The organism is Nocardia uniformis NBRC 13702 (assembly GCF_001613345.1).
GTDB classification, from domain to species: Bacteria; Actinomycetota; Actinomycetes; order Mycobacteriales; family Mycobacteriaceae; genus Nocardia; species Nocardia uniformis.
In genome coordinates, this window is record NZ_BDCE01000010.1 from 56,537 (window position 1) to 103,052 (window position 46,516).

The 46,516-nt window shown below is 66.9% G+C and carries 38 protein-coding genes, 1 tRNA gene, 1 pseudogene and 1 riboswitch (1 of these 41 only partly in view); of the genes and pseudogenes, 30 read left to right on the forward strand and 10 right to left on the reverse strand.

Annotation, left to right across the window (positions count from 1 at the left end; all coding sequences use genetic code 11):
* On the reverse strand, positions 1-1,123 hold the 5' portion of the coding sequence (gene nhaA, locus NU1_RS03140) for a Na+/H+ antiporter NhaA (protein WP_067517242.1). Its footprint begins 101 nt before the window's first position; 1,123 of the gene's 1,224 nt are visible here — the first part of the coding sequence; its start codon is at positions 1,121-1,123; its stop codon lies beyond the left edge, outside the window.
* Positions 1,124-1,337: 214 nt separating this feature from the next.
* The gene (gene acs, locus NU1_RS03145; protein ID WP_067517163.1) at positions 1,338-3,290 is read right to left on the reverse strand and encodes an acetate--CoA ligase; all 1,953 of its coding nucleotides are present in this window, start codon (positions 3,288-3,290) and stop codon (positions 1,338-1,340) included.
* 349 nt (positions 3,291-3,639) lie between these two features.
* On the opposite strand from acs, the gene NU1_RS03150 reads away from it, so the two are divergent.
* From NU1_RS03150 to NU1_RS03170, 5 genes are all read left to right on the forward strand, one after another.
* Positions 3,640-5,247: a peptide ABC transporter substrate-binding protein gene (locus tag NU1_RS03150; protein WP_245719926.1), complete on the forward strand. Its 1,608-nt coding sequence runs from the start codon at positions 3,640-3,642 to the stop codon at positions 5,245-5,247.
* Positions 5,248-5,307: 60 nt separating this feature from the next.
* Positions 5,308-6,234, forward strand: coding sequence for an ABC transporter permease (locus NU1_RS03155; protein WP_067517165.1), 927 nt, complete (start codon positions 5,308-5,310; stop codon positions 6,232-6,234).
* Positions 6,227-7,189, forward strand: a complete 963-nt coding sequence (locus NU1_RS03160) for an ABC transporter permease (RefSeq protein WP_067517166.1) — start codon at positions 6,227-6,229, stop codon at positions 7,187-7,189. Before NU1_RS03155 ends, NU1_RS03160 begins: the two co-directional genes overlap by 8 nt.
* A 6-nt stretch (positions 7,190-7,195) precedes the next feature.
* Positions 7,196-8,893, forward strand: coding sequence for a dipeptide ABC transporter ATP-binding protein (locus NU1_RS03165; RefSeq protein ID WP_067517168.1), 1,698 nt, complete (start codon positions 7,196-7,198; stop codon positions 8,891-8,893).
* Positions 8,894-9,384: 491 nt separating this feature from the next.
* Positions 9,385-10,131: a Fic family protein gene (locus tag NU1_RS03170; RefSeq protein ID WP_067517170.1), complete on the forward strand. Its 747-nt coding sequence runs from the start codon at positions 9,385-9,387 to the stop codon at positions 10,129-10,131.
* Between the two features lie 595 nt (positions 10,132-10,726).
* On the opposite strand, the gene NU1_RS03175 is transcribed toward NU1_RS03170, so the two are convergent.
* Positions 10,727-11,539 (reverse strand): HAD family hydrolase, encoded by an 813-nt coding sequence (locus NU1_RS03175; protein WP_067517172.1) that lies wholly within the window; start codon positions 11,537-11,539, stop codon positions 10,727-10,729.
* Positions 11,540-11,885: 346 nt separating this feature from the next.
* On the opposite strand from NU1_RS03175, the gene ssd reads away from it, so the two are divergent.
* The 7 genes from ssd to NU1_RS03220 all read left to right on the forward strand — a co-directional run bounded on the left by ssd (position 11,886) and on the right by NU1_RS03220 (position 18,442).
* Complete coding sequence (ssd, locus tag NU1_RS03180; protein ID WP_067517174.1) at positions 11,886-13,376, forward strand: septum site-determining protein Ssd; 1,491 nt, start codon at positions 11,886-11,888, stop codon at positions 13,374-13,376.
* A gap of 385 nt (positions 13,377-13,761) precedes the next feature.
* On the forward strand, positions 13,762-14,949 hold the full coding sequence (locus NU1_RS03190) for a TadA family conjugal transfer-associated ATPase (RefSeq protein WP_067517178.1): 1,188 nt from the start codon (positions 13,762-13,764) through the stop codon (positions 14,947-14,949).
* Between the two features lie 607 nt (positions 14,950-15,556).
* Entirely contained in the window at positions 15,557-16,165 is a 609-nt protein-coding gene (locus NU1_RS03200) for a type II secretion system F family protein (RefSeq protein ID WP_307642827.1), read from the forward strand.
* Between the two features lie 470 nt (positions 16,166-16,635).
* Positions 16,636-17,232: a type II secretion system F family protein gene (locus NU1_RS03205; protein ID WP_067517184.1), complete on the forward strand. Its 597-nt coding sequence runs from the start codon at positions 16,636-16,638 to the stop codon at positions 17,230-17,232.
* 57 nt (positions 17,233-17,289) lie between these two features.
* Positions 17,290-17,505, forward strand: coding sequence for a DUF4244 domain-containing protein (locus NU1_RS03210; RefSeq protein WP_067517186.1), 216 nt, complete (start codon positions 17,290-17,292; stop codon positions 17,503-17,505).
* A gap of 107 nt (positions 17,506-17,612) precedes the next feature.
* Positions 17,613-17,990, forward strand: coding sequence for a TadE family type IV pilus minor pilin (locus NU1_RS03215; RefSeq protein WP_067517188.1), 378 nt, complete (start codon positions 17,613-17,615; stop codon positions 17,988-17,990).
* 62 nt (positions 17,991-18,052) lie between these two features.
* Positions 18,053-18,442 (forward strand): Rv3654c family TadE-like protein, encoded by a 390-nt coding sequence (locus NU1_RS03220; RefSeq protein WP_067517189.1) that lies wholly within the window; start codon positions 18,053-18,055, stop codon positions 18,440-18,442.
* Positions 18,443-18,853: 411 nt separating this feature from the next.
* Here NU1_RS03220 and NU1_RS03225 read toward each other — a convergent pair whose 3' ends face one another.
* Positions 18,854-21,235 carry a DEAD/DEAH box helicase gene (locus NU1_RS03225; RefSeq protein WP_067517191.1) on the reverse strand — a complete coding sequence of 794 codons (2,382 nt, stop codon included), beginning with the start codon at positions 21,233-21,235 and terminating at the stop codon, positions 18,854-18,856.
* A gap of 435 nt (positions 21,236-21,670) precedes the next feature.
* On the opposite strand from NU1_RS03225, the gene NU1_RS03230 reads away from it, so the two are divergent.
* The 9 genes from NU1_RS03230 to NU1_RS03270 all read left to right on the forward strand — a co-directional run bounded on the left by NU1_RS03230 (position 21,671) and on the right by NU1_RS03270 (position 30,276).
* Positions 21,671-21,874 (forward strand): cold-shock protein, encoded by a 204-nt coding sequence (locus NU1_RS03230; protein ID WP_029925108.1) that lies wholly within the window; start codon positions 21,671-21,673, stop codon positions 21,872-21,874.
* A gap of 318 nt (positions 21,875-22,192) precedes the next feature.
* Positions 22,193-25,066 (forward strand): type I DNA topoisomerase, encoded by a 2,874-nt coding sequence (topA, locus tag NU1_RS03235; protein ID WP_170264297.1) that lies wholly within the window; start codon positions 22,193-22,195, stop codon positions 25,064-25,066.
* Positions 25,067-25,146: 80 nt separating this feature from the next.
* The gene (locus NU1_RS03240) at positions 25,147-25,650 is read left to right on the forward strand and encodes a mycothiol transferase (protein WP_067517195.1); all 504 of its coding nucleotides are present in this window, start codon (positions 25,147-25,149) and stop codon (positions 25,648-25,650) included.
* 45 nt (positions 25,651-25,695) lie between these two features.
* Positions 25,696-26,913 (forward strand): DNA polymerase III subunit delta', encoded by a 1,218-nt coding sequence (locus NU1_RS03245; RefSeq protein WP_067517245.1) that lies wholly within the window; start codon positions 25,696-25,698, stop codon positions 26,911-26,913.
* 62 nt (positions 26,914-26,975) lie between these two features.
* Positions 26,976-27,048: transfer RNA gene (locus tag NU1_RS03250), tRNA-Thr, on the forward strand.
* Positions 27,049-27,159: 111 nt separating this feature from the next.
* Positions 27,160-27,741 carry an ArsR/SmtB family transcription factor gene (locus NU1_RS03255; protein ID WP_067517197.1) on the forward strand — a complete coding sequence of 194 codons (582 nt, stop codon included), beginning with the start codon at positions 27,160-27,162 and terminating at the stop codon, positions 27,739-27,741.
* Positions 27,742-27,751: 10 nt separating this feature from the next.
* Positions 27,752-29,125, forward strand: coding sequence for an alpha/beta hydrolase family protein (locus NU1_RS03260; RefSeq protein ID WP_212761905.1), 1,374 nt, complete (start codon positions 27,752-27,754; stop codon positions 29,123-29,125).
* A gap of 457 nt (positions 29,126-29,582) precedes the next feature.
* On the forward strand, positions 29,583-30,032 hold the full coding sequence (locus tag NU1_RS03265; protein ID WP_067517249.1) for a DUF2752 domain-containing protein: 450 nt from the start codon (positions 29,583-29,585) through the stop codon (positions 30,030-30,032).
* 55 nt (positions 30,033-30,087) lie between these two features.
* Entirely contained in the window at positions 30,088-30,276 is a 189-nt protein-coding gene (locus NU1_RS03270; protein WP_067517199.1) for a hypothetical protein, read from the forward strand.
* Positions 30,277-30,315: 39 nt separating this feature from the next.
* Here the strand turns inward: NU1_RS03270 and NU1_RS03275 are convergent, their stop codons facing one another.
* Entirely contained in the window at positions 30,316-31,629 is a 1,314-nt protein-coding gene (locus tag NU1_RS03275; RefSeq protein WP_067517201.1) for an aminotransferase class V-fold PLP-dependent enzyme, read from the reverse strand.
* Positions 31,630-31,674: 45 nt separating this feature from the next.
* Positions 31,675-31,788: riboswitch (SAM riboswitch) on the reverse strand.
* Positions 31,789-31,969: 181 nt separating this feature from the next.
* Between NU1_RS03275 and NU1_RS03280 the strand changes: the two genes are divergently transcribed.
* Complete coding sequence (locus NU1_RS03280) at positions 31,970-32,629, forward strand: biliverdin-producing heme oxygenase (RefSeq protein WP_067517203.1); 660 nt, start codon at positions 31,970-31,972, stop codon at positions 32,627-32,629.
* A 91-nt stretch (positions 32,630-32,720) separates the two neighbouring features.
* Positions 32,721-33,380, forward strand: coding sequence for a LysE family translocator (locus NU1_RS03285; RefSeq protein ID WP_067517251.1), 660 nt, complete (start codon positions 32,721-32,723; stop codon positions 33,378-33,380).
* An 84-nt stretch (positions 33,381-33,464) separates the two neighbouring features.
* Here NU1_RS03285 and NU1_RS03290 read toward each other — a convergent pair whose 3' ends face one another.
* The 3 genes from NU1_RS03290 to NU1_RS03300 all read right to left on the reverse strand — a co-directional run bounded on the left by NU1_RS03290 (position 33,465) and on the right by NU1_RS03300 (position 34,960).
* On the reverse strand, positions 33,465-33,926 hold the full coding sequence (locus tag NU1_RS03290) for a flavin reductase family protein (protein ID WP_084520943.1): 462 nt from the start codon (positions 33,924-33,926) through the stop codon (positions 33,465-33,467).
* Between the two features lie 199 nt (positions 33,927-34,125).
* Positions 34,126-34,599 (reverse strand): YbaK/EbsC family protein, encoded by a 474-nt coding sequence (locus NU1_RS03295; RefSeq protein ID WP_067517207.1) that lies wholly within the window; start codon positions 34,597-34,599, stop codon positions 34,126-34,128.
* A gap of 40 nt (positions 34,600-34,639) precedes the next feature.
* Positions 34,640-34,960: a 2-oxo-4-hydroxy-4-carboxy-5-ureidoimidazoline decarboxylase gene (locus tag NU1_RS03300; RefSeq protein ID WP_067517253.1), complete on the reverse strand. Its 321-nt coding sequence runs from the start codon at positions 34,958-34,960 to the stop codon at positions 34,640-34,642.
* Between the two features lie 145 nt (positions 34,961-35,105).
* Between NU1_RS03300 and NU1_RS03305 the strand changes: the two genes are divergently transcribed.
* On the forward strand, positions 35,106-35,927 hold the full coding sequence (locus NU1_RS03305) for a crotonase/enoyl-CoA hydratase family protein (RefSeq protein WP_067517209.1): 822 nt from the start codon (positions 35,106-35,108) through the stop codon (positions 35,925-35,927).
* Between the two features lie 144 nt (positions 35,928-36,071).
* Here NU1_RS03305 and ppa read toward each other — a convergent pair whose 3' ends face one another.
* Complete coding sequence (gene ppa / locus NU1_RS03310) at positions 36,072-36,563, reverse strand: inorganic diphosphatase (RefSeq protein WP_067517211.1); 492 nt, start codon at positions 36,561-36,563, stop codon at positions 36,072-36,074.
* Between the two features lie 153 nt (positions 36,564-36,716).
* Here ppa and dacB point away from each other — a divergent pair, with 153 nt between their 5' ends.
* The 5 genes from dacB (at position 36,717) to NU1_RS03335 (ending at position 42,743) form a co-directional block, all read left to right on the forward strand.
* Positions 36,717-38,177, forward strand: a complete 1,461-nt coding sequence (dacB, locus tag NU1_RS03315) for a D-alanyl-D-alanine carboxypeptidase/D-alanyl-D-alanine endopeptidase (RefSeq protein WP_371859756.1) — start codon at positions 36,717-36,719, stop codon at positions 38,175-38,177.
* Between the two features lie 13 nt (positions 38,178-38,190).
* The gene (locus tag NU1_RS03320) at positions 38,191-39,330 is read left to right on the forward strand and encodes an Rv3626c family coenzyme F420 biosynthesis-associated protein (protein ID WP_084520945.1); all 1,140 of its coding nucleotides are present in this window, start codon (positions 38,191-38,193) and stop codon (positions 39,328-39,330) included.
* 434 nt (positions 39,331-39,764) lie between these two features.
* The gene (tilS, locus tag NU1_RS03325) at positions 39,765-40,751 is read left to right on the forward strand and encodes a tRNA lysidine(34) synthetase TilS (RefSeq protein WP_245719927.1); all 987 of its coding nucleotides are present in this window, start codon (positions 39,765-39,767) and stop codon (positions 40,749-40,751) included.
* 36 nt (positions 40,752-40,787) lie between these two features.
* Positions 40,788-41,348 (forward strand): hypoxanthine phosphoribosyltransferase, encoded by a 561-nt coding sequence (hpt, locus tag NU1_RS03330; RefSeq protein WP_067517213.1) that lies wholly within the window; start codon positions 40,788-40,790, stop codon positions 41,346-41,348.
* 507 nt (positions 41,349-41,855) lie between these two features.
* Positions 41,856-42,743 carry a LysR family transcriptional regulator gene (locus NU1_RS03335; protein WP_067517214.1) on the forward strand — a complete coding sequence of 296 codons (888 nt, stop codon included), beginning with the start codon at positions 41,856-41,858 and terminating at the stop codon, positions 42,741-42,743.
* A 472-nt stretch (positions 42,744-43,215) separates the two neighbouring features.
* On the opposite strand, the gene NU1_RS03340 is transcribed toward NU1_RS03335, so the two are convergent.
* Positions 43,216-44,553, reverse strand: coding sequence for an amidase (locus tag NU1_RS03340; RefSeq protein WP_067517264.1), 1,338 nt, complete (start codon positions 44,551-44,553; stop codon positions 43,216-43,218).
* A gap of 955 nt (positions 44,554-45,508) precedes the next feature.
* Here NU1_RS03340 and NU1_RS03345 point away from each other — a divergent pair.
* A pseudogene (locus NU1_RS03345) lies at positions 45,509-46,516 on the forward strand (hypothetical protein); the annotation flags it as partial.

Below are 46,516 nucleotides of genomic sequence, written 5' to 3' on the forward strand. Positions count from 1 at the left end.
TGAGCAACACCGCCGCCTTCGCCAATTCCACCGCGGAGTCGTCGCCGAGACCCGACAGTGCGAGTTCTGCCACCAAGAGGCTAACGGTGAAGCCGATCGCGCCGAGTACCGACAGGGCGAACATATCCCGATACCCGAGATCATTGGGTTTGTGCGCGATCCCGAGCCGCACTGCGGCCCAGCCGAATCCGAAGATGCCCACGGTCTTGCCGACCAGGAGTCCGAGCACGATGGACAGGGCCAGGCGGTCGGTGAACAGCTCGGAGAAGATCTTGGAGTCCAGTGGCACACCGGAGGCGAAGAGCGCGAACAGCGGCACGCACACGATCGCGGAGATGGGTTGGAAGAAGTGTTCGAGATTGGCGGCCGGGACGCTGTGCTCATCCTCGTCCGGATCGGGGTGCACCCGGGTGAGTAGGCCGAGCCCGACCCCCGCCAGCGTGGGATGGATACCCGCCTCATGCAGCGCGTACCAGGCCAGCAGTGCGATCGGAACGTAGAGGATCGGCGTGCTCACCCGGTACTTCTGCCCCAGCCACCAGGCGGCGAAGCACAGCACGGCGGCCAGCAGCCAGAACATCTGCAGGGTGGTGGTGAACAGGATGGCGATCAGAATAATGGCGATGAGGTCGTCGACGACCGCCAGGCTCAGCAGGAATACTCGCGCGCTGGGCGGAATCCGGGAGCCGGTGAGCGCCAGTACAGCCAGTGCGAACGCGATATCGGTGGCCACCGGAATGGCCCAGCCGCGATCCATACCCGGTACGCCCCAGCCGACGGTCATGGCGATGAGAGCGGGCATGAGCACACCGCCCAAGGCGGCGATGATCGGCAGGGCCGCGCTCTTGCGATCGGCGAGCTCCCCGATCGTCAGCTCACGTTTGAGCTCCAGACCGGCGACGAAGAAGAAGATGGCGAGCAGACCGTCCTTGGTCCAATCGGCCAGGGTGAGATCGAGATGGAGCGCCGGAATGGCCAGCTTGGTATCGATCATGGTGGTGTAACCGGCGCCCCACGGGGAGTTGACCCAGATGAGTGCGCCCGCGGCCGCTATAAGTAGGAGTGCGCCACCGAATGTTTCGGTCCGTAAGTAGCGAGTCAACTCGGATCGGACCTGTGTGATCACAGTGCACCTTTCAGCTGGTTCAACAAAGCAGCGGTATGCGAATCCAACTCCCGGAGGAGGTCGGCGCACACCGCATGCCGACCAGACTTCCCGGCACACCTTTTGAGCAATCCTAACGGTTTGCCTCATGGGTGCCGAACACCTCACCACCGGTGGGAAGGCAAAACCGCCCCGTGACCAGGGGGCCACAGGGCAGTTTTTGGTCGGACACTCAGGCCTTGCGGGCCCGGATCGCTTCGAAAACGTTCGGGTCCACCAGGGTGGAGGTGTCGCCGAGTTCGCGGCCCTCGGCGACGTCGCGGAGTAGGCGGCGCATGATCTTGCCGGAGCGGGTCTTGGGCAGCTCGGGTACGACATGGATCTCGCGCGGGCGGGCGATCGGGCTGATCTCCCGCGACACCTCGGCCGCGAGTTCGGCGACCAGGTCGTCACCGGTGTCCTTGGCCTCGGCGGTCAGGATGACGAAGGCCACGATGCCCTGACCGGTGGTGGCGTCGGTGGCGCCGACGACCGCGGCCTCGGCGACGCCGGAGTGCCCGACCAATGCCGACTCGACCTCGGCGGTGGAGATGCGGTGTCCGGAGACGTTCATGACGTCATCGACGCGGCCGAGCACCCACAGGTCCCCGTCTTTGTCGAGTTTCGCGCCGTCGCCGGCGAAGTACCAGCCTCGCATGCCGTAGCGCGCCCAGTAGGTGTCGCGGTATCGCTCCGGGTCGCCCCAGATACCGCGCAGCATGGACGGCCACGGCTTGTCGAGGACCAGATAACCGTTGGCCTCGGTCTCCCCGAGTTCGACCGGCTTACCCTCCTCGTCGACGACTTTCGCGGAGATACCCGGCAGCGGGCGCATGGCCGCACCCGGTTTGGCGGCGGTGACGCCCGGCAGTGGCGAGATCATGATCGAGCCGGTTTCGGTCTGCCACCAGGTATCCACAATCGGTGTCTTGTTGCCACCGATGACTTCTCGGTACCAGCGCCAGGCCTCGGGATTGATCGGCTCACCGACCGAACCCAGCAGCCGCAGACTCGACAGCTTGTGGGCTTCGGGAATCTCCCGGCCCCACTTCATGAAGGTGCGCACGAGCGTGGGTGCCGTGTAATAGATGGAGACACCGTACTTTTCGATGATCTGCCAGTGCCGGTGCTCGTCGGGGAAATTCGGGGTGCCCTCGTAGACGACCTGGGTGGCCCGGTTCGACAGCGGTCCGTAGACGATGTAGGAGTGCCCGGTCACCCAGCCGATATCGGCCGTGCACCAGTACACGTCGCTGCCCGGCTTGTGGTCGAACACGTAGTTGTGGGTGTACGAGGTCTGGGTCAGGTAGCCACCGCTGGTGTGCAGAATGCCCTTCGGCTTCCCGGTGGTGCCGGAGGTGTAGAGGATGAACAGCGGATGCTCGGCATCGAAGGCTTCGGCTTCGTGCTCGGCTGAGGCCTGCCCGACGGTTTCGTCCCACCACAGGTCGCGTCCCGCGGTCCACGGCACCTCGATGCCGGTGCGCCGCACCACGAGTACATGTTCGACGCTCGCCGCACCGCCGTCGGCGGCGACCGCCTCGTCCACGGCCGTCTTCAGTGGCGCGGCGGTACCGCGCCGCCACTGCCCATCGGTGGTGATGATCAGTTTGGCCGCGGCGTCATCGACCCGCTGCCGCAGCGCGGTGGGGGAGAACCCGGCGAATACCACCGAGTGGGTCAGTCCGAGCCGCGCGCTGGCGAGCATGGCGACAATGGCCTCGGGCACCATCGGCATGTAGATGGCGACCCGGTCTCCGGCGACCAGGCCGAGTTCGGTGAGGTAGTTGGCGGCGCGCGAAACCTCGGCCAGCAGTTCGGCATAGGTGATGTCGCGGGAGTCGCCCGGTTCGCCCTCCCAGTGGATGGCGACCTGATCGCCGTGTCCGTCGAGGACATGCCGGTCCACGCAGTTGTAGGCGACATTGAGCTTGCCGCCGACGAACCAGCGTGCGAAGGGTGCGTCATCCCAATCCAGCACCCGCGACCAGGGTTCATGCCAGTGCAGACGCTGCGCCTGCTCGGCCCAGAACCCCTCGTGGTCCGTGTCGGCCCGCTCGTAGAGAGACGCGTGGGCATTGGCCGCGGCAGCGAATTCAGCGCTCGGAGGATAGGTATCCAGATTGTCAGCGTTGGTTTCGGTCATCTCTTCTTCTCTCGCATCTACCCGTCTCGCATCTGCCCCGCGGGAGTGACCGCGGCCACGTTCGACCCTAACCGACGGTGACCTGCGTGGGGTTCGGGCCGGAGCATCGGTCCCACTCGCCGGGGCGCGTCGAGTCGGCCCGGCTAGGCAATCTGCCTTCTGGAGACGCCGCTATGAGTCGGTTGTGTTGCCACATTGCAAACATGGCGGACCATCCCTGGTCGATCCGCTGACAGCGGCTTGTCAAATGATTAATGTCCGTTTCACCCAAGGCGGACAGTCGTTAACGCTGGTGGACCCCAGCGCGATCGCTGCCGGCTCGCTCCTTCCTGGAATCGGGAGAAACGCGTTGCGAACTAAGACGATTACCGCGCTGGCCGCGGCCGCGCTACTGGCCACGAGCCTGACCCTGACAGCCTGTTCCTCCGATGGCGGCGGCAGCGCCGATATCGTCACCGTCAACGGTGCCGAACCGCAGAACCCGTTGGTACCCACCAACACCAACGAGAATATGGGCGGCCGCGTGGTCGACCGGTTGTGGGCCGGTCTGAAGTACTACGACGCCGACGGTGTGGCGCACAACGAGATGGCGGAGTCCATCGAGACCACCGATCGCAAGAGCTACCGGATTACCCTGAAGTCCGGCTGGACCTTCACCGACGGCAGCCCGGTGACCGCCAAATCCTTTGTGGACGCCTGGAACTACGGTGCGCTGTCCACCAACGCCCAGCTGCAGAACTACGTGTTCTCCAGCATCGCCGGCTTCGACGAGGTGGCCGCGGAAAACCCGACCGTGCAGACCATGTCGGGCCTGAAGGTGATCGACGACCGCACCTTCACCGTCGAATTGAAGTCCCCCTCCATCGATTTCGAGGACTCGCTCGGCTACTCGCCCTACTATCCGCTGCCCGAGGTCGCCTATGAGGATATGCAGGCCTACGGCGAGAACCCGATCGGCAACGGCCCCTACATGTTCGCCGGAAACGGTGCCTGGGAGCACAACAGCAAAATCGAACTGGTGCCCAACCCGGACTACCAGGGCGGCCGCCCGGCCAAGAACAAGGGCCTGCGGTTCGTGATGTACCAGTCCTACGACACCGCCTACGCGGATCTGCAGTCCGGCAACCTCGACGCCCTCGACACCATTCCCGACAGCGCCCTCACGGTGTACAAGAACGATCTCGGTGACCGCGCGATCACCAAGCCGACCGCGCAGAACCAGCACATTGGCGTCCAGCCCAATGTCCCGCACTTCGCCGGGGAGGAGGGCCTGCTGCGCCGCCGCGCCATCTCCATGGCCATCGACCGGGAATCCATCTGCGACAAGATCTTCCACGGCACCCGCATTCCGGCTCGAGATTTCACCGCGGCCACCCTGCCCGGCTTCAACGGTGACCTGCCCGGCTCCGAGGTGCTGGTCTTCAACCCGGACGAGGCCAAGAAGGTATGGGCACAGGCCGACGCCATATCGCCGTGGTCGGGTCGCTACGAGATCGCCTACAACTCCGACGGCGGCCACCAGGCCTGGATCGAAGCGGTGGCCAATAGCGTCAAGAACACCCTCGGAATCGACTCCATCGCCGTGCCGTACCCGACCTTCAAGAACATTCGTGACGAGGTGAACGCGGAGAGCATCGGCAAGGCGTTCCGCTACGGCTGGCAGGGCGACTACCCGTCCATGCTGCAGTTCCTCACCTCGCAGTACTACAGCTACTCCGAAACCAATAACGTCAACTACAACAGCCCCGAGTTCGACCGCCTGCTCGACGCCGCACTGGCCGCGCCGACCCAGGAGGAGTCCTACCGCGTCATCGCCCAGGCCCAAGCCCTGCTGATCAAGGATCTGGTCGACATTCCGGTGCTCGATTACGTTGCGGCGGCCGGTGTTTCGGACAAGGTCAGCAATGCCGAAGTCGCCTGGAACGGGCTGTTCGCCTTCGAGAACATCGAGAAGTAGCCGCTGCTGCGCCGGGTCCGACCCCACAATCGGCCCGGCGCATCACTTTCCGGAGGAAATATGGCTTGGTATGTCCTGCGGCGCCTGCTCCAGATGATCCCGGTATTCTTCGGCGCGACCTTCCTGATCTACGCCATGGTCTTCCTCATCCCCGGCGACCCGATCGCGGCGCTGGCCGGTGAGAAACCGCTGAGTCCCGCCATCGAGGCGCAGCTGCGCGCCCGGTATCACCTCGATCAACCGCTCATTACGCAGTACCTGCTCTACCTGAAGGGCATCTTCACCCTCGATTTCGGCACCGCCTTCTCCGGCCGTCCGGTGAGTGACGAGCTCGCCCGGGCCTTTCCGATCACCATCAAACTGGCCTTCATGGCGGTATTCATCGAGGCCGTATTCGGCATTGTGTTCGGCCTGATCGCCGGGCTGCGCAAGGGTCGGCTGTTCGATTCCACCCTGCTGGTGGCGAGCCTGGTCATCATCGCCGTACCGGTCTTCGTGGTCGGCTATGTGGCGCAGTTCCTGACCGGCGTGAAATGGGGTATAGCGCCCACCACGGTCACCGGTGACGCGAGCTTCGCCGAATTGCTGGTTCCCGCTTGCGTACTCGGCTCGCTGTCGTTCGCCTATGTATTGCGGCTGACCCGGAATTCGGTGGCGGAGAACATGTCCGCCGATTACGTGCGCACCGCCACCGCCAAGGGCCTGGGACGGCGGCGGGTGGTCACCGTGCACATCCTGCGCAACTCCATGATTCCGGTGGTCACCTTCCTGGGCGCGGATCTGGGGTCGCTGATCGGCGGGGCCATCGTCACCGAGGGGATCTTCAATATTCCGGGTGTGGGCGGCACGCTGTACCAGGCGATTACCCGCGTGGAACCGCCCACGGTGGTGTCGTTCGTGACGGTGCTCGTCGTCATCTTCCTGCTGTCGAACCTGATTATCGACCTGATCTACGCCGCACTCGACCCGAGGATCCGCTATGCCTGACCTCGTCAAGGGCTCCGCCGCCGGCGCGCGCCCCGGCCAGGAGCGCTACGTCGCGCCGCCGGATGAGGTGGAGGTGCTCGCCACCGACCGCGTGGTGGAATCCGGTGAGCCGACCAGTATTTGGACCGATGCGTGGCGGCGGTTGCGGCGCAACCCCATCTTCATCGCCGCCGTGCTGCTCATCGCCGCGGTCAGCGTGGTGGTGCTGTGGCCGGGACTGTTCACCGATCAGGATCCGCGCCTGTGTGTGATCAATTTCAGTATGGACCCCTCCGGGCCCGGCCATCCCTTCGGTTTCGACCGGCAGGGCTGTGATGTGTACACCCGCACCATCTACGGTGCCCGGGCGTCGGTCATGGTCGGGCTGAGTGCGGCGGCACTGTTCATGGTCGTCGGAGGCACCCTCGGGGCACTCGCCGGATTCTTCGGCGGCCTACTCGACTCGGTGGTGTCACGTATCGCCGAGATCTTCTACGCCATTCCGATGGTGCTGGCCGCCATCGTGCTGCTGCAGATGCTGCGGCCCGCCACCGTGTGGAATGTGATCGCGGTGCTCGCCGCCTTCACCTGGCCACAGGCGGCGCGTATTGCCCGCGGTGCGGTCATAGAGGCGAAGAGTAGTGAATATGTCACGGCGGCGAAGTCTTTGGGTGTCTCCCGGTTGGGAATCCTGGTGCGGCACGTGCTACCCAATGCGGCCGGACCGCTCATTGTGGTGTCCACCATCTGGCTCGGCGTTTTCATTGTCACCGAGGCCACGCTGTCCTACCTCGGCGTCGGGCTGCCGCCGGACGTGGTGTCCTGGGGTGGCGATATCGCCAAGGCCAAGAACGATCTGCGCAACTCCGCCATTCTGTTCTATCCCGCTGCGGCGCTGGCGATCACGGTGCTGAGCTTCATCCTGCTCGGGGACGCGCTGCGCGACGCCCTCGATCCCAAGGCTCGGAAGAGGTGAGTACCGGTGACCGACCAGAACGTGCCGCTGCTGGAAATCCGTGATCTCAACGTCTGTTTCAGCTCTGACGGCGTACAGGTGCCGGCGGTTCGGGATGTGAACCTCACCGTGTATCCGGGTCAGACGGTGGCCATTGTGGGCGAATCCGGCTCTGGGAAATCCACTACGGCACACGCCATTATCGATCTGCTGCCCGGCACCGGACAGGTCACCTCCGGGTCCATCGTCTTCGACGGCAAGGACATCACCAAGGCGTCGCCGCACGAGATCGTCGCGGTGCGCGGGCGCGGTATCGGACTGGTGCCCCAGGACCCCATGTCCAACCTGAATCCGGTATGGAAAATCGGCTTCCAGGTACGAGAAACCTTGGAAGCCAATGGCATCGCGTCGGGCGCGGCGGCCCGGAAGCGGGCGGTGGAACTGCTCCAGGAAGCCGGAATGTCCGATGCCGGACGGCGGATGAACCAGTATCCGCACGAATTCTCCGGCGGTATGCGCCAACGTGCGCTGATCGCCATCGGATTGTCCTGCCGACCGAAACTACTCATCGCCGACGAGCCCACCTCCGCGCTCGACGTGACCGTTCAGCGGCAGATCCTCGACCATCTCGACGGGCTCACCAGTGACCTCGGCACCGCGGTGCTGCTGATCACCCACGACCTCGGCCTCGCCGCCGAACGAGCCGAGCACCTGGTGGTCATGTATCGCGGGCGAGTGGTGGAATCCGGTCCGGCGCTGCAGATCCTGCGCGAACCACGGCACACCTACACCAAGAAGCTGGTGAACTCCGCACCCTCGCTGGCCGCACAGCGGCTGTCGACGGTGCGAGATCGCAGCGCGGTCCGCACCCAGGCGGTGGAGGTCGCCGAACAGATTGCCGAGGCGGATACCGAACTGGCCGCGGTACCCGACGATGTGGTGATCGCCGAAAATCTCACCAAGGCGTTTCGGATCCGTGGCGGACGACCCTGGAAGGCAACGGAGTTCATTGCCGTGAATGATGTGTCGTTCCGATTGCGCCGCGGCACCACCACCGCCATCGTCGGTGAATCCGGCTCCGGCAAATCGACCGTGGCGCAAATGGTGCTCGGCCTACTGCCGCCGACCATGGGCCGGGTGGTGTTCGACGGTGCCGCGGTGGAAGCACTGAAAGGTAAGGCCGCCTTGGCATTCCGGCGGCGAGTGCAACCGGTGTTCCAGGACCCGTACGGCTCCCTGGATCCGATGTACTCGATCTACCGCACCATCGAGGAGCCACTGCGCGTCCATCGCATCGGCACCTCGAAGCAGCGCGAGGCCACTGTGCGTGATCTGCTGGACAAGGTGTCGCTCCCGGCCTCGGTCATGCGGCGCTATCCCAACGAGCTCTCCGGCGGCCAACGCCAGCGCGTCGCCATCGCACGGGCGCTGGCACTGGAGCCGGAGGTGGTGGTGTGCGACGAGGCGGTGTCCGCGCTCGACGTCCTGGTGCAGGCCCAGATCCTCAACCTGCTCAATGACCTGCAGGCCGAACTGGGCCTGTCCTACCTCTTCATCACCCACGATCTCGCGGTGGTCCGCCAGATCGCCGACGAGGTCGTGGTCATGCAGGAGGGCAAGGTCGTCGAGGCCGCCGCCACCACCGAGGTCTTCGACAATCCACGGCAGGAGTACACCCAACGCCTACTGGCGGCCATACCCGGCCGGGACCTGCTGGTGGGCTGACCTTCCCCGCAGCGGGTGCGCTACGCGGCGCGGCGGAGTCCGTCATGCCCGACTGTCCTGACCCAACGAACCTGGCGAAGGGCAGCCTCTGATGTGCAGCTCGTCAGGTTCATTGGGGCGGCCGAGATGCCTCTGGGCAGCGAAACCGGCGCCAGCGGAACAGCGTGGCTGCCCAGTTCGGCGCGCTGACCTGCCGTTCGCCACTTCTATTGAGACCTTCGCCAGATAGATGGCGGCGATTCGCCAGATTCAGTGAGCCAGGACACCGACGCGCGAAGGGATGCACCATTGCGGTCGCGACGGATGTGCCTTCCCGGCCATCACGGTGGCCACCCGACTATCCGAGGTGGGCCATCCGAAGTGAAGCGCGGCTGGTCATCCCGGCCATACGCCATGGCGCGCCATCTCCGAGTGGTGACGTGCGCTCGTCATTCCGGCGTGCTTTTGGCCGGAATCCACCCGTCTCAGGCGGGTGCGTAGCCTCATAACTCGTGACCGACCCGCTGCAGCCCCTAGCCGACCTGCCCGGTGTACTCGAATCCGCCGATAAGGCCCGCGACGCGCTCGCCGAGGTACACCGCCACAAGGCGAACCGGCGCGGCTGGCCGACCACCGCCGCCGAGGCGGCGGTCCGGGCCGCCCGCTCCTCAGCGGCCATTGACGGCGGCACCATCGATCTGCCCGCCGACGGCAATGTGGAAGATCCGATTCTGGCTGGATCGCTGCGGGTCGGCCAGGCGCTCGACGGCGACGCCCTGCGCACCCTGGTCGGGGTGTGGCAGCGTGCCCCGCTGCAGGCGCTGGCCCGGCTGCACCTGCTGGCCGCCGCCGATATGGTCGAAGACCAGCTGCTGCTCGGTCGTCCCCGCACCGCCCCCGGCGTCGCCGAACGGCTCGACATGCTGGCGCAGACGGTACTCACCACCAAGGCTCCGGCTCCGGTCGTGGCCGCCGTCGTGCACGGAGAACTGTTGACGCTGCGCCCCTTCGGTACCGCCGACGGCATTGTGGCGCGCGCGGCCGCTCGTCTCGTCACGGTGTCGAGTGGACTCGACCCGCACAGCCTCGGCGTCCCCGAAGTCTTCCTGCTGCGTCGCCGCCAGGCCTACCTCGACGCGGCCGCCGCCTTCGGTACCGGTGCGCCGAACGCGGTGGGCGGGTGGGTCATCTTCCACTCCGGCGCACTCGAAGACGGTGCCCGCGAAGCCCGTTCGATCGCCGACTCCGCCTCGGGCTAGTCCGCTGTCTCCTCGGGTACCGAGGGCCGCCGGGTTCGGAGTTCCGGGCTGCGGCTGCCAAGGGCTCTGGCCTCTGGAGTTCAGGAGCGTGCCTTGGAGTTCGGGGGGCGCCGCGCCGGAGGGTACGAGAGTTGGCTCCCTACGCATCAAAGCGGGCGGTGTGGTCGCTATCGACCTCACCGCCCGCGAGCACGGACTACCCGGTTACCAAGCGTGCTATCTCGGGTTGTGTTTACGGCCTCGGCGAGCTCTCCGGAATCCGCCGACTCATCCCCGTAGCTTGTACAGGACCGTCATCGACAAAATTCGGATAACGCAGGCCCACAACACTCGTGCCCTTTCGCGGCGTGCTCCGCGTGGGTACCTGGTGTCCGTGCCGGGAAGGGTGGGATGGGAGATGGGACCTTCTCTTCCGATCCGATCTTGGCCTTCCTTCCTTCCTTGGTTCCATTGTTACCCTGTGACCGCACTCACAGCAAGACCTGCGAAGACTTTCGAGTAGTCGGAGTGTCGCGCGGCGTTTTGCCTTCAACCTCGCGGGTACGGACGGCCGCGATTTCCGGCCCGAGCGGTCGGCGGCGCGCCGGGCGAGCGGTCAGCGCTTCCGCCGCAGCAGTCGGTAGCTGAGCGCCCCCGCGGCCACCGCGCCGAGCCCCACCGCGACGCTCGCGGCCACCGTCGTGGTGGACGGCGCGGGAATGCGCGACCACAGCGATACCGGGTTCTCGAAGGTCAGAATGGGCCAGTTGCGCTGATGCGCCTCGCGACGCAGGGCCCGGTCCGGATTCACCGCCGTCGGATGGCCGACCGCCGCAAGCATCGGTAGATCGGTCGCCGAATCGGAGTATGCGTAGCAGCGCGACAGGTCGTAACCCTCACTCGCGGACAATCTTTCGATCGCCTCAACTTTGCCCTCGCCGTAGCAGTAGAACTCGACTTCGCCTGTGTACTTACCGTTTTCGACCACCATGCGGGTCGCGGCCACATGATCCGCGCCCAGCGCGGTGGCGATCGGCCCGACGATCTCCTCGCCGGAAGCCGAGACGACAATCACCTCGTGGCCGCGGATTCGATGGTCGGCGATCAGGTCGGCCGCCTCCGCGTAGATCAGCGGATCGACTATCTCGTGCAAGGTTTCGGCGACGATGGCCTTCACCTGTTCCACATCCCAACCAGCGCACATGCTGGTGAGATGGGCGCGCATGCGTTCCATCTGATCGTGGTCCGCGCCGGAGAGCAGGAACAGGAAATGGGCATAGCTGCTCTCGAGTACCGCGCGGCGGCTCAGCAAGCCCTGGTCCAGAAACGGCTTGCTGAACGCGAAGGCACTCGACCTGGCGATGACCGTCTTATCGAGATCGAAGAAGGCGGCGACTCGGGCGGGCTCGGTTGTCACGCCGTCCACCATATGTTTCGCGGGACGATCGAGGGGTGTCTGACGGGAATGCCCGAGTTAGCCAGTCGGAAGCGGGCGTCCATGCTTCGGAAAAAGACTCGCCCGACGGACTTGCATTCCCGGCGGGGCTTGGGTGTAGTATCGCAAGTACCTGGACATGGTCCAGGCGCGTTCAGCCCGACCCCCCGGGGCTGAACCCCGACGGCCCCAGCCTCCTCCCCCCCCGGCTGGGGCCGTCCTCTATTTCCGGACAGGGCCCCGTCTTTCGCTCGTCCGAGTTTTTCCACAGGCCGCGTGTTATCCACACTCGCCATGCGGGCCCTTTCGGCACTCATCGGACTGGGCGACGCTGACCTGCATGAACTCCGACATCGCCGCAACGCCCGCATTACTGCTCGTCGATGAGCCGCGATTGCGCGATGAGATCCGCCGCATCGCGGCCGCCGCCGATCGACGCCTCGAGGAACGTGCGTTGCCCATCGGTCGCCATACCTGGCTCGGCGCGGCGCTGGTTCTGGTCGATTCCGCCGCTGCCCGCGCCTGCGCTGCGATTGGCTGCCCGCGGCGTCCGGGTGTCGTACTGGTGACCGACGGTGAACCGGGTTTGCTCGACTGGCAAACCGCCACCGCCATCGGCGCCGAACAGGTACTTGCCCTGCCCGATTCCGCCGAATCCCTGATCGCGGCCTTCGCCGCCCACGCGCGCCGTGCCATCGGAAACGGGGTGGTTATCGCGGTGGCCGGAGCCTGCGGTGGCGCCGGCGCATCCACCCTTTCCGCGGCTATCGCCCTGACCGCCGCCGCTCACCACTTCCGCGAACGCACCCTCCTGCTGGACGCCGCGCCCTTCGGCGGTGGCCTCGACCTGCTGCTCGGTATTGAGAAGGCCCCCGGCCTGCGCTGGCCCGACCTGGCCATCGAACACGGCCGAGTCGCCGCCGAGGCCCTCCATGCCGCCCTGCCCGCCACCCGCGGTGTCACCGTCCTCGCCTGCGCCAGAACCACATCCATGCCCGCACTGCGCCCGCCCGCGGTTCGCGCCGTCCTCGAATCAGCCCGCACCGCAGGCGATCTCCTCATCTGCGACCTCTCCAACGACCGCGGCCCCCACACCGACCAACTCCTCGATGCCGCCGATCTGGTCGTCATGGTCGTCCCGGCCACCTTGCGCGCCACCGCCGCCGCCGAACCGGTCGCAGCCCACCTGGTCCACCGAAACCCGAACGTGGCCTTGACTATTCGCGGTCCATCTCCGGGTGGCCTCCGCCCGCCCGATATAGCCGCCGTACTCAACCTGCCACTTCTGCACGCCATGCGCCCACAACCGGGCCTGGCTCGCCGCCTCGAACGCACTGGTCTGTCCGTCCGCCGCCACACACCGCTGCACCGCGCCGCGGAATCCGTTCTCACCGTCCTCGCCTCGCCGGACACGGCGCACGGTGAGTTATCACATGCTTGCAGACGGCATTCCGGCTACAGCCGGATGCCTACCGACGCAGGCACCGGCACCGGGGGTGGGGCTGGGGCTGGGATGGGAACCGACGCTGGCGCGTGGATGGGTACGGGCGCGGCCATGGGTACCGGTGCGTGTTCCGGTATGGGCACCGACAACCACAACGACATCGACACCGGTGCGAGTGCGGGCTCGGAGGCTCTGCGACGCGGTGACGGGAACCGCACCGGCCCCGCGCCTACTCGAAGGGGAGACCCCGGGGAGGTGCTCGGCCGGCCGAATCACGGTGTCTCCAGGGCGGATCGGTCGGAAACCCTTCGCAGCGGGGGCCAGGAGAGATCCTCGACGGCTCATCGAGATGAATCGTTCGGCGCGGTTGCCGGGGTGCGGGCGTGAGCGCGTGGGCAGGGCCGCGCTGTCGGACCGGCCGATTACCGGGTGAGCCGAGCTGCGGAGTCGTCGTTCTGAAGCCGAGCACGGGCGCGTTCCCCGCGTTGGTCGGTGACCGCACCGACCCGCAGATGCCGGTCGCGGCCGACACCTGTTCCGAAGTATCGGTGCGATCGAGGGCTCGCCTCGCTTTTCGTACGGCGGAAATATTCACGATGCGGCAGCAGCTCGCGGTGACCGGACGGACTGTGCGGTACCGAACCGGTCGTCAAAGGTCGGCCGCCTGTGATTCGCCTGTCGCGGACAGATTCCGAGGAATCGAAGTCGATGGTGCGGAGTATCGGGCGGTCCGAGTCGTCGCGCTCAGCGCTGAGTCCGGGCGCGGTGTGCGATGAGCGGGCTGGTGACGGCGGAGTTGTTGGAGCGGGTGCGGGAGCGGTTGGCGGAGGGGGCGGGGGATCCGGATCCGGCGCAGGTGGCGGCGGCTATTCGGGTCGAGGCGGGTGGGGTGCTGGGCGATACCGATCTGCTGCGGGCGCTGCGGTTGTTGCAGACGGAGATGACGGGGGCGGGAGTGTTGGAGCCGCTATTGCACGACCCCCGGGTGGCCGATGTGTTGGTCACCGCGCCGGATGCGGTGTGGGTGGATCGTGGGGACGGGCTGCGGCGGACCTGGGTGCGGTTTCCGGATGAGGCCGCGGTGCGCAGGTTGGCCCAGCGGCTGGCGTTGGCGGCTGGACGGCGGCTCGATGACGCGCAGCCGTGGGTGGATGGACGATTGTCTGGAAGTGAAGCGGCTGTGGGGAATTCGTTCGGGGTACGACTGCATGCCGTGCTGGCCCCGATCGCGCACGGGGGTACGTGTCTGTCACTGCGGATCCTGCGCCCGGCGACGCAGGGTTTGGATGCGTTGGCGGCGGCCGGTGCGGTGCCGCGGGACGCGAAACTACTGCTGGAGAACATTATTCGGGCACGGCTCGCCTTCCTGGTGGTGGGCGGTACCGGTGCGGGTAAGACCACACTGCTGTCCGGCCTGCTCGCCAAGGTGGATCCAGCCGAACGAATCGTCTGCGTGGAGGACGCCGCCGAACTCGCCCCACCGCACCCGCACGTGGTCCGCCTGGTAGCCCGCACCGCCAATGTCGAGGGCGTCGGTGAGGTCACCGTCCGCGACCTGGTCCGCCAGGCCCTGCGCATGCGCCCCGACCGCATAGTCGTCGGCGAAGTTCGAGGCCCGGAAGTCGTGGACCTGCTGACCGCGCTGAACACCGGCCACGACGGCGGTGCGGGCACGGTTCACGCCAACTCGCCTCACGAGGTCCCCGCACGCCTGGAAGCCCTCGCGGCCCTCGGCGGTATGGACCGCCTCGCCCTGCACAGCCAACTCGCCGCCGCCATCCAGGTAATCCTGCACGTCCACCGCCGCCCCGACGGCTCCCGAGCCCTCCGTGAAATCGGCATGGTCACCCGCACACCCACCGGCCCCGTCCACATCGAAGCCGCCTGGTCCGCCACTGCCCACCCCATCCCGGCCGCCGAAGCCCTTACCCGCCTCATCAACGAACGGCTCGCCCAATGACTGCCTCATCGAGCCCGCCCCGGTGGCCGACCACCCCCCACCCTCACCAAGGCCCCTCGAATGCACGCTGTCTTCGGGCAACGCGTCCCGCCGCTCGAGTGCCACGCCGCGCCGGGGGCCGCCGGACCCGCGGCTCGGTGCGGCCGTCGAATGCCGTCGCTCCGCCTATTGCGCCCGGCCGCGCCCGCGCCGCCTCGAACAGCCTTACCGCACTCACCGACGGACGCTTCGAGATACCCGGCCGCACCGAAGCCGCCTTCACTCGGACCGAGATACCGAAGTCGTCGACGAGCGGTGCGACACCACGCGTCCGGAACCCCAGCGTGATTACGCCGATCGCACCGAGGTGCGCTCCAGCCGCGTCCTACAGCCTGATTCGACGCATCGAAGCGTGGTCCGACCGATGACCGCCGCTCTGAACTACCCGGGGTCAGTGTTTGTTTGCCTCGCGCTGGCACTGATCGCTGCGCCTGCTCCGCCCGCACGACGCAGGCTCACCGCCCTGGTCGGCTCGCCGCGCGGGACTCGAAAGATTCCATACCCCAGTCTGATTCGTTCGAGCAGCTGTCTGATCCCGCTCGCCCTGTGGGTGATCGGAATCGGCCCGATGATCGCGGCCGCCACCCTGGTGGCGACCTTGGGACTGCGGTACCGGCGTCTGCGCCGGGATCGGTGTCGCACCACCGAACTCGCCCGGCTCCTGGACGGCCTGGAGGTGGTGATCGGTGAGCTGCGGGTCGGGGCGCACCCCAGCACCGCTGCCGAGGTCGCCGCGCGGGAGGTGGTGGGGGAGACGAGCCGGGCTTTCGCCGTCAGTGCGGCGCGCAGTCGCCTGGGTGGCTCCGGTGCCGACGGGCTGCGCAGAACGGAAGCCACGGTGGCAGGCGAGCTTGCGCGCGTCGCCGATGCCTGGCAGGTCGCCGAGCGGCACGGGCTGGCCCTGGCCGAACTCCTCACCGCCGCTCGCTTGGACCTCGTGGGCCGCAAACGCTTCCAGGCCCGCACGCGCGCCGCGCTGGCCGGAGCCCGTGCCACCGCCGCAGTACTCGCCGGACTACCGCTCCTCGGCGTAGCCCTGGGCCAACTCATGGGCGCGGCACCCCTACGTGTGCTCTGCGCCTCCGAATACGGCACCGTCCTGCTCCCCCTGGGCACCGCCCTCACCTGCACCGGCCTCCTGTGGACCGACGCCATCACCCGAAAGGCGCTGCGATGAGCGCACATCCAGTCCGGACCCTGCTGAATCCGTTTGAGTGCGCCTCGCCGTTCGGCACCGCCCTGCCGCCACCCGCCACCGCCCGCACTTGCCGCCGACCTCGTGCGGACCGACACCGTCTCCCCGAAAGGTGCTGCGATGAGCACACATCCAGTCTCGAGTCGGCTGAGGTTGTTCCGGTTGGTGGGCTTCGATGTTCGGCACGGTCCCGCCACCACCGGCGACTGCCCGCGCTTGTCGCCGACCTCGTGTGGACCGTCCCGGTCACCAGGAAGGTGCAGCGATGAGCACATACCCACTCTCGAGTCGGCTGAGGTTGTTCCGGTTGGTGGGCTTCGATATTCGGCACGGTCCCGCCGCAGCCGGTCACTGTCCGCACTTGCCGCCGACTTCGTGCGGACCGACACCGTCACCCCGAAAGGTGCTGCGATGAGCACATACCCACTCTCGAGTCGGCCGGGGCTGTTCCGATGAGCGTGCTTTCGACTCCGGTACTGATCCTCGCTGTCGCGATTCTGGTGTGGCCGGGCCGTGTAGCCGGGAAACGCCGTCTACGCCTACTCACTGGTCGGCAGGGCCCGGATACCCGCGCCGCGCCTGGTGTCGACGCGGACCCGTTGGCCGCCGCGGCTGTCCTCGATCTGTTCGCCGCCTGTCTGCGTGCCGGACTGCCAACGGCTGCCGCCGCTGGTGCGGTCGTCCCGAGCGCACCGGAGCCGGTGGCCACCGTGCTGCGGCGAGCCGCCGACCTGCTCGCCCTGGGAGCCGACCCCACAACCGCGTGGGACCAGGCCAGCGCCGGGGTTGCGGACGAGGCCGTGGTGGCGCTGGCCCGAATGGCCCGCCGCTCGGCACGTTCCGGTGCCTCCCTGGCCGTCGCCATCACGGAACTGGCGCAGCAGCGCCGGACCGAGGTCGAGGATGCCGCCGCCGCCCGTGCCGAACGTGCCGGTGTGCTCATCAGCGGCCCACTCGGCCTGTGCTTCCTACCCGCCTTCCTGTGCCTGGGCATTGTGCCGGTGGTCATCGGTCTGGCCGGGCACGTCCTGAACGGCGGTCTGCTGTGAACACCACGACTGTGCCGGTGCGGAACGGCCGCACCGGACCGAGGAGAGGAACATCCCATGCGATCCACGGTTCGAACCCTCACCCTGCACCTGCGCGCCCGTCTGCTGCTGGCAGCGCTGGCCGACGATGGAATGAGCACCGCAGAGTACGCAATTGGGACAATTGCCGCCGCTGCTTTCGGTGCCGTGCTCTACGGAGTGGTGACCGGCGACAGTATTGTCACCGCGCTGACCAAAATTATCGACAAGGCTCTCCGGACCTCCGTCGGCTGATGAATTCGCCAGTGCGCTCCCGGGTTTCAGCACGAGCGCCCCGGGGGAATCGATCGCCGCAGCGGTGCCACCGGTCCCACCGGCAGGACTCGGCAGCCTCGCGCCTCATGAGAAGTACTGGCCGCCCCTGGATCTCGAAGGAATCGGTATGCGGCGGTGACGCGGGCATGGCGACGGTCGAGGCGGCTATCGCTCTGGCGGCGATCGTCGCGGGCACGATGCTCTGTGTCGGCGCGCTACTGGCGGCGTCGACGCAGGTGCGCTGTGTCGACGCCGCTCGCGAAGCCGCCCGGCTCACCGCTCGCGGCGACCATACGACCGCGATCTCGATGGCCCGGCGGATAGCCCCGCCGGATGCCGAGATCACGGTCCGCGCCGACGGAGACCTGATCGTGGCCACCGTGCACGCGCGCACGCCGCTCCTTCCGCTGCTGAGCCTGCGCGCCCAGGCGGCAGCCGCCCGCGAACCGGGCGTAGCGCCGTGAGCGGAGCCCGATTCCGGACAGGTGTGACGGAATCGACTCCGACTCGGAAACGGCACGCCGAAATGCTGCCGGGGCCGGTATCCGAACCGGTCGGCCGATGGCGGTCCGCTGAAGGTGGTGCGTCGGTGGCGGCAGCGCTGGCGCTGGCCGCGCTACTGGGGTTGACCCTGCTGATCGGTCAGCTCGGAGTGGCTGTGGTCGGGCGACACCATGCGCAGTCGGCAGCGGATCTGGCCGCCCTGGCGGCGGCCGGCAGGCTGGAGCGGGGGGCTGCGGCGGGCTGCGCGGAGGCGGCCGAGATAGGGCGACGAATGGGCGTGCGAGTGCCGGGATGCGTGGTGGTGGATTGGGATGTGACGGTGACCGTCGAGTTGGGCATCTCGCTCGGTCCGATAGGTAAGCGAGTGCTGCGCGCGACAGCTCGGGCGGGGCCCACGGAGGACGCCGAGTAGCACCCGCAGACGCCGCCAGGCGGGAATACCCAGAAGTCTGCTCTACAAATACCGAACGGTTGGTGATGGAACTTCATGATCGCGATCACAACCAATGATGTGTACACCACACCCGCACATGATCAATACCGAAATTGGATGACTGGCGCAGTTCATTAATGCGAGAAATGATCACTTTCCATTACTCGCCCAAAGTGTGATTCGAATGAATGCACTGGTAAATAGGCTTGCGAGTTTTCCGCCCGGGGCAACGCATCAGTTAACAGGAGCGCACCCCTCTTTAATCCGGTGTGAGGTGCGCTATGCATGACTCGTAACGAACCGTCCGAATCGCCCGCCTCGGCCGTCAACGGGCCCGCGACACGCCCTAGCTCGAGATGGCGGTCCGGTCTCGCTCTGACCACGGCCGAGTCACGGTTCGGAACCGCCGCCGACATCATTGGGCAGCTCGGCGAGCACCGCGCCCAGCAGCCGCGCCGCCCCGGCCTTGTCCAGCGGATTATTGCCATTGCCGCACTTCGGGGACTGGACGCAGGACGGGCAGCCGGTCGAGCACCCACATGATTGGATGGCCTCCAGCGTCGCCGCCAACCAGTGCCGCAGCCGCGCGAACCCGCGTTCGGCGAAGCCGGCGCCACCCGGATGTCCGTCATAGACGAAAACGGTGGGCAGCCCGGTATCCGGATGCAGCGCCGTCGACACGCCGCCGATATCCCACCGGTCACACGTCGCGACCAGCGGCATCATGCCGATTGCCGCATGTTCGGCCGCATGCAGCGCGCCGGGTACCCGCCGCTCGTCGATCCCGGCCCGGTCCAGCAGCTCAGGGGTGACGGAATACAGCACGGCCCGGGTCGGCAGCGGCTGCGGCGGCAGCTCCAGCGGCACCATATCGAGCACCTCGCCGCTGGGCAGTCGCCGCAGATAGCCGACGACCTGTCGGGTAACCAGCACCCGGGCCAGCGCGATCGTCACCGCACCGTGAATCCGCTGCTCATCGATCTTTTCGACCTCCACGGTGGTGACCGCGCGCGCACTGGTGGTCCAACTCGGCGTCTCGGCGTGGACCAATGCCACGCCCTCCTCCAGGTCCAGTTCGTCGACCACGTAACTATCGCCCTGATGCAGGTGAACCGCCCCTTGATGCAGGGTCGCGGGCGCGCGTCCGGCATCGGTGGTGCCGAGCAGCCGCCCGGATTCACAGTCCACGATCGCCACCTTGGCCCCGATGCCGCCGCGGACGTCGACGCCGTCGTGCGGATGTGCGTCCGCGGTCACGAACCAGCGCGCCGACCCATCCCGCGCCGCACCCGACCGCCGCCGGATCGCACCCTGTTGTGCCAGGTCGGACAGTAATTCCCAGGCCTCGAACTCGCGCACCTCGGCATCGGTGAGCGGCTGTTCCAGGGCCGCGCACAGCAGATGCGGACCCAATACATAGGGGTTGTGCGGATCGGTGATGGTGGCCTCGATCGGCTTGCCGAGCAGTGCCTCCGGATGGTGTACCAGATAGGTGTCGAGTGGATCGTCACGGGCGATGAGCAGCACCAATGAGCCCTGCGTCCGGCGTCCCGCCCGCCCGGCCTGCTGCCAGAAGGACGCCACCGTCCCCGGATATCCGGTCACCACCACGGCATCCAGCCCGGCGATATCGACGCCGAGTTCCAGTGCGTTCGTGGTGGCCACGCCCAGCAAAGACCCCTCTGACAAGGCGGTTTCCAGGGCCCGCCGATCCTCTGCCAGATACCCGGCCCGATAGGCGGCCACCCGGCCGGGCAGCTGCGGATCCACCTCCGCGAGCAGCTGCCGGGTATCCATGGCGACCAGTTCGGCGGCCCGGCGCGAGCGCACGAAGGTGAGCGTGCTCGCCCCCTCGCTCACCAATTCCGCCATCACCCGTGCCGCCTCGGCTCCTGCCGAACGCCGAACCGCCGCACCATTTTCCCCGGTCAGGCCCTCGATCAACGGTGGTTCCCAGAGTCCGACGGTGCGTGGCCCCTGCGGCGACCCGTCCTCGGTGACCGCTGTGCAGGGTGCGCCGATCAGCCGTGCCGCGCTGGCGGCGGGATCTCCCGCGGTGGCCGAACAGAGAATAAAGGTCGGATCCGCGCCGTACCGTGCGGCCAGCCGCCGTAGCCGGCGCAATACCAATGCCACATGCGAGCCGAATACGCCTCGATAGGTATGGCATTCGTCGATGACCACGTACTTCAGATTCCGCAGCAGCCGGGCCCACCGCTGGTGGGAGCGCAGAATCCCCAGGTGCAGCATGTCGGGGTTGGTGAAGACCCACCGGCCATTGGCCCGTACCCACTGCCGGATCTCGGCAGGTGTGTCGCCGTCGTAGGGAGCGGGGTGGATATCGCGCAGTTCCCCGGCGGTGAGCTCGGTGGCGGCCCGTAATTGATCGGCCCCGAGCGCCTTGGTGGGTGAGAGGTAGAGGGCGGTCGCTCTCGGGTCCGCATGGAGCGTGGTCAGCACCGGCAGCTGGTACCCGACCGATTTACCCGAGGCGGTCCCGGTGCTCACAACGACATTTTTCCCGGAGAACGCCAGTTCAGCGGTGTGTATCTGATGCGTCCACGGCGTGTCGACCCCGGTGGCCTGTAGCGCTTCGACCACTTTCGGCGATGACCAGGTGGGCCAGTCCGTGTGCTGTGCGGCCCGTGCCGGTAGCTCCGTGATGTGAGTGAGTCTGGGGTCGCCGTTTCCGAATCCCAGTAGGACACGATTCAGCAACGATCGACCATAGGTCAGGGCCTCGATTCGGCCTACCGGATCAGTTGTATTCATCGAGCCCGTGATGTGACGCGTGGGCGATGTGCGAACCGTGTGTATGTCTGTGGGTCTACCTGCCATTTCACTACAGAGTAGCGACCTGGGTCGCGGCCTGTTTGCCGTACGCTCACTCGGTTATCGAGGGGCAAACCTACTCCAAGTACGGATTTAGGCATTGTGCCCCTTACCTGCGCATTCGCAAGATCAACTTTTTTGCAAATTGTGGGTAGCTCCGCTGTTGAATTGCCAGAAGACATGGTTCACTGGTGCCTGGTCGCAAGCTTCTGTGTTCGAGGGACGGATCCAAAGTCCAAACCATCAGCAGGATCGATGTTGCGAACGGTGTGCTTGGTGCTTTCCTGCAGGGGGAACAAGAGTACAGCGGTCTCAACGGACCCGGTGGACGAACCTACTTGTCTACCGTTCCGGTATGGAAAGAGAAGGAACAGAATGGCACAGGGAACTGTGAAGTGGTTCAACGCGGAGAAGGGGTTCGGCTTCATCGCGCCCGAGGACGGCTCCGCTGACGTCTTCGTCCACTACTCCGAGATCCAGGGCAGCGGCTTCCGCACCCTCGAGGAGAACCAGAAGGTCGAATTCGAGGTCGGTCAAGGCACTAAGGGCCCACAGGCCACTGGTGTACGCGCGCTCTAAGAGCGGGCCCACCCCTACAGGTATCCGTCCCTCACCGCCACCCGGCGGTGAGGGACGACCCATATCTGGACCCATTACACTCGATCACAACCCGGGGCCACATCGTCGCTGCGCCCGAGACGCAGCTCATTAACACGGTATAAACGTTGCTGGCAGCGATATCAGTCGCCGCCGCCGATTGCCCCAGCCGCGGTGGAGCGCATATGAGCGCCCCGTGGATCGACAGGAAAGGTGTGTTCGCCGGTGGCAACACGAGACCGCGGTGCAACACCGGACTCCGAGGCGGCGCCCAACCAGGGCCGTCCCCTGCGTCGTCTCGTGATTGTCGAGTCACCGACGAAGGCCCGGAAGATCGCTCCTTATCTAGGTCGCAACTACGTCGTCGAGGCGTCGGTCGGCCATATTCGGGACCTGCCGCGCGGTGCGGCGGACGTACCCGCCAAATACAAGGGACAGGACTGGGCTCGCCTGGGCGTCGACGTCAACCATGACTTCGAGGCCATCTATGTGATCAGTCCGGATAAGAAGGCCAAGGTCAGCGAGCTGAAGAGCCTGCTCGCCGACGCCGACGAGCTCTACCTCGCCACTGACCCCGACCGCGAGGGCGAGGCCATCGCCTGGCATCTGCTGGAGACGCTGAAGCCGAAGGTCCCGGTCAGGCGCATGGTGTTCCACGAGATCACCGAATCGGCCATTCGGTCGGCGGCCGCCGACACGCGCGAGCTAGATCAAGATTTGGTCGACGCGCAGGAGACGCGGCGCATTCTCGATCGGCTCTACGGCTACGAGGTCAGTCCCGTGCTGTGGAAGAAGGTCATGCCGAAGCTTTCGGCGGGCCGAGTGCAGTCGGTGGCGACCCGCGTCATCGTGCAGCGCGAGCGTGAGCGCATGGCGTTCCGTTCCGCGGAGTACTGGGATATCGCGGCCAAACTCGATGCCGGTGGCCAGGGTGGGGACGAGAATCCGCGGATCTTCGGCGCCCGCCTGGTGACCGTGGACGGGTCGCGGGTGGCGGCCGGTCGTGACTTCGGACCGGACGGACGGCTCAAGACCCAGTCCGGCGTGACCGTCCTGGACGGCGACTACGCGCGGCGGCTGGCGGAATCGCTGCACGGGGTGGACCTGGCGGTCACCTCGGTGGAGTCCAAGCCCTACACCCGTAAGCCGTACGCGCCGTTCATGACCTCGACCTTGCAGCAGGAGGCCGGGCGCAAACTGCGCTTCAGCTCCGAGCGGACCATGTCGGTGGCGCAGCGACTGTACGAAAACGGCTACATCACCTACATGCGTACCGACTCGACGACGCTGTCGGACACGGCGATTCAGGCGGCGCGGTCGCAGGCGACCCAGCTCTACGGCGCGGAGTACGTGAGCCCGACGCCGCGGCAGTACACCCGCAAGGTCAAGAACGCGCAGGAGGCACACGAGGCGATCCGCCCCTCCGGCGATGTCTTCGCCACGCCGGGTGAGTTGCGTGATCGACTGCAGCTCGACGAATACCGGCTCTACGAACTGATCTGGCAGCGCACGGTGGCCTCGCAGATGGTCGACGCGCGCGGTACCACGCTGACGGTGCGCATTACCGGTGTCGCGAATACCGGTGAGGAATGCGTGTTTTCGGCTTCCGGCCGGACCCTCACCTTCCCCGGCTTCCTCAAGGCGTACGTCGAGAGTGTCGATGAGGAGGCGGGCGGTCAGTCCGATGACGCCGAATCGCGGCTGCCCGCGCTGTCCGAGGGGCAGGGCGTCACGGCGGTCGAGCTGAACCCGGATGGGCACACCACCAATCCGCCGCCGAGATTCACCGAAGCCTCGCTGATCAAGACCCTCGAAGAGCTCGGCATCGGCCGACCCTCGACCTACGCCTCGATTATCAAGACGATTCTCGATCGTGGGTATGTGTACAAGCGCGGTAGCGCGCTGGTGCCGTCGTGGGTGGCGTTCGCGGTGGTCGGTCTATTGGAGGCGTACTTCGGCCGGCTGGTTGATTTCGACTTCACCGCGGCCATGGAGGACGACCTCGATGCCATCGCCTCCGGGCGCGAGCAGCGCGGAAACTGGTTGTCCGGCTTCTACTTCGGTGGTGATCACGGCGTCGAGGGTTCGGTCGCGCGGTCGGGTGGACTCAAGAAGATGGTGGGTGAGCAGCTCGACGAGATCGATGCTCGCCTGGTCAATTCCATCAAGCTGTTCGCCGATGAGGAGGGCCGCGATGTCGTGGTCCGGGTCGGCCGGTTCGGTCCGTATCTGGAGCGCATGGTCGTCAATCCCGATGACCCGCAAGGCGATCCGATTTCGCAGCGGGCGAATCTGCCCGATGAGCTGCCGCCGGACGAACTGACCCCGGAGGTCACCGAGAAGCTGTTCTCGACCCCGCAGGAGGGTCGTCGGCTCGGTAAGGATCCGGAGACCGGGCACGAAATCGTCGCCAAGGAAGGACGTTTCGGGCCGTACGTCACCGAACTCCTGCCGGAGCCCGCCGAGGAGGCCGATACCGGCGCCAAGAAGCCCGCCAAGAAGGCGGCCGCGCCGAAGCCGCGGACCGGGTCGCTGTTCAAGTCGATGGATCTCGCGACCATCGAATTGGACGATGCGCTCAAGCTGCTGTCGCTGCCCCGGGTGGTGGGTGTCGATCCGACCTCCGGTGACGAAATCACCGCGCAGAATGGTCGATACGGGCCGTACCTGAAGAAGGGCACCGATTCGCGCTCGCTGAGCGGGGAGGAGCAGATCTTCACCGTCACCCTGGAGGAGGCGCTGAAGATCTACGCCGAACCCAAGCGGCGCGGTGGGCAGGGGGCCAGTGCGGCACCGCTGCGTGAGCTGGGTGTGGATACGGCGACCGAGAAGCCGATGGTGATCAAGGACGGTCGGTTCGGGCCGTATGTCACCGATGGTGAGACCAATGCCAGCCTCCGCAAGGGCGACGAGGTGGAGTCGATTACCGATGAGCGCGCCTCGGAGCTGTTGGCGGATCGGCGGGCGCGCGGGCCGGTGAAGAAGACGGCGAAGAAGGCCGCCAAGAAGGCTCCGGCCAAGAAGGCGGCCGCCAAGAAGACGACCGCCAAGAAGACCACGGCCAAGAAGACGGCAGCGGCCAAGACCGGCGAGGGCACCGCGGCGAAGGCCACGGCCAAGAAGACGCCCGTCAAGAAGGCTCCGGCGAAGAAGGCCACGGCCTCGAAGTCCTGATCGGATGGTCTGGGACCATTCTCTCCGCCGGTGCCTTCCCGTAGCGTGAGCACGGGAAGTGCACCAGCGGAAGGATTTCGATGACCGTCGATCGGGAGCGTGCGGATCTCATCGCTGCCCTTGCCGAGCAACGCCGACTCTTCAACATCACATTGCGCGGGCTCTCCGATGAGCAGGCGCGGCAGCGCACCACGGTCAGTGAGCTCACCCTCGGTGGTCTGCTGCACCATCTGGTCGCCACCGAGCGGCATTGGATTCAGGTGATCATCGAACGTGATGAGAACTCGGAATTCGATGTGGCCGGTATGGATTCGCAGTATCGGCTGGGCCCGGACGAGACGGTGGCGGGACTGCTCGCCGACTGGGATGTGGTGACGGCGCAGACCGAGAAGCTGATTCGCGAGGTGGACAGCTTCGACACCCCGATTCCGATCCCGACCGCGCCGTGGGCACCCGAGCGGGAGTGGTGGCCGGTGCGGGTGATTCTGTTCAATATCTTCCGTGAGATCGCGCACCACAGTGGGCATGCCGACATCATTCGGGAGTCCCTCGATGGGGCGAATACGACATATCAGCGCGTCTGATTCGCGGTTCTCCGACTGTCGGTGCCGACGGCTAGGGTGTACGGCGTGGCGGGAGTCTTCGATCGGCTGGTGGGCCAGGATGCGGTCGAGTCCGAACTGACGGGTGCCGCGGTGGCCGCGCGGGGCGGGGCGGCGGTGTCGTCGTCGGCTATGACGCATTCGTGGCTGTTCACCGGGCCGCCCGGATCGGGTCGGTCGGTGGCGGCGCTGTGTTTCGCGGCGGCATTGCAGTGCACGGATCCGGAGCGGCCGGGCTGCGGGCGGTGTCATGCCTGCACCACGACCATGGCCGGAACACACGGTGATGTGCGGCGAGTGGTGCCGGAGGGATTGAGTATCGGCACCAAGGAGATGCGCGACATCGTGCAGATCGCGTCGCGGCGGCCCAGCACCGGACGGTGGCAGGTGGTCGTGGTCGAGGATGCCGACCGCCTGACCGAGGCCGCCGGAAACGTACTGCTCAAAGTGGTGGAGGAGCCGCCGGAGCGGACCGTCTTCCTGTTGTGCGCGCCGTCGGTGGATGCCGAGGACATTTCGGTGACCCTGCGCTCGCGGTGTCGGCATGTGCACTTGGTGACACCGTCGGTGGATTCCATCGCGAAGGTCCTGATCGAACGTGACCGGCTCGATGCGAAGACCGCCCACTGGGCGGCGTCGATCAGCGGTGGTCATGTGGGTCGGGCCCGCCGGTTGGCGACCGATGACGACGCCCGGGCGCGGCGGCAGCGGGCCCTGGCGCTGGTGGGTGCGACCGCTCGACCCGCCACGGCCTACGCGGCGGCGGACGCACTGGTGAAGTCCGCCGACGATGAGGCCAAACAGGTCAGCGGTACGCGCGATGAGAAGGAACGCGACGAACTGTCGATGGCGCTCGGTGCGGGCGGTACCGGTAAGGGCACCGCCGGGGCGACCCGAGGCTCGGCCGGAGCGCTCAAGGAGCTGGAGAAGCGGCAGAAATCCCGTGCCACCCGCACCGGCCGCGATGCCTTGGACCGGGCGCTGATCGATGTGGCCGGGCTCTACCGCGATGCCCTCGCGGTCCGCCTGCGCGCCGCGACTCCGGACGCGAGCTCCGGTGTGGCCCTTACCCACCCCGATATGTCCGACCAGATCCGCGAACTCGCCACCGATGTTCGCCCGGAAGGACTACTGCGCTCCATCCAGGCGATCCTCGAATGCCGCGATGCCCTCGACTCGAATGTGAAGCCCCGCTTCGCGGTAGCCGCCATGGTCGCCACCCTGATGGCCGCCCGCTCCGCGTGACCGCGACCACGGGTTTTCGCGTTCCGGCTCGAGGACGATAGACTCGCACCGCCGAAAGGCACGCCGCCTTAGCTCAGTCGGTAGAGCGCTTCACTCGTAATGAAAAGGTCGGGGGTTCGATTCCCCCAGGCGGCTCCGAGATCAAGCCCCCGATGTGGACTCCACATCGGGGGCTTTGTCGTTTTACGGGGACAGTGTGCAGAAAGTTCTTTGCATAGATTGGTTTGCAAAGAGTACTTTGTAAGTATGGCTGAACCAGTGCCGCCCAGGGAGATCACCGACCCCGCCGCCTTACGTGCGCTGGCGCATCCGCTGCGCCAGCGGATTCTGCGGGCACTTGCCGAACAGGGGCCATCGACGTCCACGGCGCTCGGTGCGCTGCTGGGGGAGAACACCGGGGCGACCAGTTATCACCTGCGTCAGCTCGCCGAGCACGGGTTCATCGAGGAGGCGCCCGAATTGGCGAAGGGGAAGGAGCGGTGGTGGCGGTCGCCGCCGCAGGATCTGCGGTATCGGGTCGATCGGGCTTCGTCTCCGGAACTGCGCGAGCTGATGGAAGGTCTGCTCGCCGTGCACATTGCCGACGATGTCGAGGCGTTTCAGCGATTCGAGGCCGAGCGTGCCGAGCTGGGTGAGTGGGCCGATATGGTGCCGTTCTCCCGGGGCGCCATCCATGCGACGCGCGAGGAGTTGGAAGCGTTCTTCGAGGACTATCTCACGCTGCTCAAACGCTTCCAATCCACGCACGCCGAGGGCCGCCCCGGAACGCGCCGAGTGCTGACCCGGTTCATCGCGTTTCCCGCACCCGGAATGAATTCCAGCGAGTAAGGATCCACCAGTGCTATCGATCGTCGCTCGAATTGTCCTGCTCACCACCATGATTGCTGCAATCACCCTCGGTGCGCCGATGGCACACGCGAACGATCTCGTGACCGACGGTATCTCCATCACCCGCTCCGACGGGACCACGGCGAGCGGCACCGTGTACGCACCCGCCGGTGCCACCGGCCTGCCGGGAGTGGTGCTGGTGCACGGTTCGGGCGATGGTCGCGATGAGCACTACGACCAGGTTGCCGCCGCTCTCGCCGGTGCGGGGATTGTCGCGCTGCGCTATGACAAGCGCACCGAGGATTACACACCCGCGCACCGCGACTACTCATTGCTCGCCGACGACGCACTGGCAGGTCTTGCCGCACTGCGGAACCGCCCCGAGGTGGCTCCGGACCGCGTCGGGATCTGGGGCCTCTCCGAAGGGGGATGGGTTGCCCCGCTCGCGGTTTCGCGTTCCGCCGATGCCGCGTTCCTGATTACTGTCGGCGCCAATTCCTTTGCCCCCGCGGCGCAGCAGGCCTGGGCGAACGAGACCAGATTCGTCGCGGGCGGAGTGCGTGGTTCGATGCTCGAAGTGCTGGCGCGCAACGGTATCCGGCAACTGGTAGGCGCGGGTCAGTTCGCCCAGGCCGACTACGACGCGATACCGGTGCTGGAGCGGATCCCGCAGCCGGTGCTCGCGATCTGGGGTGAGCTGGATCGGCTGACACCCCCGGGCGACAGCCTGCGCGACTTCCAGTCCGCGTTCGAGCGAGTGGGCAAGACGAACTACACGCTGCGAACCCTGCCGAACGCCCAGCACGGCGGGCATGCGACCACCGATGGATTCGACAAACTGCCGGAACTGGCTCCGGGCTACATCCAGCTCATGGCCGATTGGGTGCACGGACTCCCGGATTCCGCTGCACGACAGGTGGATCCGCCAGCGGCGCAGGGGCAGTCGGCCGAGGCGCTCGAACCGCTGTCCCGGTGGGAGTCCGCCACCGTGCAGCTGTCGCTGCTGCTCGGAATCGTCCTCGGCTTCGGAGGTTACGCACTGACCGGCGCGGTGCGCCGGTGGCGGTTGCCGAATCCGCGACCGGCGCGAATCCTGTTGTCCGCAGCAATGATTGCCATTGTCGGGACCGTCGCGCAACTGCTGTTCATGCTGACGACCCGAGCCACCTCATTCGGTCCCCTGCTGTTCGGCCGCACACTGCCCTGGCTGGCTGTACAGCTGCTCGCCGCGCTCGCGGTGGTCACCCTCGGCGTCATTATCGCTCGGAGCCGGAGCACGCTTTCCGACTCCGGTGCGGGCGCCCGCGCCAGATGGATTCTCCTGGTCTGCGGCGGTGCGGGATTCACCCTGTGGGCCCTGTATTGGGGCCTCCTGATCCCCTGACCGCCCGGACAGTCGGCTGGTGGCGAACGGAAGACCGGGGAATCGCATGGCCGCAGGTTGTCGGGTGCGCGAGCGGGGATTGCCGCTGGGCGGTCGTCGGGACGGTCATCGCCCAGCGGCGCTGCACACTGCGCCGACTCTCGGCCCGGTAGCGATCACGCTGGCGTCGCGCGATGGTTTATCCGTCGACCGATGCTCAGCTCAGCTGGCCGCGCCCGGGCCGGGAGACGCTGAGCGTCCGATCAGCAGTCCTGAGCGCCGCTCCCTCGTCATTCCGGCATGCTTTTGGCCGGAATCCACACCCGAATGGCACCGTACAGGCTGGATCCCGGCCAGAAGCGCACCGGACGACGGGGATATTCGGTCGTGAAACGCGCGGTACTCCCAGCCACCCGCGCAGTCCGCTGTGCTCGTACCGACCTGGCAGGTTCCCGACACCCCCGCTACCGTTGATGCCGTGGATACCCCGTTGGCGCCCCCGCCCCCGCCCCCAGTTCGTCCCCGGTGGCGGGCAATGGGATTGCCGCTGCTCACGGGTGCCGCGGTGGCCGGCACGGTCGCGGCGCTGCATTTCCGGGATCCGCATCAGGCAGGCTCGTGGGGTCTGTGCCCCTTCTATGAACTGACCGGATACTGGTGCCCCGGCTGCGGGGGATTGCGCGGTATGCACAATCTCACCGAGGGCCGGATTCTCGACGCGGTGCAGAGCAATCTGCTATTGATTCCGCTGCTGCTGGTGTTCGCGGTGTGGTGGGGGGATTGGCTGGTGCGCAGTTCGCGCGGCCAGCCCGCGCGGACGCTACCCCGCGGGTTGCCGCGCACATGGTTGTGGGTGACCCTGGCTTTCCTGGTGGCCTACACGGTCTTTCGCAATACCCCGTGGGGCACCTGGCTCGTGCCGGTGTGAATTACGGCGGCGTGGCCCGCCGAGTGAAACCCGCTGATCAGGGCATGCTGTCACTATGGTTGATTCGCTGAAGGAACGAGTGCGGGCGAAACTGCTGCGGCAGCTCAATGAGGACGGTGCGCCGGATCCGGATCAGGACGACACCCGGCAGTTGTCGGTGCTGACCGATCTGGAACTGCTGGACGCGGTGGCGGACGACGATCCAGTGGTGGAGGAACTGGCCGTCCGCTACCTTGTGCCCTGAAGCCCGAAGCCAACGCCCGCGCTCAGCAGACCTGCGCGCTCAGAACGCACAGGGCGCGCCGCCCTCGGAACCGCTGCTGAACGGCCGGGTCTCCGGTGTCGGGTTCCAATGTCCTTCGGTGCGAGCGTAATTCCAGCGCGGGCCGTTCTCGACCAGGGCGGAGACGGCATCGATGAGCCGATCCACATCGGCGGCCGTACTGCCGAGGCCCAGGCTGGCCCGCAGCGCGCCGTCCACACCGAGTGCGGCCAGCAGCGGATGTGCGCAGAACCGGCCGTCGCGCACGCCGATCCCGTGTTCGGCGGACAGGTAGGCGGCCACCCGACCGGGTTCGAAGCCGTCGATGGTGAAGGCGACAATGCCGACGGCATCGGTGCTGTCGCGCCAGATGCGCAGGAAGTTCACGCCCGGAATGGTTTTCAGGCCGTAGCGCAGGCGATGCGAGAGGTAGAGCTCGTGCTCGGTGACCGTGGTCTCGTCGAGGGCCGCGAGTGCGTCGCAGGCGGCGGCCAGGGCGGCCACGCCCAGCACATTCGGGGAACCGGCCTCATGTCGCTGCGGGGCCGGGGCCCATTCGGTTTCGGTGGCGGAGACCTCGCGAACCGCGCCGCCACCGGCGAGGTACGGCTGCGCGGTATCGAGCCAATCGCGACGACCCACCAGCACGCCCGCGCCGAACGGGGCGTAGAGCTTGTGGCCGGAAAACGCCACATAGTCGATTCCACTGGCCTGCAAGTCGATTCGGCGATGCGGGGCCAGCTGGGCGGCGTCCACCAGGATGCGGGTACCGCATTGGTGCGCGATCCAGGCCAGGCGCTCGATCGGCAGCAGCTCGCCGGTCACATTGGAGGCGCCCGTAATCGCCAGCAGTGCGGCGGGTTTCGCGCACAGTTCGGCGACGAGGCGCTGAATGGTCTCCTCGATGGTGTCGGCGGCCCGGACCACGCGGCGGCCGTTGCGCACCCACGGCAGGAAGTTGGCGTGGTGCTCGGTATCCAGCACCACGGTGTCGCCGGGTACGCAGGAGGCGAGCAGGTTGAGTGAGTCGGTGGTGTTGCGGGTGAAGACCACGCACTGGTCGTCGGCGGCATTGAGGAAGCGCGCCACCGTATTTCGCGCGGCTTCGTAGCAATCGGTGGAGACTCGCGAAGCGTATCCGGCGCCGCGGTGCACGCTCGCGTAGAACGGCAGCAGTTCCTGCACCCGATTGGTGACCTGCTCCAGTGCCGGTGCGCTGGCGGCATAGTCGAAGTTGGCGTAGGTGGCGGTGCCACCCTGAACGAGCGGCACCTGGAGGTCGTATCCGGAGACGCGGGCGAGGGTGGCGCAGCTGTGGTCGGCGAAAGCAGTCATGACGAAATCCCGTCGGTCAGGGACTCGTGATCAGCAGGATCGAAGAGTCCGCGCTTGCCGCGTTCTTGTGAACGTCGGCCCGGTCGTCACCTGGAGCACCCCACCGCGGAGGAGGGTTGCCGACCAGCTAGCCAGGGCTTGACGCTGGTACTCATGACCTGATTGCAGAGGTTGGCAGATGCGCGGCGACCTTGTCAACCCGCTGACGAGAATCATCCGAAAGTTGGATGGGTAGGGCCGCAAAGTAGGAATCGGGAGTTCGTCGGGGTCGGTAGCCTTTAATGTGAAGTTAGGGTAGCCAAAGTAGTGTGGCCGCAGGATCGATAACGAGGAGCACGACATGCTGGATATCGCGACGCCGTTCTCGACCCTCATCCGCACCGCCACCGAACAGCAGCACAGCGAGGCCGAGCACTCGTCGTTCATGCGCGACATGCTCACCGGAACGCTCGGTGTGCGGGCGTTCTACCGCTACACCGCCCAGCTCTGGTTCGTCTACGACGCGCTGGAGAAGCGGTCCGCCGAACTCGCCGCCGATCCGGTCGCCGGACCCTTCGTTCGCCCGGAGATAGCTCGTCTTGCCGCACTGGAAACCGACCTCGCCCATCTGGGCGGTGCGGGCTGGCGTGACGAGCTGCGACCGCTGCCGTCCACCCTCGCCTACGCCGATCGCATTACCGAATGCGCCCAGCACTGGTCCGCCGGATATGTCGTTCATCACTACACCCGCTACCTCGGTGACCTTTCGGGCGGGCAGGTCATTCGTGGCACTGCGGAGAAGCTGTGGAATCTGCCCAAGAAGGGCGATGGCGTGCGCTTCTATGTCTTCGACGCGATCTCCAATCCGGCCGCCTTCAAGCGCGGATACCGCGAGCTGCTCGACGGCCTGCCCCTGGACGCGGACGAAACCGAGCGTGTACTCGATGAGGCGCGCCTGGCGTTCTCGATGAATACCGACCTATTCGGTGAGCTGGCCGCAGAATTCAGCGATAAGAACTGAGGCCCTATCGGCTACCCCGGGCTACGTATGCCACAGGATTGCTGAGGGTAACTCGGTTGCCTCGCGGGAGCGGGTGCGCTGCCATTGAGTGGTGAGTCTGCCCCTGCTGCTGAGCTTTATCGGACTGTGTGTCCTGCTGTCGCTCACCCCCGGACCGGATTCGTTTCTGGTGCTGAGGTTTTCGATGGTGGGACCGCGACCCGCCATCGCCGCGGCGATCGGCTCGGCGCTGGGCGGGATCGTCTGGGCCGTGGTGGTCGCGGCGGGCGTGGCGGCGCTGCTGGAACAGTCGGCCACGGCCTATCGCGCGTTGAAGGTTATCGGCGGAATCTATCTGGTGTACCTGGGAATTCGCACGTTCCTTGCCTTCCGGCGCGACCGCCGCGAGAGCGCTGCCACAGCCGCGACCGCGGCGCTGCCGGGTGCGGAGCCCGCGAACTCACGGGAACGTGCGGCGTCGGTGCGAGCGGCATTCACCGCCGGGATGGTGTCGTGTGTGTTCAACCCGAAGGTCGGCCTGTTCTATCTGGCGGTGCTGCCCCAGTTCCTGACCGAGGTCACCTTCGCGAATACCCTCGCGCTCGGCGCTATCGAAAGCACCATTGCCGCAATCGAAATGGTGCTGCTGGCACTGGCCGCGGCGCGGGCGGCGGAACTGCTGCGCAGTAAGAAGGTGCGCGATCGGCTGGAACAGATCAGCGCGGGCATTCTCGCCGCGCTCGGTATCGGCACCGCCGCCTCGGCGGCCTGATGCGCGGATTCCGGCCGCAAATCCGCGCAGAGCACCGATATGCGCCCGTCGAGGATGGAGACGCCCAGTCGTGAGCGGGATCGTTCAGAGCGCTTCGGGCCGGTGGTACGTGCCGTTGTAGTACAGCAGCGGTGCGGCGGCGGGGAGTTCCTCGGCATCGTCGTGGACGCGGGTGACCAGACCGATAACGAGGGTGTGGTCACCGATTTCGATGAGTTGATGAACGGTGGCGCGGACCCAGATGGGTGTGCCGTGCAGGACCGGTTCACCGGTTTCGAGGTTGGTCCACAGCGAGCGGTCGGTGAAGCGCTCCTCGGCGGCGCGACTGAAGCGCTGCGCGATGTGCTGCTGATGTTCACCGAGGAAGTGCACGACCACCGATTCGGCGCGCAGCATGGCCTCGATACTGGAGGAGGTGTGCGCGATATTGAACGAGATCAGCGGCGGTCGCAGTGACACCGATGCGAACGAGGTGGCCGTGAAGCCGACCGGCCCCTTCTCGGAGTTCAGGGTGACGACGGTGACGCCCGCCGGATAGTGCCGCATGGCGGAGCGGTACTGATGGGCGGTGATACCACTCAGATCGTCGGGGACCTGTAGCTCGGACGGTGAATCGGTCACCTAGGAAATCTACGTCCGAACCGGTGTGCCTATTCCTATTGTGCGCAATCTGACCACAATCCCCGTGTCGGAACGGGGTGTGGATTGCGGCCACCTGCATGCCGGAATGCCGAGGGCGGGGCGGTCAGTCGACGTCGATCGCGAGTCCGGCGGTAATGCGCATCAGCTCGCCGAAGGTGGTGCGGAAGAGGGTGTTCGGATGGCCACCCGCCGCCCACAGCTCCGAATGCCTGGCCAGCGCATTGTCGAGATAGGTGGGCAGATTGGTGGGATGGCCGACCGGCGCCACCCCGCCGATCGGCTGGCCCGTAACCTCCCGCACCATATCGGCGGGCGCCCGGGTGAGGGTTCCTTCGAGGCGTTCCCCGGTGCGTTCGAGATTCACCTGGTGGGCGCCCGAGACCAGCAGTAGCACCGGATCGTCGTCGAGCAGGAATACCAGGGATTTGATAATCGCCCCGACATCCACGCCGATCGCCGCGGCGGCTTCCTGCGCGGTGCTGGTGGGTAGCGGTTGGGTAATGATCACGCCGTGATGGCCGCGCGAAATCAGCGTGTCGGAGACCTTGGAAGCGAGCGGCGGCAGGGACCTGCGCATGCCAACCAGGGTAGAGCGATTGCGGATTATGTGCGGGCGTTCAGTATTCGGGGTAACCGTTCTCGGGGCCGAGCATGTCCGCGAGTCGAGTGCGCGCAGTGCGGATGAGCTCGGCGGTATCGCGTTCGGAGAGTTCCTCGTGCACACAGGAATCGAAAACGCGATCGAGATCGGCCGGGGACAGTGCGAGCAATTCGGCGTCGGCGGCGGTGGCCAGGGCCGTATAGCTGGGATAGGGGCGGCCGTCGGCCAGCTTGGCCGCCCATGTGACATTGCAGCAACATTCATAGAGGGCGTGTATCGCCCGTTGGCGGGATAGGGCGTTGAATCGGTCGAGGCCGATTTCGTGATGCATCAACATCGGGTTCTCCACACTGGTGGCGCAGATTTGCTGACGTGCTAATCGTCCGCCCGTCGCCGGTCCGGAAACCAGTGCGACGCAGCATATTTAGCACAGCATTAACACTGCCCGCCCGGCTGCGGCCCGCCACCGATACGCTGGTCCGATGAGTGAATGGAAGGCTTTCACAGTCGAGAGCAAGGACCATGTAGCCCAGGTCACCCTGACCGGCCCCGGCAGGGGTAACGCCATGGGTCCCGACTTCTGGCACGAACTCCCGTTGATCTTCGGCGAACTCAGCGCCGATCCGGACGTCCGGGCCATTGTGCTCACCGGCTCCGGTAAGCACTTCTCCTACGGCCTGGACCTGCCGGCCATGAGCCCGCTGTTCGGCCCGCTGCTGCAGGACCGTGCCCTGGCCCGCCCGCGCACCAACTTCCTCAAGCAGATTCGTGAGATGCAGGCGGCGGTCACCGCGGTCGCCGACTGCACCAAGCCGATTATCGCCGCCGTCTCCGGCTGGTGCATCGGTGGCGGCCTCGACCTCATTGCCGCCGTGGATGTGCGACTGGCCAGCGCTGACGCCAAGTTCAGCCTGCGCGAGGCCAAGGTGGCGATTGTGGCCGATATCGGCTCGCTGCACCGGCTGCCCGGCATTATCGGCGAGGGCCACCTGCGCGAACTCGCCTACACCGCCAAGGACATCGACGCCGCCCGCGCCGAAAAGATCGGCCTCGTCAGCGACGTGTACGCCGATCAGGAGGCGGTACTGGACGCGGCGCACGCCATGGCGCGCGAGATCGCTCTCAACCCGCCGCTGGTGGTGCAGGGCATCAAGGATGTGCTGGACCAGCCGAAGGTGGGCCGGGTCGCCGACGGACTGCGGTACGTATCGGTGTGGAATGCCGCCTTCCTGCCGTCGGAGGACATTACCGAGGCCATCCAGTCGGTCTTCGAGAAGCGGGAACCCGAGTTCAAGGGCAAGTGATCGATTGAGCGGTAACGATGCGAGACCGCCTGCGGTGCAGGCGGTCTCGTTCGTTCACAGCCGCTGAAACCAGCGCTGTGCACCAGCGGTGGAATCGACGCGGCCCGGGAGGCCGGTGGCACGGCTCCCGGCCGGGGATCCGACTCAGTGGCCGCCCTGCTCCTTCAAGCGGGCGTAGGCCTCGGTCACCAGGGTCTCGGCCTTCTCGCGGCCTTCCCAACCCTCGACCTTGACCCACTTGCCGGGCTCGAGGTCCTTGTAGCGCTCGAAGAAGTGCGCGATCTCCTTGCGCTGGAACTCCGGGATGTCCTCGACGTCCTGGATGTGGTCCCACCGCTTATCGCCCGCGGGCACGGCCACGACCTTCTCGTCGCCACCCGCCTCATCGCTCATGATCAGCACGCCGACGGGACGGGCCTCGACCAGCACACCCGGGAAGACCGGTTCGGGCAGCAGCACCATGCAGTCCAGCGGGTCGCCGTCGGAGCCGAGGGTGTCCTCGATGAAGCCGTAGTCGGCCGGGTACATCATCGGGGTGTACAGGTAGCGGTCCAGCTTCACGCGACCCGTCTTGTGATCTACCTCGTACTTGTTCCGCTGACCTCGCGGGATCTCGATGGTGACGTCGAACTCCACGTCATCTCCTCTTTTCTGGTGCCTATGGCTGCCGACTCGCCAGCTCGTTCGGGGGAACGACTGCGCACCGAGGATAGTGTGGTGCCCGAGCGTGTGGGTGCGGCAGGGACGCCGGACAATCCCCACCACAGGTAACCAGGGAGACAGCGGCACGTGGTTGGTCCGAACGGGAAGAACATCGGCGGGTTGGAGGCCAAGCGGCGGCGCAGGAAATTGATCCTGGTGGCATCCGTCCTGGTCATGGTCCTCATCGCGATGGGCTCCGTGGCGCTCATCGTGAAACCGTGGACCGAGGAATTCCGGCACGGTGGTTTGACGATCGCCGCGGCGCCCGCGCCGGTGCAGGTATCGCCGCAGGTCGGGCCCGCATCCACCGATGCGCCCGCGCCGAGTAGGAACGGGCTGGCGGCGGCCCTCGCGCCCGTGGTCGGCACTCCGGACCTGGGTGTCTTCGCCGCCATGGTGTCCGACGCCGAGACCGGTGAGGTGCTGTGGAGCACCGATCCCGATCAGCCGATGATCCCGGCGTCCAATGCCAAAATTCTGCTGACCGCCGCCGCGCTACTCGCCCTGCCGCCCGACCATCGGGTGATCACGAAGGTAGTGACCGGGGCCGCGCCGAACGAGCTGGTGCTGGTCGGCGGCGGTGATCCCACGCTGACCGCGCAACCGGATGGCAAGGGGTACTACCCCGGCGGGCCGCGACTGTCGGATCTGGTGTCACAGATCAAGGCCTCCGGCCGTGCGGTGGACACCATCATCGTCGACACCTCGCTCTACACCGGGCCGAATATGGCGCCGGGCTGGCTTACCGAGGATATCGGCGGCGGTTCCATCGCACCGATCGAACCGGTGATGATCGACGGTGGCCGACTGGAACCGTTGCGGGCCTACTCGCCGCGAACCCACACCCCGGCCCTGGATGCCGGACGGCGGCTCGCCATCGAACTGGGTCTGGATCCGGCTCGGGTGCGAGCGGGTACCGCCCCGGCCGGTGCGACGCAGGTCGCCGCCGTACAGTCCGCGCTGCTGCGGGACCGACTGCACGACATGATGGTGCACTCCGACGATGTGCTGGCCGAGACCATTGCCCGTGAGATCGCCGCCGCGACCGGTTCGGAGCAGTCGTTCGCGGGTGCGGCAACGGGTATCAACACGACGTTGCGGGCCGCCGGATTCGATATGACCGGTGTCACCCTGCTCGACGGCGGTAGCGGACTGTCCGTCGACGACTGGATTCCGGCGCGCGTGCTGGACCGCATCATGACCGCCGCGGCCTTGCCGAACGGTACCGGGGACCAAGGGAATTCGACCGGAAACGGCACGCGGGACCCCGCTCCCGCCCCGCTCGCGGCGCTGCTCGACCACCTGCCCGTGGCCGGGGCGACCGGCACCCTCTCCGACCGCTACACGGCGCGCGACCGTGACGGCGCGGGTTGGGTACGTGCCAAAACCGGAACTCTGGACGTGGCAAGCTCGTTGGTGGGGTATGTGCTGGATCGCGATGGGCGCGTACTCACCTTCGCGTTGATGTCGAACCAACGGCTACCCGAGGCGAGCCGCCCCGCGTTGGACGCCATCGCCGCCACATTGCGCAACTGTGGATGCTCCTGACGGGTGGATGACTATGACCGGACCCGAACACAATTCGGCCGACGCCGCACACCTGGGAACCGGTGACTCCCGTACCCAGGTGGTGATCGACCCGAGAACCGGGGAACTGAGCCGAAAATCGAAGCCCGGACTGACCGGCGCCGTGGATTGGAAGCTCGCCGCCCGGACCGGAGCCCTGCTCGTACCCACCGGTCCGCGCGCTTCCCGGTATTCCGCGGAGCAGGCGGTGGCCGAGCTCGCCGAGGCGTCCATTCGCGCCGAGGGCCCGGTTCGGGAGGTCAGCAATCTCGTCGACGGGTCGGTGGTGCCCGCCGCGCGCATTGTGGACCGGCCCGGCTGGATCGCGGCCGCCGCCGAATCCATGTCCGCGCTCACCGGCAGCGACTCCACCGACCAGGGCCGCTTCGTCGGCAAACCCGCCGGGGTGCAGGCCGGGGCCATGCTGGCCTTCCTGTCCACCGCCATCCTCGGTCAGTACGACCCGTTCAGCGGTCCCGACGGCACCCTGCTGCTGGTCGCGCCCAACATTATGGGCACCGAACGCGCACTGGCCGTACCGCCCGGCGACTTCCGGCTCTGGGTGTGCCTGCACGAGGTGACCCACCGCGTGCAGTTCTCCTCCGCGCCGTGGCTGGCCGACTACATGAAGAGCAATGTGGAGCTGCTCGGCGAGGTCGGCGACGAGCCGATGGCCGACGTCCTGGCCCGCCTCCTGGAGGCGGTGAAGGATCGCCGCCGCGGTATCGAGGATCCGGCCGCCAGCGGGGTTATCGGACTACTGCGCGCCACGCAGGCCGAACCGCAGCGCGACGCTCTGGACCGACTACTCATGCTCGGCACCCTCCTGGAGGGCCACGCCGACCACGTCATGGACGCCGTCGGCCCCGCCGTGGTGCCCTCGGTCGCCCGCATCCGCTCCGCATTCGACCAGCGTCGCCGCCGCCCGGGCAATCCGATCCAGCGGCTGCTGCGGGCACTGCTCGGGATGGACGCGAAGGTCGCGCAGTACGTGCGCGGTAAGAAGTTCGTGGACGAGGTGGTGGACACCGTCGGAATGGAACGCTTCAACGTCATTTGGACCGACGGCGAAACCCTCCCGCGCGTGGACGAAATCGAGGATCCACAGCGCTGGGTACGGCGCGTCCTCGGCTGAGCAGAGCCCACACCCGTCCTCGGGTCCCGGTTGTGCCCTGCGTGCTGGGCTGCTATCCGTCGTCGTGGTCCCGGCTGTGCCCTGTGTACAGAGTTGACACCCGCCGTCGTGGCCTCGGGTGCCCCTTGCGCCGCGCCATCACCGTCCGGATGGGTCGACACCCTTCGTCATTCCGGCGTGCTTTCGGCCGGAATCCACCTTCGATCAGGACGTGGATCCCGGCCAAAAGCACGCCGGGATGACGGGTGGTTGGTGTGCTTGGTGACGGGTGGTTGGTGTGCTCGGTGACCGGTGCTCGGTGACCGGTGACCGGTGGCTGGTGTGCTCGGTGACCGATGGCTGGTGTCCTCGGTGACCGATGGCTGGTGTCCTCGGTGACCGGCGCTCGGTGTGCCCGGGGTCGGCGACAAGGCCGGCGTGAAACCATCGGAGACGTGAGCCATCCGCGACTTCCCGAGACCCCGGCCGCGCTGGAAACGCGCCGTGCCGTGCGGGATTGGTTGGGTACGTATGCCCCGAACGGTGTGGTGGCGGTCGGGTTGTCGGGCGGGGCGGACTCCCTGGCATTGACCGCGGCCGCTGTCGTCGAGGCCGGTGCGGTTGATGCGCTGGTCGTCGATCACGGCTTGCAGGGCGGATCGGCGGTGGTGGCGGCGGAGGCCGCTGCCACCGCTCTGCGGCTCGGATGCCGGTCGGCTCGGGTCTTGACGGTTGAGGTGTCCGGCAGCGGAGGTATGGAGGCGGCCGCCCGGCGAGCCCGGTACGCGGCATTGGACCGGGCACGAGATGGCCGCCCGGTCCTGCTGGGCCACACCCTCGATGACCAGGCCGAGACCGTTCTGCTGGGTTTGGCGCGGGGGTCGGGCTCACGGTCCATTCAAGGGATGGCGGCCTTCGCCGATCCGTGGGGACGGCCACTGCTGGGGGTGCGGCGGGCGGTCACCCGGCAGCTCTGCGCCGATCTCGGTGTGACCCCGTATGACGACCCGCACAACAGCTCCGCCGAATTCACCCGGGTGCGGCTGCGCGCCGAGGTGCTGCCGCTGCTGGAGGAGGTGCTCGGTGGTGGGGTCGCGGCGGCGCTGGCCAGAACGGCGGCTCAGCTGCGGGAGGACGGTGAGGTCCTCGATGTGCTCGCCAGGAATTTGCTGGCGAGTGCCTGTGATGGGAACGGATTGTTGGTGGAGACTCTCGCCACTGCCGAGCCCGCACTGCGACGCCGGACGATTCGGGCATGGCTGCTGGCGGGTGGGGCTAAGGCGTTGACCGACAAGCATTTACGCGCGGTGGACGCACTGGTCACCGATTGGCGCGGACAGGGCGGCGTGGCGGTCGGCGGCGGGTCGAGTGGGATCAGGTTGGTTGCCGGGCGCGAACATGGCAGGCTCGTACTGAGCTTGGTCGAGAACGAGCCCAGGTGATTCGGGATCCACATCACTGAAGGGAAACCATCGGACGTGTACGGGGATGACATCGCGTCGGTGTTGATCAGCGAGGACGAGATCGCGGCGAAGGTTTCCGAACTCGCGGACCTTGTTGCCAAGCGGTACCCGGCGGACGCCCCGGAGGGCGACCTGCTGTTGGTGGGTGTGCTCAAGGGCGCCATCTTCTTCATGACGGACCTGGCCAAGAAACTCACCATCCCTACTCAGATGGAATTCATGGCGGTCTCGTCCTACGGGTCGTCCACCTCGTCCTCGGGCGTGGTGCGCATCATGAAGGACCTGGACAAGGACATCGCCGGACGCAATGTGTTGATCGTCGAGGACATCATCGACTCCGGTCTCACGCTGTCGTGGCTGCTGCGCAATCTGTCCAGTCGCAATCCGGCCTCACTCGAGGTCGTGACGCTGCTGCGCAAGCCCGACGCACTACGCACCCAGGTAGATGTGCTGCACGTGGGCTTCGACATTCCGAATGAGTTCGTGGTCGGCTACGGCCTCGACTACGCGGAGCGCTACCGCGATATGCCGTACATCGGCACCCTGCACCCGAAGGTCTACGGCGGCGAGGCCTGAGCCCTCTTCGAGGCTCGGGCAAGCGCTATTGCTCGGATCGGACGACGACCTGGCATTGCGATATGCCGTCCCTTCTGTCCCTTCCGTCATTCCGGCGTGCTTGTGGCCGGAATCCACCTCGGCTCCGTAGCGGATCCGGCCCGAAAACACGCCGTGATGACCAACGGATGGAGCGTTTTCCGGCGTGGTGTGAGAAATTTCACTCACCCTGTTCAGTGGTTGTGCGGGCCTGCGGCCGTTGGGTGTTGCTGAGTGCCGAGGGCAGTTCAGTGGCATTGACAGCCAGGTCACGGGTGGCGTGGGTTACTGCTGGTCGGTCGACTTGATAGAAGTCGGTCGGATGCCCATTTGGTCAGTCGCTGGCGGTTCGCGGAGCCCGCTGCCATGCTGTTATGGACACGTCATATGCTGTTCGTAACAAACCTGATGGCTGTTTTCGTTTCGGATTCCAAACTCCGAGGTCGGATCTGGCTGGATATTCAAGACCGATTCTGATAGCAAGGGGCTATGGACCCGCATTTGCGCGACCTGCGGTATTTCGTCGCCGTCGCTGAGGAACTGCACTTCACCAATGCCGCGCAGCGGTTGCACATCGCGCAACCGACACTGTCGCGGCAGATCCGCCAGCTCGAACGTCAGCTCGACGTGGTCCTGTTCGACCGCAATCAGCGCAGCGTTGCCTTGACCGTGGCAGGTAAGGAACTGCTCGAGGGAGCCCGCAAGATCCTGGAACTCTGGGAGGTCACCCACGTGGCCCTCCAGGAGGCGGGCGAGGTGCTGCGTGTCGGCATCCAGTCCTCCATCGGCCGCGGACTCATTACCGACCTGGAGAGCGCCAGCGGGCATCGCCTCGCCCTGCACTCCGCGTCGTGGACCGATCCGTCCAGCGGCCTGGCCGGCCGACAGGCCGACCTGGCCCTCATGTGGCTGCCCGTGCCCGACACCAGTCGCTACCGCTCACAGGTGCTGCGCACCGAACCGCGGTGGGTATTGCTGCCGGAGAACCACCCCCGCGCCGGGCAGGAAACCATCGATTTCGCCGACCTGCTCGACGAACCCTTCATTGCCATGCCCGCCGAAGCCGGTGCGGCACGCGACTTCTGGCTCGGCGGCGACGCCCGAGGCGGTCGCCAGGCCAAGATCGGTGCCGAAGCGGCCACCGCCGAGGAGCGCCTGGAAGCGGTCAGCCTCGGACTCGGTATCTGCCTGCTCGCCGAGAACAATGTCCCCATGTACCGCTGGCCCGGCCTCACCGCCCGCCCGGTCACCGGCCTGCCGCCGTGCGAGTTGGCCGTTGCCTGGCGTGCGGACGACGACCGTCCCACCATCCTCGAATTCGCCACCCGCGTCCTCGAGGGCGGCTTCGCCGACCGGGAGCCGGTCGCGGCGGTCTAGCTCGAAATCGACGGCGGCACTGGGTCGGAGGCAGTGCCGCCACCCGCACTCGATCGGCCGGGGCGTACCTGTTGGTTCGCCCCGGCCGACTCGTATGCGCAGGTGGCCGCGGTTCGGGCCAGCCCGGCAAGGCGTTTCGTGATCGATAATCCTGCTCCCCTGTGTGTAGCGCATTGCCACCCCCCGTGTGTGGCCCCGCGGGCGGCACCTCCCTGTGTGTGCCACTGGGGGCGGCGCCCCCGTGTGTGGCCCTGCGGGCGGCGCCACCTCCTGTTGTGCCACTGCGTGCGTCGCCACCCCGTCATTCCGGCGTGCTTTTGGCCGGAATCCACCTTTGATCAGGCCATGTCCTCCCCGGCCAAAACCACGCCGGGACAACGCACGCCTGTGGCGGCCTCGCCGGAACGACACGCGTCTACGCGCCGCCGTCGGTGAATAGCTGTGCACGCCAACGATTCCCACTCGTCGCCGGTCAACGCGCGGTGCGCCGCCAAGGGTGCGCGGTTTCCAGCTGCACCGCGAGCCGGAGCAGCGTGGATTCACTGCCCGGCGGACCGATGAGTTGCGCGGCTACCGGTGTACCGGTGCGGGGATGGATACCCATGGGGACGGTAATGGCGGGCCAGCCGACCAGGTTCCACAGCGGGGTGAACGGTGAATAGCGCACATTGGCAATCACATTGGCGAGCCAGGGCAGTGTATGCCAGCGGCGGGCGCGTGGCGGCGGGGTGGCCAGGGTGGGGGTGATGATCACGTCGTAGCGCTCGAAGTAGTCCAGCAGACGGGCCTCGATGCGGTCCACCTGGGCGGGGCGCACGAGGCCGGAGCGCAGCGCCGCTTTGCCCAGCGCGATATGGGTGCGGGTGCGCGATTGCAGGCGGTCCGGATGCGGGACGGCGGCGGCCTCGTGAGCGGCATTGGCGACCCAGCGCAGCATGAGGGCGAAAGTCGCGCCCTGATAAGGCAATTGGGCCGATTCCACAGCATGTCCGGCGGCTGCCGCCGCCGCGGCGGCCTTGCGGGCGGCGCCATCCCAGTGCCGGTCCACACGGGCCAGCGGTAGTGGGGGAGCGGCGGCCATGCCGATCCGCAGGGACTGCGAGGTCGACAGGTCGGCCAGGTCGGGACGATCGGCCAGTACCGAGAGCATGAGCGCGGCATCGGCGACAGTGGTTGCCAGCACGCCGTTTTCGGTCATCCCGCCCCACGAATTCACGCCCACTTCGGCGGGCACCAGGTCTCGACCCGGTTTCATGCCCACCACACCGCAGCAGGCGGCCGGAATCCGGACCGACCCCAATCCGTCATTGCCGTGCGCGATCGACACCATGCCGGAGGCGACCGCCGCACCGGAACCACCGGACGACCCACCCGCGCTGAATTTGGGATTCCAAGGATTGCTGGTGACGCCCGCAGGTGAATCGGTGACGCCCCACAGACCGAATTCGGGAACACTGGTCAGGCCGACGACGACCGCGCCGGCCGACCGTAGTCGCCGCACCACCGGGTGGTCCATCTCCGCCGGACGATCCGAGCCCGCAAGCGAACCGGCGCGTGTCACCTCGCCCGTGACGTCGATATTGTTCTTGACCGCGATCGGCACTCCCGCCAGTGGCAGGACATCCAGATCGGGGCGCTCGGCCAGGGCCTGGGCCTCCGCTCGCGCCGCGTCGGTCCGAACCACGCTGAACGCGTTGACTTTCCGGTCCCGCGACCGAATCCGCTCCAGTGCCGCATCCACCACCTGAATGGGGGTGAGCACGCCATCGCGCACCGCGGCCGCGATCGCCGTCGCGGAACCGGTGTCCACGCGTGCCGGGCTGTCGGTACGCGGAACGTACGCGGAACCGCCGTAGGTGTCCGCCGTAGCGGAGGTGAAGCTGTCGTCTGTATCCGGAGCTGTCGCCGAGCTGCTCCGCGTATCCGGAATGGCCGCAGGGCTGTCGTCTGTATCCGGAATTGTCGCAGAGCTGTGTATGCCCGGAGCTGTCGCAGGGCGGTCGGTTGTCTCCGGAGTAGTCGCAGAGCTCACGGTTTCCGCTGTGGCCGCCGAGCCCCTGTCGGAATCCGAAGAGGCCGCGGCGCTGATGTGTGCACGCGCGGCGTCGTTGTCCGAGCGCTCGGTGGCGGCCGGGGTATCCGCGGCAGGCCCTACGGCTTCCGGAGCGGTGGCGGTGGCCGTGGCGTCGCCCTCCAGCGGCGCGTCGGTACTGACGGCCACCTGCTCGGGCGGCGTGGCCCGCTGGCGCGCTGTTTTCGCGGGGGGAGTGGCGGCGGCCGAATGCCGTTTGGTCCGGGCTGATTTCGGTTTGCGGGCGCGCGGGGCCGGATCAGCCGCGAGCGAGGTGGTGTCCTCAGCGTTCGCGGTGTCGTCGGCGTTCGCGGTGTCGTCGGCGGGCGCGGTCTCGGGGGCGGGCGGGGTGCGGGTGTCGTCGGCGTCCGTGGGGTCGTTTGCGGCCATAGTTACCTCCCGGCCAGGCTTGGCGGTGGGCGGTACCGGCCGGTGTGAGCATTCGCCCGATTCGTCCGCGTCCGCTGTCGCTGGTGAGATGCCGTCCGCTAGTGCGGTGCCCTTGTTGTACATGCTGGTGTTCCCCCGTCGCCTGGTCGTCGAAATCGGGTGATCCGCTGTGCAGCCGCAAGTTATCATTCCCGCAGTTGCTCGGGGGATGATGGTGACGGGTGTGGCGGATTCTATCCGGCACAGCAACGGACCGACCAGTGCGGATTCCATGGATTCCGTGCCGAGCCAGGCAGGTGCGGACATGAGCTCAGGTTCCGATCACCGTTCCGGTCGGCATACCGCCGGCACGGAATACAGCGCGGTGGCCGCCTTCGCCGCGGCGTGGGATGCCGCATCCGCGCCGCCGGAGATCGCCGACTTCCTACCCGATGCGACCACCCTGCGGCGTGGGGCGCTGATCGAACTCGTTCGGGTCGATATGCGGCACCGCTGGCTGCGGCGAGCGGGCGCCGCGGCCGGTCGTGCGGAGCGCGTGCGCAAGAGACTGACCGAATACTGTTCCGAATTCTCCGAACTCTCGGCGCGCGATCTCCCCGCCGGATTGGTGTACGAGGAATTCGTTATCCGGCGGCACAGCGGGGAGCGTGTCGACCCCCGCGACTACATCCGGGAATTTCCACATCAGGCCACGGAACTGCGGGCGCTTCTCAATGCCGACGACGAGGACCAGAGCACGCGGCGCTCGGCGCTGGAGGGCTCCGTGCGCGCCGGAGCCGACCCCGGGGCCTCCTCGAGTGCCGCGGGCCGCCCCGCGGACTCCACGCGCGCCGAGGGCCGCGTCACGGACCCCGCACCAGCCCGGACTGGCCGCCCGAACACACCTCGCGCACCCGCTGGCTCCGAGGCATCCTCGCGGACCGGATTCGAGCAAGCACCGCGTTCGGGAACCGCCCCGGCGGACTCCACCAATCCGTCAAGGGCCCTGGACGAATCCATCCGGGCGGGAGCTGGAACCGACGAATCCACCCGTGCGGGGACCGGTTGGGACGAGTCGACGCGTGCCGGTGGCGGCATCGATGACTCGACCCGTACTGGAACCGGCTCTGACCAGCAGTCACCGGCCGGAACCGAGGTCGACGAGCCGACGCGTGCGGGGACCGGTTGGGACGAATCCACGCATGCGGGGGCCGGGATCGATGATTCACCCCGTGCTGGAACCGGCCCTGACCAGCCGACCCGTGCTGGAACCGGGCCAGACCAGCGGCCATCGGTCGGAGCCGAGGTCGACGAGTCGACGCGTGCGGGGGGC

What these genes read in the sequence shown, in the direction of transcription:
- NU1_RS03175 (WP_067517172.1), bottom strand. Translation starts at nt 11,539, where the DNA reads ATGGTGGACGGCGTGACAACCGAGCCCGCCCGAGTCGCCGCCTTCTTC.
- NU1_RS03155 (WP_067517165.1), top strand. Translation starts at nt 5,308, where the DNA reads ATGGCTTGGTATGTCCTGCGGCGCCTGCTCCAGATGATCCCGGTATTC.
- NU1_RS03275 (WP_067517201.1), bottom strand. Translation starts at nt 31,629, where the DNA reads ATGACTGCTTTCGCCGACCACAGCTGCGCCACCCTCGCCCGCGTCTCC.
- NU1_RS03225 (WP_067517191.1), bottom strand. Translation starts at nt 21,235, where the DNA reads ATGAATACAACTGATCCGGTAGGCCGAATCGAGGCCCTGACCTATGGT.
- NU1_RS03255 (WP_067517197.1), top strand. Translation starts at nt 27,160, where the DNA reads ATGGCTGAACCAGTGCCGCCCAGGGAGATCACCGACCCCGCCGCCTTA.
- NU1_RS03205 (WP_067517184.1), top strand. Translation starts at nt 16,636, where the DNA reads ATGAGCGTGCTTTCGACTCCGGTACTGATCCTCGCTGTCGCGATTCTG.
- NU1_RS03280 (WP_067517203.1), top strand. Translation starts at nt 31,970, where the DNA reads ATGCTGGATATCGCGACGCCGTTCTCGACCCTCATCCGCACCGCCACC.
- NU1_RS03230 (WP_029925108.1), top strand. Translation starts at nt 21,671, where the DNA reads ATGGCACAGGGAACTGTGAAGTGGTTCAACGCGGAGAAGGGGTTCGGC.
- NU1_RS03210 (WP_067517186.1), top strand. Translation starts at nt 17,290, where the DNA reads ATGCGATCCACGGTTCGAACCCTCACCCTGCACCTGCGCGCCCGTCTG.
- ssd (WP_067517174.1), top strand. Translation starts at nt 11,886, where the DNA reads ATGAACTCCGACATCGCCGCAACGCCCGCATTACTGCTCGTCGATGAG.
- NU1_RS03190 (WP_067517178.1), top strand. Translation starts at nt 13,762, where the DNA reads ATGAGCGGGCTGGTGACGGCGGAGTTGTTGGAGCGGGTGCGGGAGCGG.
- acs (WP_067517163.1), bottom strand. Translation starts at nt 3,290, where the DNA reads ATGACCGAAACCAACGCTGACAATCTGGATACCTATCCTCCGAGCGCT.
- NU1_RS03300 (WP_067517253.1), bottom strand. Translation starts at nt 34,960, where the DNA reads ATGTTGATGCATCACGAAATCGGCCTCGACCGATTCAACGCCCTATCC.
- NU1_RS03270 (WP_067517199.1), top strand. Translation starts at nt 30,088, where the DNA reads ATGGTTGATTCGCTGAAGGAACGAGTGCGGGCGAAACTGCTGCGGCAG.
- NU1_RS03295 (WP_067517207.1), bottom strand. Translation starts at nt 34,599, where the DNA reads ATGCGCAGGTCCCTGCCGCCGCTCGCTTCCAAGGTCTCCGACACGCTG.
- NU1_RS03160 (WP_067517166.1), top strand. Translation starts at nt 6,227, where the DNA reads ATGCCTGACCTCGTCAAGGGCTCCGCCGCCGGCGCGCGCCCCGGCCAG.
- NU1_RS03320 (WP_084520945.1), top strand. Translation starts at nt 38,191, where the DNA reads ATGACCGGACCCGAACACAATTCGGCCGACGCCGCACACCTGGGAACC.
- NU1_RS03200 (WP_307642827.1), top strand. Translation starts at nt 15,557, where the DNA reads ATGATCGCGGCCGCCACCCTGGTGGCGACCTTGGGACTGCGGTACCGG.
- NU1_RS03305 (WP_067517209.1), top strand. Translation starts at nt 35,106, where the DNA reads ATGAGTGAATGGAAGGCTTTCACAGTCGAGAGCAAGGACCATGTAGCC.
- NU1_RS03220 (WP_067517189.1), top strand. Translation starts at nt 18,053, where the DNA reads ATGCTGCCGGGGCCGGTATCCGAACCGGTCGGCCGATGGCGGTCCGCT.
- NU1_RS03290 (WP_084520943.1), bottom strand. Translation starts at nt 33,926, where the DNA reads ATGCGGCACTATCCGGCGGGCGTCACCGTCGTCACCCTGAACTCCGAG.
- NU1_RS03240 (WP_067517195.1), top strand. Translation starts at nt 25,147, where the DNA reads ATGACCGTCGATCGGGAGCGTGCGGATCTCATCGCTGCCCTTGCCGAG.
- NU1_RS03335 (WP_067517214.1), top strand. Translation starts at nt 41,856, where the DNA reads ATGGACCCGCATTTGCGCGACCTGCGGTATTTCGTCGCCGTCGCTGAG.
- NU1_RS03215 (WP_067517188.1), top strand. Translation starts at nt 17,613, where the DNA reads ATGAGAAGTACTGGCCGCCCCTGGATCTCGAAGGAATCGGTATGCGGC.